The sequence below is a fragment of the Parapedomonas caeni genome (genome assembly GCF_041060555.1).
In the GTDB taxonomy this organism is placed as follows: domain Bacteria; phylum Pseudomonadota; class Alphaproteobacteria; order Sphingomonadales; family Sphingomonadaceae; genus CAUJIW01.
Genome location: NZ_JBEUDS010000030.1, coordinates 1 through 40,890, shown reverse-complemented (window position 1 = coordinate 40,890; position 40,890 = coordinate 1). Strand labels below are relative to the sequence as shown.

At 68.3% G+C, this 40,890-nt stretch carries 38 protein-coding genes, 1 tRNA gene, 2 pseudogenes and 1 CRISPR repeat array; of the genes and pseudogenes, 26 read left to right on the top strand and 15 right to left on the bottom strand.

Annotation, left to right across the window (positions count from 1 at the left end):
* Positions 1 to 128: 128 nt before the first annotated feature.
* Positions 129 to 1,193: a CRISPR direct-repeat array (repeat unit 28 nt; unit sequence GGCTCCCCCGTCCGCACGGGGATGAACC).
* A gap of 133 nt (positions 1,194 to 1,326) precedes the next feature.
* Positions 1,327 to 1,659: pseudogene (locus tag ABU113_RS15520) on the top strand (integrase core domain-containing protein); the annotation flags it as partial.
* Positions 1,660 to 2,026: 367 nt separating this feature from the next.
* Here the strand turns inward: ABU113_RS15520 and ABU113_RS15515 are convergent.
* Positions 2,027 to 4,822: a TonB-dependent receptor plug domain-containing protein gene (locus ABU113_RS15515; protein WP_454560410.1), complete on the bottom strand. Its 2,796-nt coding sequence runs from the start codon at positions 4,820 to 4,822 to the stop codon at positions 2,027 to 2,029.
* Between the two features lie 208 nt (positions 4,823 to 5,030).
* On the opposite strand from ABU113_RS15515, the gene ABU113_RS15510 reads away from it, so the two are divergent.
* The 3 genes and pseudogenes from ABU113_RS15510 to ABU113_RS15500 all read left to right on the top strand — a co-directional run.
* A complete protein-coding gene (locus ABU113_RS15510) occupies positions 5,031 to 7,019 on the top strand; it encodes an isoaspartyl peptidase/L-asparaginase (protein WP_454560409.1) in 1,989 nt (662 codons plus the stop codon).
* On the top strand, positions 7,016 to 7,465 hold the full coding sequence (locus tag ABU113_RS15505; RefSeq protein WP_454560408.1) for an Lrp/AsnC family transcriptional regulator: 450 nt from the start codon (positions 7,016 to 7,018) through the stop codon (positions 7,463 to 7,465). Before ABU113_RS15510 ends, ABU113_RS15505 begins: the two co-directional genes overlap by 4 nt.
* A 30-nt stretch (positions 7,466 to 7,495) precedes the next feature.
* Positions 7,496 to 7,603 (top strand): annotated as a pseudogene (locus ABU113_RS15500) (integrase core domain-containing protein); the annotation flags it as partial.
* 214 nt (positions 7,604 to 7,817) lie between these two features.
* On the opposite strand, the gene ABU113_RS15495 reads toward ABU113_RS15500, so the two are convergent.
* The 4 genes from ABU113_RS15495 to ABU113_RS15480 all read right to left on the bottom strand — a co-directional run bounded on the left by ABU113_RS15495 (position 7,818) and on the right by ABU113_RS15480 (position 10,300).
* Positions 7,818 to 7,893: transfer RNA gene (locus tag ABU113_RS15495), tRNA-Thr, on the bottom strand.
* Positions 7,894 to 8,035: 142 nt separating this feature from the next.
* On the bottom strand, positions 8,036 to 8,929 hold the full coding sequence (locus ABU113_RS15490) for an RNA polymerase factor sigma-32 (protein WP_454560407.1): 894 nt from the start codon (positions 8,927 to 8,929) through the stop codon (positions 8,036 to 8,038).
* Between the two features lie 308 nt (positions 8,930 to 9,237).
* A complete protein-coding gene (locus tag ABU113_RS15485) occupies positions 9,238 to 9,879 on the bottom strand; it encodes a hypothetical protein (protein WP_454560406.1) in 642 nt (213 codons plus the stop codon).
* Between the two features lie 154 nt (positions 9,880 to 10,033).
* The gene (locus tag ABU113_RS15480) at positions 10,034 to 10,300 is read right to left on the bottom strand and encodes a BolA family protein (protein WP_454560405.1); all 267 of its coding nucleotides are present in this window, start codon (positions 10,298 to 10,300) and stop codon (positions 10,034 to 10,036) included.
* Between the two features lie 72 nt (positions 10,301 to 10,372).
* Between ABU113_RS15480 and ABU113_RS15475 the strand changes: the two genes are divergently transcribed.
* The 4 genes from ABU113_RS15475 to ABU113_RS15460 are packed head-to-tail and all read left to right on the top strand — an operon-like array spanning position 10,373 to position 15,040.
* Positions 10,373 to 11,011, top strand: coding sequence for a DnaJ domain-containing protein (locus ABU113_RS15475; protein ID WP_454560404.1), 639 nt, complete (start codon positions 10,373 to 10,375; stop codon positions 11,009 to 11,011).
* A gap of 29 nt (positions 11,012 to 11,040) precedes the next feature.
* Positions 11,041 to 12,060, top strand: a complete 1,020-nt coding sequence (gene cobS / locus ABU113_RS15470) for a cobaltochelatase subunit CobS (protein WP_454560403.1) — start codon at positions 11,041 to 11,043, stop codon at positions 12,058 to 12,060.
* Between the two features lie 4 nt (positions 12,061 to 12,064).
* Entirely contained in the window at positions 12,065 to 13,939 is a 1,875-nt protein-coding gene (gene cobT, locus ABU113_RS15465) for a cobaltochelatase subunit CobT (protein ID WP_454560402.1), read from the top strand.
* A gap of 24 nt (positions 13,940 to 13,963) precedes the next feature.
* Positions 13,964 to 15,040: an esterase-like activity of phytase family protein gene (locus ABU113_RS15460; RefSeq protein ID WP_454560401.1), complete on the top strand. Its 1,077-nt coding sequence runs from the start codon at positions 13,964 to 13,966 to the stop codon at positions 15,038 to 15,040.
* Positions 15,041 to 15,500: 460 nt separating this feature from the next.
* On the opposite strand, the gene rpmB is transcribed toward ABU113_RS15460, so the two are convergent.
* Positions 15,501 to 15,797 carry a 50S ribosomal protein L28 gene (gene rpmB / locus ABU113_RS15455; RefSeq protein WP_454560400.1) on the bottom strand — a complete coding sequence of 99 codons (297 nt, stop codon included), beginning with the start codon at positions 15,795 to 15,797 and terminating at the stop codon, positions 15,501 to 15,503.
* Between the two features lie 309 nt (positions 15,798 to 16,106).
* Between rpmB and ABU113_RS15450 the strand changes: the two genes are divergently transcribed.
* The gene (locus ABU113_RS15450; RefSeq protein ID WP_454560399.1) at positions 16,107 to 16,811 is read left to right on the top strand and encodes a glutathione S-transferase family protein; all 705 of its coding nucleotides are present in this window, start codon (positions 16,107 to 16,109) and stop codon (positions 16,809 to 16,811) included.
* 34 nt (positions 16,812 to 16,845) lie between these two features.
* Here ABU113_RS15450 and meaB read toward each other — a convergent pair whose 3' ends face one another.
* The 3 genes from meaB to ABU113_RS15435 are packed head-to-tail and all read right to left on the bottom strand — an operon-like array spanning position 16,846 to position 18,987.
* Positions 16,846 to 17,871 carry a methylmalonyl Co-A mutase-associated GTPase MeaB gene (meaB, locus tag ABU113_RS15445; protein ID WP_454560398.1) on the bottom strand — a complete coding sequence of 342 codons (1,026 nt, stop codon included), beginning with the start codon at positions 17,869 to 17,871 and terminating at the stop codon, positions 16,846 to 16,848.
* A 49-nt stretch (positions 17,872 to 17,920) separates the two neighbouring features.
* On the bottom strand, positions 17,921 to 18,616 hold the full coding sequence (locus tag ABU113_RS15440; RefSeq protein WP_454560397.1) for an LrgB family protein: 696 nt from the start codon (positions 18,614 to 18,616) through the stop codon (positions 17,921 to 17,923).
* Positions 18,604 to 18,987 (bottom strand): CidA/LrgA family protein, encoded by a 384-nt coding sequence (locus tag ABU113_RS15435; RefSeq protein WP_454560396.1) that lies wholly within the window; start codon positions 18,985 to 18,987, stop codon positions 18,604 to 18,606. The genes ABU113_RS15440 and ABU113_RS15435 overlap by 13 nt, the downstream gene beginning before the upstream one ends.
* 143 nt (positions 18,988 to 19,130) lie before the next feature.
* On the opposite strand from ABU113_RS15435, the gene ABU113_RS15430 reads away from it, so the two are divergent.
* From ABU113_RS15430 to ABU113_RS15415, 4 genes are all read left to right on the top strand, one after another.
* The gene (locus ABU113_RS15430; RefSeq protein ID WP_454560395.1) at positions 19,131 to 19,415 is read left to right on the top strand and encodes a YciI family protein; all 285 of its coding nucleotides are present in this window, start codon (positions 19,131 to 19,133) and stop codon (positions 19,413 to 19,415) included.
* A 117-nt stretch (positions 19,416 to 19,532) separates the two neighbouring features.
* Positions 19,533 to 21,821, top strand: a complete 2,289-nt coding sequence (locus tag ABU113_RS15425) for a putative bifunctional diguanylate cyclase/phosphodiesterase (RefSeq protein WP_454560394.1) — start codon at positions 19,533 to 19,535, stop codon at positions 21,819 to 21,821.
* Between the two features lie 197 nt (positions 21,822 to 22,018).
* Positions 22,019 to 23,839: a translational GTPase TypA gene (typA, locus tag ABU113_RS15420; RefSeq protein WP_454560393.1), complete on the top strand. Its 1,821-nt coding sequence runs from the start codon at positions 22,019 to 22,021 to the stop codon at positions 23,837 to 23,839.
* A 42-nt stretch (positions 23,840 to 23,881) separates the two neighbouring features.
* Complete coding sequence (locus ABU113_RS15415; protein WP_454560411.1) at positions 23,882 to 24,313, top strand: nucleoside deaminase; 432 nt, start codon at positions 23,882 to 23,884, stop codon at positions 24,311 to 24,313.
* A 38-nt stretch (positions 24,314 to 24,351) separates the two neighbouring features.
* Here ABU113_RS15415 and ABU113_RS15410 read toward each other — a convergent pair whose 3' ends face one another.
* Positions 24,352 to 25,890: an acetyl-CoA hydrolase/transferase family protein gene (locus ABU113_RS15410; protein WP_454560392.1), complete on the bottom strand. Its 1,539-nt coding sequence runs from the start codon at positions 25,888 to 25,890 to the stop codon at positions 24,352 to 24,354.
* Positions 25,891 to 26,071: 181 nt separating this feature from the next.
* Between ABU113_RS15410 and ABU113_RS15405 the strand changes: the two genes are divergently transcribed.
* Together ABU113_RS15405 and dcd are read left to right on the top strand one after the other, a co-directional pair.
* Positions 26,072 to 26,566, top strand: coding sequence for a UPF0262 family protein (locus ABU113_RS15405; RefSeq protein WP_454560391.1), 495 nt, complete (start codon positions 26,072 to 26,074; stop codon positions 26,564 to 26,566).
* Between the two features lie 83 nt (positions 26,567 to 26,649).
* Positions 26,650 to 27,201: a dCTP deaminase gene (dcd, locus tag ABU113_RS15400; RefSeq protein ID WP_454560390.1), complete on the top strand. Its 552-nt coding sequence runs from the start codon at positions 26,650 to 26,652 to the stop codon at positions 27,199 to 27,201.
* Positions 27,202 to 27,213: 12 nt separating this feature from the next.
* On the opposite strand, the gene ABU113_RS15395 is transcribed toward dcd, so the two are convergent.
* Together ABU113_RS15395 and ABU113_RS15390 are read right to left on the bottom strand one after the other, a co-directional pair.
* Entirely contained in the window at positions 27,214 to 28,071 is an 858-nt protein-coding gene (locus ABU113_RS15395; protein WP_454560389.1) for an acyl-CoA thioesterase, read from the bottom strand.
* Between the two features lie 16 nt (positions 28,072 to 28,087).
* Positions 28,088 to 29,101, bottom strand: a complete 1,014-nt coding sequence (locus tag ABU113_RS15390; protein WP_454560388.1) for an NADP-dependent oxidoreductase — start codon at positions 29,099 to 29,101, stop codon at positions 28,088 to 28,090.
* A 159-nt stretch (positions 29,102 to 29,260) separates the two neighbouring features.
* Here ABU113_RS15390 and ABU113_RS15385 point away from each other — a divergent pair, with 159 nt between their 5' ends.
* The 3 genes from ABU113_RS15385 to ABU113_RS15375 are packed head-to-tail and all read left to right on the top strand — an operon-like array spanning position 29,261 to position 31,802.
* Positions 29,261 to 30,028, top strand: a complete 768-nt coding sequence (locus tag ABU113_RS15385; RefSeq protein ID WP_454560387.1) for an SDR family NAD(P)-dependent oxidoreductase — start codon at positions 29,261 to 29,263, stop codon at positions 30,026 to 30,028.
* 50 nt (positions 30,029 to 30,078) lie between these two features.
* A complete protein-coding gene (gene murA, locus ABU113_RS15380; RefSeq protein ID WP_454560386.1) occupies positions 30,079 to 31,362 on the top strand; it encodes a UDP-N-acetylglucosamine 1-carboxyvinyltransferase in 1,284 nt (427 codons plus the stop codon).
* A gap of 2 nt (positions 31,363 to 31,364) precedes the next feature.
* Positions 31,365 to 31,802: a DUF2948 family protein gene (locus tag ABU113_RS15375; RefSeq protein ID WP_454560385.1), complete on the top strand. Its 438-nt coding sequence runs from the start codon at positions 31,365 to 31,367 to the stop codon at positions 31,800 to 31,802.
* Positions 31,803 to 31,848: 46 nt separating this feature from the next.
* On the opposite strand, the gene ABU113_RS15370 is transcribed toward ABU113_RS15375, so the two are convergent.
* Together ABU113_RS15370 and ABU113_RS15365 are read right to left on the bottom strand one after the other, a co-directional pair.
* On the bottom strand, positions 31,849 to 32,415 hold the full coding sequence (locus ABU113_RS15370) for an HNH endonuclease (protein WP_454560384.1): 567 nt from the start codon (positions 32,413 to 32,415) through the stop codon (positions 31,849 to 31,851).
* Positions 32,416 to 32,611: 196 nt separating this feature from the next.
* Positions 32,612 to 32,983 (bottom strand): MliC family protein, encoded by a 372-nt coding sequence (locus ABU113_RS15365; RefSeq protein ID WP_454560383.1) that lies wholly within the window; start codon positions 32,981 to 32,983, stop codon positions 32,612 to 32,614.
* A 91-nt stretch (positions 32,984 to 33,074) separates the two neighbouring features.
* On the opposite strand from ABU113_RS15365, the gene gluQRS reads away from it, so the two are divergent.
* From gluQRS to folE, 8 genes are all read left to right on the top strand, one after another.
* On the top strand, positions 33,075 to 33,947 hold the full coding sequence (gene gluQRS, locus ABU113_RS15360) for a tRNA glutamyl-Q(34) synthetase GluQRS (protein ID WP_454560382.1): 873 nt from the start codon (positions 33,075 to 33,077) through the stop codon (positions 33,945 to 33,947).
* A gap of 105 nt (positions 33,948 to 34,052) precedes the next feature.
* A complete protein-coding gene (locus ABU113_RS15355; protein WP_454560381.1) occupies positions 34,053 to 35,414 on the top strand; it encodes a methyl-accepting chemotaxis protein in 1,362 nt (453 codons plus the stop codon).
* 146 nt (positions 35,415 to 35,560) lie between these two features.
* On the top strand, positions 35,561 to 35,992 hold the full coding sequence (locus ABU113_RS15350; RefSeq protein WP_454560380.1) for a GNAT family N-acetyltransferase: 432 nt from the start codon (positions 35,561 to 35,563) through the stop codon (positions 35,990 to 35,992).
* A gap of 77 nt (positions 35,993 to 36,069) precedes the next feature.
* Positions 36,070 to 36,270, top strand: coding sequence for an HIG1 domain-containing protein (locus ABU113_RS15345; protein WP_454560379.1), 201 nt, complete (start codon positions 36,070 to 36,072; stop codon positions 36,268 to 36,270).
* 16 nt (positions 36,271 to 36,286) lie between these two features.
* Positions 36,287 to 36,844, top strand: coding sequence for a cob(I)yrinic acid a,c-diamide adenosyltransferase (locus tag ABU113_RS15340; RefSeq protein ID WP_454560378.1), 558 nt, complete (start codon positions 36,287 to 36,289; stop codon positions 36,842 to 36,844).
* A 232-nt stretch (positions 36,845 to 37,076) separates the two neighbouring features.
* A complete protein-coding gene (locus ABU113_RS15335; protein ID WP_454560377.1) occupies positions 37,077 to 37,826 on the top strand; it encodes an electron transfer flavoprotein subunit beta/FixA family protein in 750 nt (249 codons plus the stop codon).
* Positions 37,823 to 38,755, top strand: coding sequence for an electron transfer flavoprotein subunit alpha/FixB family protein (locus ABU113_RS15330; RefSeq protein ID WP_454560376.1), 933 nt, complete (start codon positions 37,823 to 37,825; stop codon positions 38,753 to 38,755). Before ABU113_RS15335 ends, ABU113_RS15330 begins: the two co-directional genes overlap by 4 nt.
* Before the next feature lie 250 nt (positions 38,756 to 39,005).
* The gene (folE, locus tag ABU113_RS15325) at positions 39,006 to 39,635 is read left to right on the top strand and encodes a GTP cyclohydrolase I FolE (protein ID WP_454560375.1); all 630 of its coding nucleotides are present in this window, start codon (positions 39,006 to 39,008) and stop codon (positions 39,633 to 39,635) included.
* Positions 39,636 to 39,675: 40 nt separating this feature from the next.
* Here folE and ABU113_RS15320 read toward each other — a convergent pair whose 3' ends face one another.
* Positions 39,676 to 40,587 (bottom strand): patatin-like phospholipase family protein, encoded by a 912-nt coding sequence (locus tag ABU113_RS15320; protein ID WP_454560374.1) that lies wholly within the window; start codon positions 40,585 to 40,587, stop codon positions 39,676 to 39,678.
* Positions 40,588 to 40,890 lie beyond the last annotated feature (303 nt).

Sequence of the window (40,890 nt, the reverse complement as noted above, 5' to 3'; positions counted from 1 at the left end):
TGCAAACTCCACCATAACGATGAACCCGGTGGCCACCAGCGACGCCGCATTCCGGGGTGGGGCATGCCCCACCCCGGAATACACCATCGCCTACACCGGAAATTACACCACGAGCGCGGACGCTAACTGGCTCCCCCGTCCGCACGGGGATGAACCCTTGGTTCGGCACCTTGACGCTTAATCCTGAGTGGCTCCCCCGTCCGCACGGGGATGAACCCTGTCCGCTTCGAGGTATCCGTCAGGCTCCCATGGCTCCCCCGTCCGCACGGGGATGAACCCAATGAGCGAAAACGCCCTGGGCTATGCCCTCAGGCTCCCCCGTCCGCACGGGGATGAACCTTGTCCTGCTCAGCCGTCCAGGACGTGGGCTGGGGCTCCCCCGTCCGCACGGGGATGAACCCAGATTGGCGCTGGCCGCCCAGCTGGGATGCAGGGCTCCCCCGTCCGCACGGGGATGAACCTTTGTCGTTTACAGCCCGGACGCGCAATACGCCGGCTCCCCCGTCCGCACGGGGATGAACCCCCAATAAAAAAGGGGGCCACGCTGCAGCCGTGGGCTCCCCCGTCCGCACGGGGATGAACCCGCTACTCTGGACGAGGTTTCGCGGATGCAGCAGGCTCCCCCGTCCGCACGGGGATGAACCCGTCGAGAATTTCATCGGAGATCTGCTTGGCGAGGCTCCCCCGTCCGCACGGGGATGAACCCCTACTCAATGATGAGTTGGGCCAGTTCCAGAAGGCTCCCCCGTCCGCACGGGGATGAACCCTGACGAAGAGACGACGCATCCGTTCGGGCGGCGGCTCCCCCGTCCGCACGGGGATGAACCCCTATGCGAATTTCTCGGCCCAGCTGGGCGAGGGGCTCCCCCGTCCGCACGGGGATGAACCCACGCCGCCGCCCGAGCGCATCCGCCGCCTGCGGGCTCCCCCGTCCGCACGGGGATGAACCCATCCCATCAGCACGGAGCTGACAGGGCGCCCCGGCTCCCCCGTCCGCACGGGGATGAACCCATGCATCTGGCGGCGATGGCGCTCGATCGCGCGGCTCCCCCGTCCGCACGGGGATGAACCCCCCGATGGAGGCCCTGATGACCACGCCCCTGCGGCTCCCCCGTCCGCACGGGGATGAACCCAGGCGGCCGGGTGGCTGGGGGCAGCGGCAATCGGCTCCCCCGTCCGCACGGGGATGAACCCTCGGCCTACTGAGGTGGCTCCGGGCGTCTTGCATGGCGCTCGGGATTGCCCGCAAGGTGGCGTGTCGGCTATCCTGTGCTGTCGGCTGGCCAGCGCATCGAATTGAAATATCTATACTGTCCCCGGAGATTCCTGGCCTGGTGCAAGGATCAGGAGATCGAGTGGCACTACATCGCACCCGGCAAGCCGATGCAGAATGGCTACGTCGAGAGCTTCAACGGGCGGATGCGGGACGAGCTGTTGATCGAGACCCTGTTCCACGGCCTCGATCATGCCCGCGCCGCGATCCGGGAGTGGGCCGAGGACTACAATAGCTGCCGCCCGCACTCCTCGATCGGATCCAGACCCCGGCAAGCTACGCCAAAACGACTTTTGCAGTGGGGGTCAGGCATGCCTGACCCCATTGCAAACAAGGCCCCGAAAGGCGTAACCAAAACCGCCGAGGCTCTAGTCAGGGCTGGATGAAAGTTCCATGGCAGGTCAAAGGCGCCGAAAGGCATAACCAAAACCGCCGAGGCTCTAGTCAGGGCTGGATGAAAGTTCCATGGCAGGTCAGACAGTCTGGATTTCCGGGGGGCCGGGGACAGTATGCCGATTAATATTCTATCGGGGTCTTGAGAGGTCATCCTCGCCCGGCCTCAGGCGATCGGGGCGATGGTCAGTATCGCTGCGGCTCAACCGCGTTCAGGTAGCGCCCGGTGCGGCCCTGGCGGGACGGCGATGGACGATCCTGCACGATCTCCCGCTGGTCACTGTGCCCCAAACGAACAAGCGCCCCGCCGCGTGGGCGGGGCGCCGACTGTCCAGGTGCTGGCCCAAGGCCGGCAGCGGGTCAGAGCCCGCCGCCGCCGATCTTGTAGGTCAGCTGCAGGTAGATGCTGCGGCCGACGCTGTCGAACCAGCTGATGTCGTAATAGGGATAGCTGGCGTAGGTCGGGTCCTTCACCGGGTCCTTGTCGAACAGGTTGGTGACGGTGACGGACGCGCGGATATGGTCGCTCACGTCATACTGGATCGACGAATTGAACAGGTAGCTCGCCTTGATGTAGGCGTCCTCGTCATAGTTCGGCAGCTTGCCCAGGCGCTTGCCTTCCAGTGTCCACGACAGGCCGTCGAGCGACCAGGTGATGCTGCCGGTGGTCTTGTCGCGCGGGATATAATAGCCGCTGTCCGCCGCCAGCTTGTTGATGGCGGAGTCGCCCACATACTGGCGGTAGCTGTGCTTGAACACGTGGGTGTGGGCCAGCGACAGCGAGAAGTCGCCAAAGCCGGTCGGCAGCCGGCCATGGATCGCCACGTCGATGCCGCTGGTCTTTTCGTGCGCCACGTTGATCGGGTTGATCGACACCGCGTCGAGGCGACCCTCGTTCACGCCGCTGGTGAAACGCTGGACCCGGGTGATGGCGTCCTGGCAGGTCGGCGAGCTGATGTCGACCGCCGTGCCGGACTGGGTTTCGCCCAGACGGCAATCCGCCTCGTCGCGCAGCAGCTGATCGATGCTGAGATCCTGCACCTGGTTCGACAGCGAGACGTGGAAATAATCCACCGAGATGTCGAAGTGCCTGGATGGCGCCCAGACGATGCCGGCGTTGAGCGATTTGCTGGTTTCCGGCTTCAGCTGCCGATTGCCGGTGCGCTGGGCGACGATGCCTTCGTCCGAATAGCTGCAATCGCCGATGTCCTCATCCGGTTCCTCGCTGCGGCAGAGATAATAGTCCGTCGCGGACGGGTGGGTATTGCCCGGGCCGGTGAAGACATAGTGCAGGTCCGGTGCGCGGAAGCCGGTGCCGTAGGCGGCCCGCAGCAGCAGCGTCGACAGCGGCCGCAGTTCCAGGCCGGCATTGTAGGTGAACTTGCCGATGCCGTTGCCGGCGAAGCGGAAGCGGTCGTAGCGACCGGCGGCCGACACCTGCAGGAAGTCGGTGATCGGCGCGCGCAATTCGCCGCCCAGCGCCCAGTGGGTGCGCGAGCCTTTGCCGTCGCTGTCCTTGAGGCCATAATAATAGTCGGTCAGCGCCAGCGGATCGGGGTTGAGATCATAGCCCTGCTTGCCGGCCTCGACGATGGCGGCGAAGCCGACCGGGCCGGCCGGCAGCTGGAACAACTCGGTGGTGTTGATGGTGCCCGAGAAATTGCTCGTCCAGCTGCGCGGCTTGTAGACGCTGTAGACGGCGATGCTGTCATATTCGGCCTTGGTCAGCGGCTGGTACAGCCGGGCCGGGTCGGCATCGAAGATCGGGTAGCCGCTGTCCTCGTCGACGCCCTGCTGCTCGCCCAGGAACAGTTCGTTGGCGGCCGCCGCGATGATCTGCGGGAATTTCACCCGGGCCTTGTATTCGCTGTAGTTGAACGACAGCTCATAGGCCCAGCGGTCGGCGAAATCGCCCTTGATGCCGGGCGTGATGCTGAAGGTCTGCTGCCGGTTGCGGGTCATGACGGTGCCGAAGCCACCGGACTCTTCCGGCGTGAACTGGCGGTACCAGTCATCCAGCACGCCATCGTGGCTGTTGAAGAAGGTGGTATCGCTGCTGCCGGCGGCATCCTGGAACGACCAGTTGAGCACGTCCGGCATCAGCGCGACCTTGCTGATGCCGAACTGGGCATCGAGGAACAGCTCGGCGGAGTCGGAGAGCTGGTAGCCCATCGAGGCGTAGCTGTTGAAGCCCTCGCGACGGGAGATCACCGTGCCGTAGCCGATCGAGGTGTCGCTGCCGCAGAAATAACCCGGGCCATAATCCTCAAGGGCGTCGTCATAGGCGCCGTAGCGGGGGCGGGAGGCATAGTAGGTCGAGCCATCGTTGAGATGGGCCAGCGCGGCGCAGGTGGCGGCGCCGGGGTCGACGTACATGTCCTCGTCCGGGTTGTACCGCAGGAAGGTGCGCCGGGCCAGCGTTGTCGCGGTCGTGGGGTTGTCCGCCGTGCTGTCCTGGATCGAGCGGTCATAGGCCCACAGCGGCCGCTGCAGCATGTACTCGACGCCGCCGACGATGTGGAAGCGGTCGTTCGACCAGCCGCTGGTGGCGGTGATGCGGTGCGAAGCGCCGCCGCCATGCTGGGTCAGGCCGTGGCGATAGTCGAGCGTGGTGCCGTCGACCTTCTTCTTGAGTTCGAAGTTGATGACCCCCGCGATGGCGTCGGAGCCGTAGATCGCCGAGGCGCTGCCGCTGAGCACCTCGACCCGCTCGATCAGGCCGACCGGAATGTTGGAAATGTCGGTGAAATTGCTGCGGCCCTGGAAGGGCAGCGGGAAGTCGGCGATGCGCCGGCCATTGACCAGCACCAGGGTGTGATTGGGGCCAAGGCCGCGCAGGTCGACCTGCTGGGCGCCAGGCGTGAAGCTGGCGCCGCTGAACGACTGCTGGCTCTGGGTCTCGCCGCCATTCTGGGTGACGGCGCGCAGGATGTCCGGCACGCTGGCGTAGCCGCTGGCACGGATGGTGTCGGCGGAGATGATGGTGACCGGCGCCGGGCCTTCTTCCTGGACACGGGGAATGCGCGAGCCCAGCACGACGATATCGGTCGCGGCATCTGGGCTAGCGGTCGTGCCGTCCTGTGCCTGGGCGGCGGAAATCAAGGCGGACAGGCTGCAGCCGACAGCCAGCGCCACCCGCGTGGTCATACGCATCATGGAATTGCCCCTCTTCGTCTTGGTCGCGCCAAACCCTCTGGCGCGCCACCGCTGTTGCCAGCGTTAGTGTAATCTATCTGCAATGTGAACGATTGGGCAATCATATTGTTTGATATAACCAAAAATATGTATGTAAATTCCACCAGAGTGAAATCTGGCCACGGTGACGGGCCAGGATGAACGGATCAGGGTGAACGGAGCGAAACGCATGATGCGCACGGGCGGGCTGTGGAAAGTGGTGGCGGGGAGCCTGCTGGGGGCCTGGCTGGTGGTCTCCGGCCTGACGCCGGCCCAGGCGCGGTCGTACGCCCGCTATGTCGAGGGCGACCCGCAGGCGCCGACGCCCGGCCCGGTCAGTGGTGGCCTGCTGCTGCTGGGGGGCGGCGAACGCGATGCCGAGGCCATGAAGTGGTTCTTCGGCAAGGCCGGCAACGGCCATATCGTGGTGCTGCGCGCCTCCTATGCCGGCGAGGTCGGCAAGGAGTTCTATCGCAAGGTCGGCGGGGTGCGCTCCGTCGAGACTTTCGTGTTCAAGGACCGCGAGGCGGCGTTCGACTCCGCCCTGCTGGAGCGGCTGCGCCGGGCGGACGGCATCTTCATCGCCGGCGGCGACCAGTCGAACTACGTGCGTTTCTGGAAGGGAACGCCGGTGGCCGAACTGCTGGATGCGCATGTGGCGGCGGGCAAGCCGCTGGGCGGTACCAGCGCCGGTCTCGCCATGCTGGGCGAGTATGTCTACGGCGCCATGGATGGCGGCAGCCTCGCCAGCCCGGCCGCCCTGGCGGACCCCTATGGCCCGGCCAACACCATCGTCGACGACTTTCTGCATCTGGCGGCGCTGAAAGGCGTGGTGACCGACACCCATTTCAAGGAACGCGATCGCCTGGGGCGGCTGTTCGCTTTTGTCGCCAAGGCGCAGACCCTGCGCGATGCCAAGGCGCAGACCCTGCGCGATGCCAAGGCGCCGCCGCTGCTCGGCCTGGGGGTCGACGAGGACACGGCGGTCGCCGTCGAGGCGGATGGGCGGGCCCGGATCATTGCCGGCCGGCCGGGCAGTGGCGCCTGGGTGGTCCAGGGTGACGGGTTGCGCCGCCGGGATAGGGGTGGCGATATGGGCACGGCGCTGCAGGCGCCCCGGGTGGCGGTCACCGTGCTCGACGAGAAATCGGTGCTGCATCTGCCCTCGGGCACGGTCGAGGCGCCGGCGGCACGACAGACCTACATGGCGACGAACGGGCGGCTTGTCGCCGTGCCGCGCTGGTCGCTGGCCATTCATGGCGGGGCAGGCGTCATCGAACGCGCGGCGCTGAGCCCCGAGCGCGAGCAGGCCTATCGGGCCGGTCTGGACGAGGCGCTGCGGGCCGGGGGTGCCGTGCTGGAGCAGGGCGGCAAGGCGCTGGAGGCGGTCGAGGCGGCCGCGCGCGTGCTGGAGGACAATCCGCTGTTCAATGCCGGGCGTGGCGCCGTCTTCACCGCGGAAGGTCGCAACGAGCTCGATGCCGCCATCATGGACGGCGCGACGCTGAAGGCCGGCGCGGTGGCGGGTGTCACGCGCACCCGGCATCCGGTGACGCTGGCGCGCACGGTCATGGCGCAGACCCGTCATGTCATGCTGGCGGGGCCGGGGGCCGATGCCTTCTCCCGCGAGCAGGGGCTGGAGCAGGTGGATCCCGCCTGGTTCCGCACCGAGGCGCGCTGGCAGCAGTTCCAGGCCTGGAAGGCGCAATCCGCCGCCGCGGTGGACCGCACGCATCTGTTCGGCACCATCGGCGCCGTTGCCGTGGATGCCGAGGGCAACCTGGCGGCGGCCACCTCGACGGGCGGCATGACCGGCAAGAAATGGGGGCGCATCGGGGATTCGCCGATCATCGGCGCCGGCACCTACGCCTATAACGGCCGTTGCGCGGTCTCGGCGACGGGGTCGGGCGAGTATTTCATCCGCGAGAGCGCCGCGCGGCAGGTCTGCGATCGCGTCGCCTGGCGTGGCGAGACACTGGAGGCCGCCGCGAAGGCCACCATCATGGCGGTGGGCGCCATTGGCGGCGACGGCGGGTTGATCGCCATCGGCCCGGACGGTCAGGCGACTTTTGCCATCAATGACCTGGGCATGTATCGTGGCCGCATGAGCGCCGACACGCCACCGCAGACGGCGATTTTCGCCGACGAGGCTTTCGCCGGGGAGCCTGGCGCGCGATGAGCGCGCCGATCGCGGCGGGCCTCGACGAGGCGGACGAGCAACTGCTGTCGCTGCTGCGCGAGGATGCCCGCCAGCCCATCGCCCAGCTGGCCAAGGCGATGGGCATTTCCCGCGGCCAGCTCTATTCCAGGCTCTCCCGGCTGGAAGAAGCCGGCATCGTGGCCGGCTATACCGTCAGGCTCGGCCAGGCTTTCACCGAACGCCGGGTGCGGGCGCACATGATGATCAAGACGCTGCCCAAGTTCCACCGCGCCGTCGAGCAGTCGCTGGCCGACCTGTCCGGCGTGACGGCGATCTACGCCATCAGCGGCGAGTATGACATCATCGCCCTGCTGGAGGCGGAAGACAGCGGCCAGCTCAACGAACTGATCGACGACATCGGCCTGTTCGACGGCGTCGAGCGGACGACCACCTCCGTCATCCTGGCCGCCAAGCTGGAGCGCTAGGGCGGCTGAGCTGCTGTCGCCGATGGGCCACTCTGGGCCTCCACCAACGGCGTGAGGCTGGATTTCTCCCGGCCCGACAAGCCCACCGACAACGCCTACATCAAGGCGTTCAACGGGCGCTTCCGGGCGGAGTGCCTGGCGGTTTCGCTAAGCGCCATGGCTTTGTACCCCTTGCGCTGTGGTCAAACGCGAACCGCTGCGGACGCAGACGGACGCGATTTGCCGTTACGCTTTGGAATTACAGCGTTTTTTTTGGCAACCTTGGGCGCCGGTGAACAGGCGATGGTGCGGCTGAGCGGCGCGAAACCGAACCCGCGTGATGGGTTGGCGGGTGGCATCGCGCAAACAAAGATGGTGCCGGATGTCGGACTCGAACCAACGACCTACCGCTTACAAGGCGGTTGCTCTACCAACTGAGCTAATCCGGCGCGCTGGCCCCGTGTATGTCCTGCCTGCCGCCGGGAATCAACCGCTGGCGTGGCACGGGCCGCAAAACCGGCCGCGACGGGCGCCGCCCCTCGGTTCGGCACATGTCCCGCCCGCCCGGCGGCACGGTTGGCGGCTGGCGCTTCAGGCCATGGTGGCGACGAGGCCGGCGCCCACGGGATCGCCGACGCGGGCCAGCAGGGCGGAGCGCAGCTTGTTCAACGCCTGGCTTTCAATCTGGCGTACCCGTTCCTTGGAGATGCCCAGCCGCTCGCCCAGCGCCGCCAGCGTCATGGCATCCTCCTCCAGGCGACGGGCGCGGATGATGGTCAGCTCCCGTTCGTTGAGCGCCCGCAGCGCGTCCGCCAGCAGGTCGGTGCGGACGCGGGCGTCATGGGTGTCTTCCAGTGCCTCGTCCGGTCGTGGTGCGTCGCTGGCCAGAAAGTCCTGCAACTCCGAATCGCCGTCATCGCCCACCATGGCGTTGAGCGACCGGTCGGTGCCGCTGAGGCGGGCCTCCATCACCTCGACGTCCCTGACCCGCACCCCAAGGGTGTGCGCCAGCGTTTCGCGTGCCGCCAGCGTCAGCGGACTCTCGTAATCGCCGGTGATCTGTGCACGCAGCCGCCGCAGGTTGAAGAACAGGCTCTTGTGGGCGGCGGTGGTGCCGGTGCGGACGATCGACCAGTTGCGCAGCACATAATCCTGCATCGACGAGCGGATCCACCATGACGCATAGGTCGAGAACCGGATCTCGCGCTCCGGCTCGAAGCGGGCGGCGGCCTCCATCAGCCCGACCATGCCTTCCTGGATGAGATCGGCGGCGGGCAGTCCGTAACTGCGAAAGCGCGCCGACATCGCGACCACCAGCCGCAGGTACGAGCGGGTCAATTCCGCCAGCGCCGCCGAGTCCCGATCATCACGCCAGCGTCGGGCGAGCGCCAGCTCATGCTCCTTCTCCAGCATCGGCGCGGACATCGCCGCTTTGATAATATCCTTGTTTTCCAGTCTGTTGGGCCGCTGGTTGAAGTATCCCATGGACGTCTCCCGGAAGCTACCTCGCACGCTGATACGCCGCATCATAAATCAGGACTTAATCGATCCGATATTAGCGCATGGAACAGCCAGCGTCATCAGGAAGAATAGGGGGGTTGAGAAAAATCCTATGAGCTTCGGGTGAGGCAGGCGGCCCGGTGTTCCGGGGGGTTGCGCTTGTGACAACCCGGTCGGTCCGGGGCGCGACCGCCGGTAGCGCGCCGCGCGGCCATGGCGGCATGACCATGATGCCGCCGTGGGACCGCCGCCGGATCAGGTCGCCCGGTCTGGCCCTGCCGCGCCGTCAGATTTCAGGCCATCAGGCTTTTCGCCTGGTCGATCCACTTCTCGCGTGTCACTCGGCCGGGGAAATCGAGCTTGCTCTCGATGTAGCGGATATCCTCGGCCGACCAGCCGGCGATCTGGGCGTAAGTGGTGACGCCGAGGTCGTTGAGGATGGCGCCGAGCTTGGGGCCGATGCCCTTGATTGCCTGCAGGTTGTCGGGTGTGGCGGGTGCCGCCGGCGCGGCGTCCGCCACCGGGGGCATCGCCGCCGGTTGTGCGGCGGCGACCGCGGCTGCCCCGGCCACCGGCGTGTCGGCGACCGCGACTTCCGCCTCGGCGATCTCCGCCGCCGGGGTTATCTTGCGGGCGGCGGGTGTCCTGGCCGGGCGGGCGCTTTTGAGCGCCGGCAGCACGGTGGCCTCGGGGGCGGGCTCGGGCGCTTGCGCGCGGGTGGGGGTGGTCAGCGACCACCAGGCCATCGGCGCAGTCTGCCAGGCGCTGGTGCCGCGGGTGAAGAGCTGCTGGTTGCCCGTCATCCAGCGCATCGGCGCGTCCAGCATCAGGCTCGACCAGGTTTCCCAGCCGCGCCGCCACATGTCCAGCGGCAGGCTGCTCCAGATCTGGAACGGAAAGGGTTCGGTGGTCCGCTGCGGTGCTGACTCGCTCACGACATGCCCTCCTGCGTCTTCGGCCCGGTCGTCATAGCACGATTTTGCAGCGCAGCATAGATGTGCTGCATTGCGGCACGATGACGGCCGGATGCGCGCCGGCCCGCCAGGTGCAACCTGTCAGCTCAGGCCCGCCCGCTCAGGCCCCCCTCGCTCAGACTGGCGCGTTGACCGTGAGCGCCAGGGCGTGGATCGGGTTGTCCATCAGGTCGGCGAGCACGGCATGGACCATCCGCTGCCGCTCGACGCGGCTTTTACCGGCGAACGCCGCCGCCGTCAGGGCGACCGAGAAATGCGTCTCGCCGCCGGGGCGGTGGCCGGCATGACCGTGGTGCTGGGCGCTGTCGTCGCTGACGGTGAGCGTCACCGGCGCGAAGGCGTCGGTCAGGCGGCGGGTGATTTCCTCGGCGATCGGTCCCATCTATGGTGTATCCCTGTATGCCGGCGCCCGGGCAGGCCCGCGCCGGACGCGTATCGAACAGAAGGTCCAGCAGTGCCGTCCCCACGCCCCCAACGCAAGAACGAACGCTTCCATGGCCGCGTCCGCCATGCCGAACCGCGCGCCTGCGAGTGGCCGGGCTGCGAGGAGGCGGGCGAGTTCCGGGCGCCGAAGTCGGCACACCCGGAGCGGGACGGTTATCACTGGTATTGCCTCGACCATGTGCGCGCCTTCAACGCCGCCTATGACTATCACAAGCAGGCGACGCCGGAGGATCTGCGGGCCGCCACCAGCGGCCACCCGTCGTGGCAGGGCGGCTCGCGGCCGTTCGCCAGCAACGCCGAGCCTGGCCGGCGGGCGGGGCAGGGCGGCGATCGTATCGACCTTGACGACCCGATGGCGATCCTGCGTGATTACCCCGGTTTTGGCGCCCGTTTCACCGCCCGGGCCACCGGCGCCCGGGCCGGCGATGGCGCGTCGGCGCTCAGTGCGCGCGACCGGGCGGCGCTGGCGACGCTGGGGCTGGAGGCGGGTGCGACACCGGCGGACATCAAGAAGCGATACAAAACGCTGGTGCGGCGCTACCATCCGGATTCGAACGGGGGGGACCGGTCGCAAGAGCATCAGTTGCACAAGGTCATCGATGCCTATACGCAACTGGTCCGTTCCCCGGCGTTCGCGGAGCGCACTTAAGTGAAGGTTGTTGGCAAGGTTGTCGGCTCATGACTGTTGAAGCTCAAGTCTATCGTTCGCATCCGGTGGCGCTGCAGGCCCCGGACATCACCGTCGATGCCCGTCAGACCTTCGGCATCGACATCGATCTCGCCGTGCCGGCCTTCTCGGTGGCCGACGAGCATGTGCCGGACCGCGACGATTCCTACGTGTTCGACCCCGAGACGACGATGGCGATTCTCGCCGGCTTCGCCTTCAACCGCCGCGTCATGGTGCAGGGCTACCACGGCACCGGCAAGTCGACCCACATCGAGCAGGTGGCCGCCCGCCTCAACTGGCCGTGCATCCGCATCAACCTCGACAGCCACATCAGCCGCATCGATCTCGTCGGCAAGGACGCCATCGTGCTCAAGGACGGCAAGCAGATCACCGAGTTCCGCGAGGGCATCCTGCCGTGGGCGCTGCAGACGCCGACCGCGCTGGTGTTCGACGAGTACGACGCCGGCCGGCCGGACGTGATGTTCGTCATCCAGCGCGTGCTGGAGGTGGAGGGCAAGCTGACGCTGCTCGACCAGAACCGGGTCATCCGGCCGAGCCCGTGGTTCCGCCTGTTCGCCACCGCCAACACGGTGGGCCTGGGCGACACCACCGGCCTCTATCATGGCACCCAGCAGATCAACCAGGGCCAGATGGACCGCTGGAACATCGTCACCACGCTGAACTACCTGCCGGCGGAGACCGAGACCGGCATCGTGATCGCCAAGTGTCGCGGCTACGACACCGAGGCTGGCCGCAAGGCGGTGGCCAACATGGTGCGCGTCGCCGACATGACCCGCCAGGGCTTCATCGCCGGCGACATCTCCACGGTGATGAGCCCGCGCACGGTCATCACCTGGGCGCAGAACGCCGAGATCTTCAACAACATCGGCTTCGCCTTCCGCGTCTCCTTCCTCAACAAGTGCGACGAGGCGGAACGCGGCATCGTCGCTGAATATTACCAGCGCTGCTTTGGCGAGGAGCTGCCGGACTCGCTGGTCACCAAGGCGCGGCAGGCCGCCGCCCGCAAGTGAGTCTGTGAGCACGCCCGCCAACCCGCTGGAGGATTTCCGCCTCGCGCTGGCCGCGACCATGCGCGCCATGGGGCACGCGACCGATTTCGAGGTGGCCTTCACCGCCGACAAGCCGGCGCTGCTGGGCGCCCAGGCCCGGGTGCCGCAGCCGGCGCGCGCGCTGACCGACGAGCAGGCGGCGGAAGTGCGCGGCTGGTGCGACAGCTTCGCGCTGCGCCGGCGTCACCACGACGACAAGTTGCACGCCCGCGGCCAGCCGACCACGGCGCTGGCGCGCGAGGTCTATAACGCCGTCGAGCAGGCGCGCGTCGAGGCGATCGGCAGCCGCGCGATGGCCGGCGTCGCCGACAACCTGCGCCAGATGACCGAGGCGCGCTGCAAGATCGATCCGATCTCGCGGGCCCGTGCGCGCGACGAGGTGCCGCTCGCCACCGCGCTTGGCCTGCTGGTGCGCCAGCGGCTGACCGGCGAGGCGCCGCCGGCTTCGGCCGAGGCGGCGGTCGATCTGGTGCGCCAGTGGGTGGACGAGAAAGCCGGCCTGCACCTCGATCAGCTGGTCGAGCGGATCGATGACCAGCAGGCGTTCGCCCGGCTGTCGCGCTCGATCATCGCCGATCTCGGTCTCGCCGAGGACCAGGTGGAGGAGCCGGAAACCCAGGAGGACCAGCAGCAGGACGAGGCGGACCAGACCGGGGACCAGGATCAGGACGATTCCGACCAGCAGTCGTCGGCGCCGGAGTCCGGCGAGGAGCAGAGCGAGGACGAGCAGCAGCAGGCGGTCGATTCCCGGGCCGAGCAGACCTCGGAGATGGACAGCGACCAGATGTCCGATGCCGAGATGGGTGAGGACGGCGAGGAAGGGCGGACGCCCGCGCGGCCGAACACGCCGCAGTCGGAGCTGGTGCCCAACTTCGACTATGCCGCCTATACCGCCGAGTTCGACGAGGTGGTGGAGGCCGAGGCGCTGTGCGACCACGACGAGCTGACCCGGCTGCGCGCCTATCTCGACCAGCAGCTGCTGCACCTGCAAGGTGTCGTCACCAAGCTCGCCAACCGGCTGCAGCGCCGGCTGATGGCCCAGCAGAACCGCGCCTGGGACTTCGACCAGGAGGAAGGCATGCTGGACAGCGCGCGGCTGTCGCGCATCGTCGCCGACCCCTCCTACGCCGCCACCTACAAGGTGGAGCGCGATACCAACTTCCGCGACACCGTGGTGACACTGCTGATCGACAACAGCGGCTCGATGCGCGGCCGGCCGATCTCGATCGCCGCCATCTGCGCCGACATCCTGGCCCGCACGCTGGAGCGTTGCGCGGTGAAGGTCGAGATTCTCGGCTTCACCACCCGTGCCTGGAAGGGCGGTCAGGCCCGCGAGAAGTGGCTGGCCGAAGGGCGGCCGGCCAAGCCGGGCCGGCTCAACGACCTGCGCCACATCATCTACAAGACGGCGGACGCGCCGTGGCGGCGGGCACGCAAGAACCTCGGGCTGATGATGCGCGAGGGGCTGCTGAAGGAGAATATCGACGGCGAGGCGCTGCTGTGGGCGCACAACCGGCTGATCGGCCGGCCTGAGGATCGCCGCATCCTGATGGTGATCTCCGACGGCGCGCCGGTCGACGACAGCACCCTGTCGGTGAACAGCGGCAACTATCTGGAAAAGCACCTGCGCCAGGTGATCCACTGGATCGAGAACCGCTCGCCGGTGGAGCTGATCGCCATCGGCATCGGCCACGACGTCACCCGCTATTACGCCAAGGCGGTTACCATCATGGACGCCGAACAGCTGGGCGGCGCCATGACCGAGCAGCTCGCCAGCCTGTTCGAGGAACATCGCGGCGGTGCCGGCGGGCGCCGTGCCGGCGGCCGGCGCCGGGCATGACCCGGCAATGAGCATGACCCGGTAATGAGCATGGTCCGCCGCGGCGTCATTCTGCTGGCCGGACTCGGCATTGGCGTGGCGATGCTGGCCTTTGCCAGCGTGCCGCCGCCGCCGGTGGTGCCCGGCACCGAGGCCATAACCGTGATCGCACGACCTGTTCCGCTCAATAGTGCCGATCCGGCACAGGCCCGGCTGGGCGCGCTGACCTATCGGGGCGGCGTGGCGCTGGAGAGCGACTTTGCCGGCTTCGGCGGCCTGTCCGGTCTGCGCTGGCTCGCGGGCGAGGGCAGGCTGGTCGCGGTGTCCGACAAGGGTCGCTGGCTGGTGATGACGCCGGCGGAGACGCCGGACGGTCGGCTGACGGGGGTTGGCGAGGTGATCGCGGGGCCACTGCTCGACGAGATGGGGCAGCGGGTCGGCGGCGGCCTCAACGATGCTGAAGGCCTGGAGATCGTCGGCAACGCGCACGGCACGCCCGATCTGCTGGTGAGTTTCGAGCAGCAGCACCGGGTGTGGCGCTACCCCGGCGCCGGCGCCACCGACGCCGTGATGGCGCTGGTGCGGCCGGCGCGGCCGCGGGGCGATCTGCTGGCCGACTGGCCGGAGACCTTGCCCGGCAACGGCGGCATCGAGGCGATGGCAGTGGCGGCGGACGGCGGCGTTTCCATGCTGATCGCCGAGGACAGCGGCACCGGTCGCTACACCTGGCAGGGGCCGGATGGCCCGCGCGCGGTGACATTCCGTTACCGGGGCCGGCCGGATTTCAAGCCGACCGACGCGGTGTTCCTGCCCGGCAGCGATACCCGGCTGCTGCTGCTGTCGCGGCGCTATTCGCCGCTGACCGGGGTGGCGGCGGGGCTGGAGCTGGTCGATCTGGCGCCGCTGCGCGCCACCGGGGCCGGGGGGCGGAGCGACATGGCCATCAGTGGCCGCCTGCTGGCCGAACTGGCGCCGCCGGTGAGCGTCGACAACATGGAGGCCCTGGCGGTGCGTCCGGCGCCCGTCGCCGGTCAGCTTTGGCTCTATCTGCTGTCGGACGACAATTTCAGCCCGCTGCAGCGGACCCTGCTGCTCAAGTTCGCGCTGACCCTGCCACGCTGACCCGTCCCTGCCTCTGCCGCGCCGTCATGCCCGGACTTGATCCGGGCATCCACGCGTACACCGGCGGTGCCGGGGAGGGCGGGGCGCGGAAACCGGCCGGCCCTGATCGGCATATGGCCCGTGGCGCCACGCAGGGGCGTGCTGGGCGCGATTCGTGGCGGGCTGGTATCCCCCGGCAGGAGGATGGGGAAATAACGCCGTATGAGCGTTTAAAAGCGATCCTGTGCCTCGATGGTATGAGTTAGGCTAAATAACCTAGATAGTTGTGGCTAATCTGGGCGCTGTGGCCTGGACGCGCGTTCCGGCGGGCGGCAGCGGGAGAAAGCCCGCTGACGGGTCCAGCCCAGACGGCCCGGCGCCGGCAGCGCCCGTCCAGACGGCCGCCTTCCAAACGTCGACGCCCCCAAGGCGCGGGCCTTGAGGGCGACGGGAAACCGGACGGTCTCGGACGCGGGTGGCGTCAGGCAGCGGCCTGTTCGGCCAGCTTCTTGGCGACCTGGCGCTTCACGCGGCGGGCCTTCAGCGACAGCTTGTCGTCGAGGGTCTTCAGCAGCCACTTGTCGAGGCCACCGGCATGCTCCACCGAGCGGGCGCCCGCGGCGGCCACGCGGAAGGTGTGGCTCTCGCCCAGCGCATCCGACAGGAAGGTCACGTTCTGCAGGTTCGGCAGGAACCGGCGCTTGGTCTTGTTGTTGGCGTGGGACACGTTGTTGCCCACCATGGTGCCCTTGCCGGTCAGTTCGCAAACGCGCGACATGATCTTCGTCCTTCAAAGTCAATAGCCAACCACCGGGCGATACCCGGCGTCAATTCCGAGCGCGAGGCTATAGGCGAGTCGCCCCGACACGTCAACAGCCGAGCTTTGGCTCCCGTTGCGCGTGCCGGGGCGGGCGCCGGCACCCTTCACCACCTGCCGGGCATTGCCGGGTCAGGACCTTGATCGCTTCAGGTCGCGACGACCTGAAGCGATCAGGGTCCAAGGACGCAGTGTTTCGCTTTCGCGCCCTTGCCCGCGACAGCGTGGCGGTACACCTTCGCCGCCACAGGAAAACCCCGGGAGAGAGTGATGATCCGTCTATACACCGCCGGCACGCCCAACGGCCACAAGGCGTCGGTAACGCTGGAGGAGATCGGCCTGACCTACGAGGTGCATCCGGTGAACCTCAAGACCAACGAGCAGAAGGAACCGTGGTTCCTCGCCATCAACCCCAACGGCCGCATCCCGGCCATCGTCGACACCGACGAGGGCGATCTGCCGGTGTTCGAATCGGCGGCGATCATGGTTTATCTCGCCGAGAAGGCCGGCAGCCCGCTGCTGCCCACCGCCCGGGGGCCGCGCGCCCGGGTGATGTCGTGGCTGATGTTCCAGATGGGCGGCATCGGCCCGATGATGGGCCAGGCCAACGTGTTCTTCCGCTACTTCCCGGAGAAGATCCAGCCGGCCATCGACCGCTACCAGGGCGAGGTCAAGCGGCTGTTCGGCGTCCTTGACGGCCAGCTCGCCAAACAGACGTGGCTCGCCGACGACTACAGCCTGGCCGACATCGCTAACTGGTGCTGGGTGCGCACCCACAACTGGTCCGGCGTCGATATCGAGCCGTTCCCGCATCTCAGGCGCTGGCGCGATGCCATCGCCGCCCGGCCGGCCGCCGTGCGCGGCATCGCCGTGCCGGACGATCCGACCCGGCTGCTGCGCGACAAGGACCCCGAGGCCGAGCGCAAGTTCATCGAGGAAGCCCGCAAGCTGGTGGTCACCGGCAAGGACGACTGAGCGGGGCCGGGGCGCGCCACTGCCGGGCCGGGCGTCAGCCCGGCTCGAAGGCGGCGATCAGCGCCTGGGCGGCGGCGGTGGGCGGCATCCGGCCCTCGGTGACCGCCGCTTCCAGCTCGGCCAGCCGGGAAGCCACCGCCGGGTGGGCGCGGAAGCGCCGGCCCAGCTGGTCCTCGATCTCGGTCCACATCCAGGCGCGCGCCTGCGCCCGGCGCAGCCGTGCCAGTTCGCCCGAGGCCGCCAGCGTGTCGTGATGCTTGCCGATCTGCTGCCAGACGTTGTCGAGGCCGCGCCCCGACACCGAGGAGGTCAGCAGCACGTGCGGCGTCCAGCCCGGCGTCTTGGGGCGCATCAGGTGCAGGCCGGCGCGATATTCGCCCTGGGCGCGCTTGGCGGCCGGCTCAAGGTCGCCATCGGCCTTGGTCACCACCACCAGGTCCGCCAGCTCCATGATGCCGCGCTTGATGCCCTGCAGCTCGTCGCCGCCGCCCGGCGACACCAGCACCACGAACATGTCCACCATGTCGGCCACCGCGGTTTCCGACTGGCCGACACCCACCGTCTCCACCAGCACCACGTCGTAGCCGGCGGCCTCGGTCAGCAGCATCGCCTCGCGGGTGCGCCGGGCGACGCCGCCCAGCGAGCCGCCTGACGGCGAGGGGCGGATGAAGGCGCGCGGATCGGCCGACAGCTGCTCCATGCGGGTCTTGTCGCCGAGGATCGAGCCGCCGGAGCGGGTCGAGGAGGGATCGATCGCCAGCACCGCCACTTTCAGGCCGGCCTCGATGAGGAACTTGCCGAAGGCCTCGATGAAGCTCGACTTGCCGACGCCCGGCGCGCCGGACAGGCCGACGCGGATGGCCCGGCCGGTGTGCGGCAGGATGTCGGCGAGCAGCGCCTGGGCCTGCGCTTCGTGGTCTGGCCGGCTGGATTCGATCAGCGTGATCGCCTTGGCCAGCGCCCGGCGGTCGCCCGCCAGAATGGCCGGCGCCGGCGTGGTGGGCGTCGGCGTGGCGGCGGCGGGGGTGGTCGGGCGGTCGAGAGCGGATGCGTCGGTCATGCTGCTTCCTCGCCACAGGCCGGGTCGCGGGTCAAGACCCGGGCCCGCCTCATCCGGCGATCCACGGCCACAGCAGTGGCAGGATCAGGGTGGTGAACAGGCCGGCCAGCGTCAGGGCCAGGCTCGCCATGCTCAGCGACTGCGGCGCCGCCTGCGCCACATGCTGGTTGCCGACGATGTGGGCGGCCATGCCCAGCGCCAGCGCGTAGCCGTCGGGGTCGCGGTCGCGCTGGCGGCGCAGCACCAGCGGCAGCAGGGCGACGCCCACCAGCCCGGTGACGATCACCAGCCCGGCGGCGAGGTCGGCCGGTCCGCCCAGTCGCTCCATCAGGGCGATGGCGAACGGACTGGTGACCGACTTGGTTGAAAGAGCCTTGGTGGTGGCGGCGGAAAGCCCCAGCAGCCTGGCGGTGGCCACTGCCGAGACGATGCCCACCGTCGAGCCAACCACCAGCGCCGCCAGCAGGGCGGGGCCTGCGCGCACGATGGCCGCCCGCTGGCGGTAGATCGGCAGGGCGAACGCGACGGTGGCGGGCGCCAGCAGCCAGCGCAGCGGCTGGGCACTGGTCATGTAGCTTTCCACCGGCAGCCGCAGGGCAAACAGCAATGCCAGCACCAGCAGGGCGGCGATCGCCACCGGATTGGCGACCGGGTGATGGCGGGCGAGTGCCGCCAGCCGCTGCGCCAGCAGATAGGCGCCGACGGTGGCGACGATCGCCAGCACGGCCGGCATCAGCGCCGCCATGACGTCACCAGCCGGAAGGTGGCCCAGGTGGCAAGCCCGGTGGCCAGCGTGCTCACCACCAGCACGATGACGATGCGCCCGAGCTCGCTGGCCATGGCATCGGTGTGGGTGGCGAGTCCGACCGCCGCCGGGGTGATGAGAATGCCCAGCACTTTCAGCAGCCGCTCGGCGGCCTCGCCGGTCCAGGCGTGGATGCGCGGGCTGGCGGCCAGCAACGCCAGATAGGCCAGCAGGCCGAGAATGGCGCCGGGCAGGCCCAGCGGCAGGCGGTGACTGGCCCATTCGCCGGCGCCGGCCAGGCCGACCAGCAGGGCCAGCCCCAACCCGAGCTTCAGGGATCGACCCAGCTTCCAGAATGCCGGCTTCAGCATGCCTGTCTCACGGTGCGCTGCAACATGCCGACACGCCTAGTCGCCACGTGGCGAGATGGCAAGCCGCCGGCATGCCCGGTCTTGGCCTCGCCGCCCCGGCGGGCTAGGCAGGGGCGCCGTTTACCCGCACTGGAGGATCGCCGATGCCGCTGTTTGTCATTGAAGCCTGGGACAAGCCCGATTCGCTCGCCGTGCGGCTGGCCAACCGTCCGGTCCATCTCGACCGCATGAAGGCGCTGGGCGCGGCGCTGGTGATCGCCGGGCCGTATCTCGACGCCGCCGGCCAGCCCATCGGTTCGCTGATCATCGTCGACATGGAATCGCAGGCGGCGGTGGAAGCATGGGCGGCGGCCGATCCCTATGCCGAGGCCGGCCTGTTCGCCAGCGTCACGGTACGCCCGTGGCGTCAGTCGCTGCCGGAGGCCTGAGGGCGGCCATGACCGGCCGGCGCGACGGCTTCGACGGGGCGTGCGCGCGGCGGGACTAAGCGTTTTCTTAACCTTGCGATGGCACGGTGCCGTGTGAATTCGTCGCAGGGTATCCCGTTGAGTCGTCAGAAAAACCGCTCTCGCAGTACGGCGCCATCCGCTTCGGCGCGGGTCTGGCTGTTGCTGGTGCTGCCGATGGCGGGGCTGATCGGCCTGTCGTTGCTGCTGATGGCCGGCGCGGTCTACTGGATGGGGCAGCAACAGAACGCCCAGGCGCTTGATCTGGCGCGCACCCATGTTGAACGCGGCATCGCCAACGAGCGGGAGCGGGTCGTCACCGAACAGCGTGGTCTGGTCCTGTGGGACGAGGGGGTCAGCAACACCGCGATCACCTTCAACGCGGACTGGTTCGTGCCCAATGTGGCGGCCATTCTCCAGCATGAATTCAAGCATGACTGGGTGTTTCTGCTCGACGAGCGGAACCAGCCGGTCATTGCTCTCGATCATGGCACCAGGGCACGGCCCGAGGCGTTCCTGGCGCTGCATTCGCGTGTCGCCCCGCTGCTGCGGCGGCTGCGGCAGCAGCCGGTCAATCAGCCGGGGGCGGTCAGTGGCCTGCTGCTGTTCCAGGAGCAGGCCTCGATCATCGCCATCTCCAAGATGGTGCCCGACAAGGGCGGCGTCAGCGTGCCGGCGACGGGCGCCTACCTGGTTGTCAGCGTTGTCACCCTGGATGAACGGCTGCTGCGGCGGATCGCCAACGATCATCTCATCAGCAAGCTGGCATGGCACAGTGCAGCCGCGCGGGAACAGGCCGGTGACCCGGCGGCTGACGCGAAGCCGGGGGCCGAAGCCGCGCCGGCGGACGCAGAGTCGACATCGTCCGCCAGCCATGCCGCTGCCGGCACGCAGCCCACCCTGCCGGTCGTCGGACTCGGCGGCGGGATGATCGGGGCGCTGACCTGGGATCAGCCACACCCCGGCGCCGAACTGACACGGCGGCTGCTGCCGATGCTGGGGTTTGCCGGACTGGCGGTTGGTCTGCTGGCGGCGCTGGTGGTACTGGCGTTCCGTCGGTCGTCGCGGGCGCTGTCGCGCAGCCAGTCGGAGATCGACCGGCTGGTGCAGTCCGACAAGCTGACCGGTCTGCCCAACCGCGCCCACATGGCCCAGCAACTGGATCATGCGCTGGACCAGATCGTTGCCGGGCGTGGTGCCGCCGGGGTGCTGCTGCTCGACATCGACGGCTTCCGCGACATCAACGCCAAGCTCGGCCATGCCGGCGCCGATCAGCTGCTGATCGCCTTTGCCAGCCAGCTCAAGGCGCTGGCGCGTCCGGAGGATGTCGTCGCGCGGCTCGAAGGCGATTCCTTTGTCATCATCCAGACATCGGCGGTGCAGCCGGCCGGCGCCGAGGCACTGGCGCGACGCCTGATGCAGATTGGCGACCAGCCGTTTGGCGACGGTGGCGCCGACATCCGGGTCAGGTTGTCGGTCGGCATCTCGGTGGCGCCGGTTGATGGCCTCAACCGTGACGAACTGCTGGGTCGGGCGGAACTGGCCTTGCAGCAGGCGCGTGCCGAGGGTGGCAACTGCTACCGCTTCTACCAGCCGGGACTGGATGCCAATGTACGCTTGCGCCGCGACCTCGGCGAGGCGCTGCGCGCCGCCATCGGTACCGACGAGATCGAGCTGGCCTTCCAGCCGATGTTCGAGGGCGCGCGAGTGATCGGCGCCGAGGCGCTGGTGCGCTGGAACCATCCCACCCGCGGCCTGATTCCGCCGCCGCAGTTCGTGCCGATCGCCGAGGATCTCGGCCTCGTCCGTCAGCTCACCGAGCAGATTCTCAACCTCGCCTGCAAGACCGCCAGGACCTGGCCCGAGCTGTTTGTGTCGGTCAACCTGTCGCCCGAGCACTTTCGCGACCCCAAGCTCGAACGCATGGTGTGGCGGGCGCTGGAGACCAGCGGCCTGCCGGCCAAATGTCTGGAACTGGAAGTCACCGAGACGGTGCTGCTGCGGGCGACGGATGCCACCATGGCGACGCTCAAGGCGCTGCGACGGCTGGGTGTACGCATTTCACTCGACGATTTCGGTACCGGCTATTCCAGCCTGAGCTATCTCAACCGCTTCAAGTTCGACAAATTGAAGATCGGCCGGGTGTTTGTCATGGACCTGGAGACCAACCCGCTGTCGCGGGCGCTGATCCGGTCCATCGTCGGGCTGGCCAAGTCACTGAAGATGGCAGTAATCGCCGAGGGCGTCGAGACACGCGAGCAGCTCGTCATCCTGCGTGCCGAGGGTGTCCCGGCCTTCCAGGGTTTCCTGTTCTGCAAGCCGCTCACCGCCGACCAGTTCAAGGTGCTGATCGACCAGGACAAGCTGCCGGACCGACTGTCGGCGTGAGCGCGGTGATGCCGCCGCGGGTTGACGCGCACCCGTGGCAGGCCCCGACGCCGTCGCGCAATCTCCTTGCTGCGGTGCGGTAGAATCGTGTATAGGCGCCGCCAAAGGTCTGGCGGGGTGCGCGAGTTGCGCCCCGGTCAGGCCATATTTTTTGCCCAGCCGCCGGTTGTTTTCCGGGGCCAGCACCGAGAGAACCCATGTCGTTGCGCAATGTCGCCATCATCGCCCACGTCGACCACGGCAAGACCACCCTGGTCGACCAGCTGTTCCGCCAGTCCGGCACCTTCCGCGAAAACCAGCGCATCGAAGAGCGCGCGATGGACCGCAACGACCTGGAAAAGGAACGCGGCATCACCATTCTCGCCAAGTGCACCAGCGTCGAGTGGAACGGCACCCGCATCAACATCGTCGACACCCCCGGCCACGCCGACTTCGGCGGCGAGGTCGAGCGCATCCTGTCGATGGTCGACGGCGTCATCCTGCTGGTCGATGCCTCCGAAGGCCCGATGCCGCAGACCAAGTTCGTCACCGGCAAGGCGCTGGCGCTGGGCCTGAAGCCGATCGTCGTCGTCAACAAGATCGACCGCCCGGACGGCCGCCCCGACGAGGTGCTGAACGAGGTGTTCGACCTGTTCGTGGCGCTGGAGGCCAATGACGAGCAGCTCGATTTCCCGGTGCTCTACGGTTCGGGCCGTGGCGGCTATGTCGGCGACACCGCCGATGTCCGCTCGGGTGACCTGTCGCCGCTGTTCGACCTCATCGTCCGTCACGTCTCGACCCCCAATGTCGGTTCCACCGACGCGCCGTTCGCCATGCTGGCCTCGTTGCTCGACCGCGAGCCGTTTCTGGGCCGTGTGCTGACCGGCCGCGTCCAGCAGGGCCGCCTCAAGGTCAACGACCCGATCAAGGTCATCGACATCGACGGCAAGGTGATCGAGCAGGCGCGGGCCTCCAAACTGCTGACCTATCGTGGCCTGGAGCGCGTGCCGGTCGAGGAAGTGAAGGCGGGCGACATCATCGCCATCGCCGGCCTGACCACCGGCACCGTCGGCCAGACCATCGGCAATCTCGAACTCGACAAGGCGGTGCCGGCCCAGCCGATCGACCCGCCGACGCTGGCCATGACCTTCGCCGTCAACGACAGTCCGCTGGCCGGCCGCGACGGCGACAAGGTGACCAGCCGCATGATCCGCGACCGGCTGATGCGCGAGGCGGAAGGCAACGTCGCCATCCGCATCACCGAATCGCACGACAAGGACGCCTTCGAGGTCGCCGGCCGTGGTGAATTGCAGCTCGGTGTGCTGATCGAGACCATGCGCCGCGAAGGCTTCGAGCTGTCGATCAGCCGGCCGCGCGTGCTGTTCATGACCGACGAGAACGGCAACCGGACCGAGCCGTTCGAGACCGTGCAGGTGGACGTCGACGAGGAGTTCGCCGGTGTCGTCGTCGAGAAGATGGGCCTGCGCAAGGCCGAGATGACCGACATGCGGCCGTCCGGCGGCGGCAAGACCCGCGTCACCTTCCGGGCGCCGTCGCGCGGCCTGATCGGCTACCACGGCGAGTTCCTCTCCGACACCCGCGGCACCGGCATCATGAACCGGCTGTTCGACAGCTACGGTCCCTACAAGGGTCCGATCGGCGGCCGCCTGACCGGCGTGATGATCTCCAACGGCGCCGGCCAGGCCGTCGCCTACGCGCTGGCGGCGCTGGAGGAGCGTGGCCCGATCATGATCGAGCCGGGCGACGATGTGTACGAGGGCATGATCATCGGCGAGAACGCCAAGGAGCAGGACCTCGACGTCAATCCGCTCAAGGCCAAGCAGCTCACCAACTTCCGCGCCTCGGGCAAGGATGACAACATTCGCCTGACGCCGCCCAAGAAGCTGACGCTGGAGCAGGCGATCGCCTACATCGGCGACGACGAGCTGGTGGAAGTGACGCCCAAGAACATCCGCCTGCGCAAGCGCCACCTCGATCCGCACGAGCGCAAGCGCGCCAGCCGCGCCGCCGAGGCTTGAGCGACGCGCGCCGTCTTCTAGACTGGGCGCATGACAGGCTTCATGGACATGGCGCTGGGCGAGGCGCAGGCGGCGGCGGCGCGCGGCGAGGTGCCGGTAGGCGCGGTCATCGTCGACGCCGGCGGCCGGGTGCTGGCGCGGGCCGGCAACCGCACCCGTGAACTCGCCGACCCCACGGCGCACGCCGAGATGCTGGCGATCCGCGCCGCCTGTGCCGCCCTGGGCGACGAGCGGCTGACCGGCTGTGATCTCTATGTGACGCTGGAGCCTTGCCCGATGTGCGCTGGCGCCATTTCCTTCGCCCGCCTGCGCCGGCTGTATTTCGGCGCCGCCGACCCCAAGGGCGGCGGTGTCGAGCACGGGGCGCGGGTGTTCAGCCAGCCGACCTGCCATCACCGGCCCGACGTTTATGGCGGCATCGGCGAGACCGCCGCCGCCGCGCTGCTGCGCGCCTTCTTCAGCGATCGCCGCTAGATCGCGATCGCCTCAGGCGTCGGACCCCAAATGACGCCTCAGGCGTCGGGCTTCATGCTGCCGTGGCGGGCGAGCGCGGTGTGCCACGACAGCGCCGCCTCCAGCACATGGGGCGTGTGGCCGCCCCGGGCGCAGGCGCGGGCGAAATAGTCCGCCAGCCGGTCGCGGTAGAGCGGGTGGACGCAGTTGTCGATGATCAGCCGGGCCCGCTCGCGCGGGGCAAGACCCCGCAGGTCGGCCAGCCCCTGCTCGGTGACCACGATGTCGACATCGTGCTCGCAGTGGTCGACGTGGCTGACCATCGGCACCACGCTGGAAATGGCGCCCTCCCTGGCGATCGACTTGGTGACGAACACCGACAGATAGGCGTTGCGGGCAAAGTCCCCCGAGCCGCCGATGCCGTTCATCATCATGGTGCCGCCGACATGGGTCGAGTTGATGTTGCCGTAGAGATCGAACTCCAGCGCCGTGTTGATGCAGATGAGCCCCAGCCGGCGGATGATCTCCGGGTGGTTGCTGATCTCCTGCGGCCGCAGCACCAGGCGGGACTTGTACTGCTCGATGCGCTCGATCACCTCGGCGTAACGGGCCGCCGACAGGGTGATGGACGAGCCGGAGGCAAACACCATCTTGCCGGCGTCGATGAGGTCGAAGGTACTGTCCTGCAACACCTCCGAATACATGGTCAGCTGCTCGAACGGCGAGTCGATTAGTCCGTGCAGCACCGCGTTGGCGATGGTGCCGATGCCGGCCTGCAACGGCTGCAAGGCATTGCCCAGCCGGCCGCGCGCCACCTCGTGGCCGAGGAACTCCACCAGATGACCGGCGATGGCGCGGGTATCGGCATCGGGGGCGGCGATGTTGGCGGCACTGTCCAGTTTGCGGGTGATGACCACGGCGGCGATCTTGGCCGGATCGATGGGGATGGCGGTGGCGCCGATGCGGTCATCGACATGGACCAGCGGGATCGGCTGGCGGGTCGGCCGGCGGCTGGGAATGTAGATGTCGTGCAGCCCCTCCAGCGCCAGCGGCTGCGACAGGTTGATCTCGACGATCACCTTGTCGGCGAGGATGGCGAAGCTCGCCGAGTTGCCGACCGAGGTGGTCGGCACGATGCCGCCGTCCTCGGTGATCGCCACCGCCTCGATCACCGCCACGTCCACCGGCCCCAGCTGGCCGGTGCGCAGCATCTCCACCGTCTCCGACAGATGCTGGTCGACGAACATCACCGAGCCATCATTGATCGCCCGGCGCAGCGCCGGGTCCGACTGGAAGGGGATGCGCCGGGCCAGCACGCCGGCCTCCACCAGCGTCTTGTCGAGATCATTGCCCAGCGAGGCGCCGGTGATGAGGGTGATCTTCAGCGGCTCGGCACGCGCCCGCGCCGCCAGCGCCAGCGGCACCGCCTTGGCCTCCCCGGCGCGGGTAAAGCCGCTCATGCCGACGGTCATGCCATCGCGGATGTGGCCGGCGGCCACCTCCGGGCTGGCGATCCGGGCGCGCGTCGGCGCATGACGGATGCGGGCGGCCAGTTCCGCCTCCGACAGGGCGATTCCCGGCATCTGGATTTCGGACATGGCGCTCCCCAAAGCACACGGCAGACATGATCGCGCCCGATTTACTGCGCGGGCCGCGAGCGCGACATGCGGCTTTTGTATAATCGCAAACGATTTGTGAAACGAACCAATTGGCGTGTCGCGGCGCGATCCGGGCGCACAAACGCCATGCGTCCGCCGCATTTTCTGCTAATGAGACATCATGAGCCGGATGCCATCGACCCAGCGGATCGTCAGCGTCGACCTCGACGAGCGCACCATCCTGTGGCGCAACGCCGATGTCGAGCAGGAACGGCGCGTGGCGATCTTCGACCTGCTGGAGGGCAATCATTTCGCCCCGCGCACCGCGTATCCCGGCGGCTATGCCGGCCCCTACAAGCTGGTGATGCGGGTGGAGGACGGCCGGCTGGCGCTCGACATCGCCACCGAGCACGGCGAGCCGCTGGAGACGGTGGTGGTGCCGATGAGCCCGTTTCGCCGCATCATCCGCGAATATTTCGCCATCTGCGACAGCTACTACCAGGCGATCCGCAACGCCTCGCCGAGCCAGATCGAGGCCATCGACATGGGCCGGCGCGGCATCCACAACGACGCCGCCGAGATGCTGCAGGAACGCATGGCCGACAAGATCGAGGTGGACTTCGACACCGCGCGCCGGCTGTTCACCCTCATCTGCGTGCTGCATATCCGGGGGTAGGGCGCCGCCACAGCCCCCGAGTTGTCGGCGCGGCATCGACAGGCTAGAGGCAGCAGGACAAACACCTCAAAGACAGGCAGGACATGGCCGTACTTTCCGACAAGGCAATCCGCAAGCTGGCGCTGGAACAGGGCATGATCGAGCCGTTCATCGACGGCCAGAAGCGCGAGGGCATCTCCTACGGCCTGTCGTCCTACGGCTACGACGCCCGGGTGGCCGACGAGTTCAAGATCTTCACCAACGTCGACAACGCGGTGGTCGACCCCAAGGACTTCTCGCCGGCCTCGTTCGTCGACCGCCAGCAGGCGGTGTGTATCATCCCGCCCAACTCGTTCGTGCTCGCCCGCACCGTCGAGTATTTCCGCATTCCCCGCGATGTGCTGGTGATCTGTCTCGGCAAGTCGACCTATGCCCGCTGCGGCATCATCGTCAACGTGACGCCGCTGGAGCCGGGCTGGGAGGGTCATGTGACGCTGGAGTTCTCCAACACCACGCCACTGCCGGCCAAGGTCTACGCCAACGAGGGCGCCTGCCAGTTCCTGTTCCTGCAAGGTAACGAGCCCTGCGAGGTCAGCTATGCCGACCGCGCCGGCAAGTATCAGGGCCAGCGCGGCGTCACCCTGCCGCGACTCTAGGCTGCGCCGCCCTCAGGCGGTCTCGGCCGAGCGGTACCAGGCCAGCTGCTCGGTGGTGGCGATCAGCGTGCCGTCGCGGCTCCACAGCGTCGCCTGATGGTCGAAGAAGCCCTGATGCGCCCGCCGGCCGGTGGCGCTGAGCAGCAGCCAGTCGCCAGCGACGGCGTGAATTTCCTCCGGCGTCGCGTGGAAATAGGCGTTCAGCGTCACCGTGGCGATGGGCGACGGCGTCTGCTGGTGGAAGAACACCCGCGGCAGCACGGTGTCGCAGATCGACAGCAGCAGCGGATGGTCGAGCGGCCGCGCCTCGACATCGCGCACCCAGGTCAGGGAACGGGTGTCGCCGGTGCCCTTGAACGGCCGGCCGGCCGCCCAGCGGATGTCGTAGCGTTCGAACCAGGGGAAGCCGGAGCCGCCGCGCACCGGCGCCAGCTCTTCCGGCAGACGACAGGACGGCCGCTCGCCCTGGGTGAAGCCCGCCGTCTCCCGCCGCTCGGCCATGGTGACGAGAATCTGGCCGCACACCTGCTCGCCGGCCCCCTCGCCACCGCCCTCGGCAGCACCCTGGCACAGCTCGGCGGCCCAGAAGTCCGTCGACCGGTTGCGCCGCACCAGGCGGGTGCGGATGCGAAACGGGCCGTCGGCGATGGCGCCGCAGAAGCTCACCGTCGCCGAGATTGGCGCGCCGCGCGCCCGCGGGTCGTTCAGCACCGCTTTGAGCAGCAGTGCCGCCGACCAGCCGCCATAGGGGCCGAGCATGTTCCAGTAGCTTTTGTCGGTATGGCCGACCCAGCCGTCCGCCCCGTCGGGGGTCAGCGCCGTCGCCCGGTCGAAGGCGCCCACGCCGGCGCCTGCGTTCCTGTCGCTCATGCCTGGTGCTCCCGGTTCAGTCGGCCAGCCTGACCAGCATCTTGCCGGTATTGCCGCCGGAGAACAGCTTGAGGAAGGCCGCCACCGCGTTATCGATGCCGTGTTCGACCGTCTGCTCCCACCTGATGCGGCCCTCGGCCACCCACTGGCCGGCCTCGGCGAGGAACTGCGGCTGCAGATCGGCGAACTGTGTGACGATGAACCCCTGGATCTTCAGGCTCTTGCCGACGATCTGCATGAGGTTGCGCGGCCCCGGCGGGGCCTCGGCCGCGTTGTACTCGGCGATCATGCCGCACTCGACGAAGCGGGCGAACGGCCGGGCGCACTCGATGGCGACCTCGAAATGCTCGCCGCCGACATTGTCGAAATAGACGTCGATACCCTTGGGCGCCGCCGCCTTCACCGCCGCCAGCAGGCTGGGCGCTGTCTTGTAGTTGATGGCATGGTCAACACCCACCGAGCGCAGCCAGTCGCACTTGGCGTCGGAGCCGGCCGAGGCAACCACCGTGCAGCCCTTGATCTTGGCGATCTGGCAGACCATCGAGCCCACCGCGCCGGCGGCGCCGGAGACGAACACCGTATCGCCGGGCTTGGGGTCGCCGATCTTGAGCAGGCCGGCATAGGCGGTCAGCCCCGGCATGCCGAGCGCGCCGAGGAACGCCTCCTCCGGCACGCCGGGCAGGCGCGGCAGCTTCTGGAAGGCCGAGGCCGGACCCTGCGACCACTCCCGCCAGCCCAGCAGGGACAGCACCAGGTCGCCCACCGCCAGCGACGGATCGGCCGACGCCACCACCTCGCCGACGGCGCCGCCCAGCATCACCTCGTCCAGCGCGAACGGCGGCACGTAGCTCGGCCGGTCGTACATGCGGCCGCGCATATAGGGGTCGACCGACATCCAGTGATTGCGCACCAGCACCTCGCCGGCGGCGGGCGGTCCCAGCGTCACGGTCTGGATGGCGAAATCGGCCGGCTGCGGCAGGCCGACCGGGCGGCGTTTGAGATGCACTTCGCGCGATTGAACAGCAGTCATGGCAAAACTCCCCGGGATACGGAACAGATAGGGCGGACGCGGCCACAGAGAAGATTGAGCGCGCCTCAGGAGCCCGATACAAGGAGTCCGGCCCGTCAAAGTCAATGGGCAACGCCAACGGGGTAGCCACAGCAGGTAACCACTAGGGGAGAAGGCGCCATGAGCCTGTTCGATCTCACCGGCCGGGTGGCCGTCATCACCGGGTCCTCGCGCGGCATCGGCCGGGCCATCGCCGAGCGCATGGCCGAACAGGGCGCCCGCGTCGTCATCTCCTCGCGCAAGGCCGGCCCGTGCGAGGAGGTCGCCGAGGCGATCAACGCCGGCCATGGCGAGGCCCGCGCCATCGCCATTCCCGCCAACATCTCCGCCAAGGAAGACCTGCAGCGGCTGGTGGACGAGACCCTGGCCGCCTTCGGCCGCATCGACATCCTGGTCTGCAACGCCGCCACCAACCCCTACTATGGCCCGATGGGCGGCATCGAGGACGACCAGTTCCGCAAGATTCTGGAAAACAACGTCATCGCCAACCACTGGCTGATCCAGATGGCAGCACCCCAGATGATCGAACGGCGCGACGGCGCCATCATCATCGTCTCGTCCATCGGCGGCCTGAAGGGATCGTCGATCATCGGCGCCTACAATGTCTCCAAGGCCGCCGACTTCCAGCTCGCCCGCAACCTCGCGGTGGAGTTCGGCCGGCACAATATCCGCGTCAACTGCATCGCGCCGGGCCTCATCCAGACCGATTTCGCCCGCGCGCTGTGGGAGAACCCGGACACACTGAAGCACATCACCGCCACCACCCCGCTCCAGCGCATCGGCCAGCCGGACGAAATCGCCGGCGCGGCGGTGTTCCTGGCGTCGGCGGCCGGCACCTATGTCACCGGCCAGGCGATCGTCGTCGACGGCGGCACCACCATTGCCTGAGGGGGTGCGCGGCGCTTGTGGCGAACGGTGCGCCGCGATAAGAGCGGGTCATGGACAAGATCATCATTCGCGGCGGCAAGCCGCTCGCCGGTCGCCTGCCCATCTCGGGCGCCAAGAACGCCGCCCTGACGCTGATGCCGGCGGCGATTCTCACCGAGGAGCCGCTGACGCTGCGCAACCTGCCGCGGCTGGCCGACATCGACACCTTCAGCCACCTGCTGAACCAGCACGGCGTGTCGCTGACGCTGGAGGGCAGCCGGCCGGAGGAGTTCGGCCGGGTGATGACGCTGAAGGCCGGGCGGATCACCTCGACGGTCGCCCCCTATGACATCGTGCGCAAGATGCGCGCCTCGGTGCTGGTGCTGGGGCCGCTGCTGGCCCGCTGCGGCGAGGCGACGGTCAGCCTGCCCGGCGGCTGCGCCATCGGCACCCGGCCGATCGACCTGCACCTGAAAGGCCTGGAGCATCTGGGCGCCCGCATCGAGCTGACCGAAGGCTACGTCAAGGCGGCGGCGCCGGACGGGCTGAAGGGCGCCGTGGTGCGCTTTCCGTTCGTCTCGGTGGGCGCCACGGAAAACCTGCTGATGGCCGCGACGCTGGCGCACGGCGAGACGGTGCTGGAGAACGCCGCCCGCGAGCCGGAAATCGTCGACCTCGCGCTGTGTCTGCAGGCGATGGGCGCCGACATCGAGGGCATCGGCACCGAACGGCTGATCATCCAGGGCAAGACGCGGTTGCACGGCGCCACCTACGCGGTGATGCCGGACCGCATCGAGGCCGGTTCCTACGCCTGTGCTGCCGCCATCACCGGCGGCGAGCTGGAGCTGGTGGGCGCCCGCGTCGACACGCTGGGCTCGGTCATCGAGGCGTTCGACGAGGCCGGCGTCGCCATCACCACCACCCGCGACGGCATGAAGGTCGCCCGCAAGGGCGGCTCTCTCAAGGGCATCTCGGTCACCACCGCGCCCTATCCCGGTTTCCCCACCGACATGCAGGCCCAGTTCATGGCCATGCTGACGCTGGCCGACGGCGCCAGCGTGCTCACCGAGACCATTTTCGAGAACCGCTACATGCACGTGCCGGAACTGGCGCGCATGGGCGCCGATATCCAGGTGCGCGGTCGCTCGGCCTTCGTGCGCGGCGTCGAATATCTTACCGGCGCGCCGGTGATGGCGACCGACCTGCGCGCCTCGATGAGCCTGGTGATCGCTGGCCTTGCCGCCCGTGGCGAGACCACGGTCAGCCGCATCTACCACCTCGATCGCGGCTACGAACGGCTGGAGGAGAAGCTCCAGGCGGTCGGCGCCGACATCGAACGCGCGGGCGGCGAATAACCATGGCGCCGGCGCTGCGACTGCTGGCCCAGTCCGTCGACGACGTGGCGGTGATCTCGGCGCTGGTGCAGGACGCGGCGGTACTGCCCGCCGAGGTCGCCTTCGACCCGCGCGCCCGCCGGCTGGTGCTGCTGATGAACCGCTACCGCTGGGAGGAAAAGCGCCCGGCGCCGACGCGGGTGCGGGCGGCGCTGCGCATCGAGGGCGTGCTGAAGGCGCAGCGGCGCGACTGGCCGGCCGAGGCGGCGGCGACCGCCGCCATCCCGCATGTGCTCGACCTGCTGGCGGTGACGGTTGAACCGGGCGCGGACGAGGCGGCGGCACTGGCGCTGACCTTCGCCGGCGGCCCGGCGATCCGGCTGGAGGTCGAATGCCTCGACCTGGTGCTGGAAGACCTCACCGACCCGTGGATCGCCCGCGTCACCCCGGCCCACGACTGAGCACGCGGCGCCGGCGGGCGGTGCGATGGCGTCGCCAGATGAAGGCTCAGGCTTCCAGTTCGGTATCCCAGTAGAGGTAGTCGCGCCAGGTCTCGTGCAGGAAGTGGGGCGGGAAGGCGCGCCCCTGTTCCTGCAACTCGAAGGTTGTCGGCTGGTGCGGCTGCTGGCGCAGCTTCATGTGCGCCTCCAGCGGGGTGCGGCCACCCTTGCGCAGGTTGCACGGCGCGCAGGCCGTGGTGACATTCTCCCACGTGGTGCGGCCGCCCTGGGCGCGCGGCACCACATGGTCGAAGGTGAGGTCGTCGCGGGCGCCACAGTAGGAGCAGCTGAAACGGTCGCGCAGGAACAGGTTGAAGCGGGTGAAGGCAGGGTAGCGCGCCGGCTTGATGTACTGCTTCAGCCGGATCACCGACGGCAGCTTCATGGCGAAGCTGGGGGAATGAATCTCGCGCTCATATTCGGCGACGATGTTCACCCGGTCGAGAAATACCGCCTTGATGGTGGTCTGCCAATCCCACAGGCTGAGCGGGTAATAGGACAGCGGCGTGCAGTCGGCGTTGAGGACCAGCGCCGGGCACTGTTCCAGCCTGGGCAGGACATTGGGATGATACATGCCGCGTTCGCCTCCGCTTCTGGGCAGCGACCGCAAGGATGGCACGGACTTGTCGCACTCAAGCCGGCCAGCGACGGCCGCTCGACTCGAAACTCACTACGCCTGCAACTACTACACTTCGTGTGTCGTCCTCATGACACCACGGCATCTCGTGGGCCGTCAAGGGTCAACACGGTCCCGGCATCGCCGGGCGGCATCAGTAGGGGGGCGGCTCGGCCCGGCAGGCCAGCGGCGCCGCCCGGCCGACGGTCCAGGTCGCCTCCTGGCCCTTGCCGCGCAGTTCATGGCGTGGCGTTGCGTACCAGAAGCCCGAGGCGGCGCGCTGCTGCGGCAGCGTCAGCCGGGTGCCGTCCGGCAACGTCACCTCGGCGTGTTCGTCCTTGAAGGCGACGACGAGGCGCAGGGCGCTCTGCGCGTCCGCGCCACCATCGGGACCGCAGACGAAGGTCACCGGCGGAATGAACGGGTGGGCCGTCGCCGTCGCCGTCGGCGTCGCGTCCGGTTCGCAGGCGGTGAGCAGGGCGGTCGCCAGCATCAGGGCAATCGGAATAGTCCGGTGTGCAGCCATGCGTCCCTCCTGACGCGGCAGGTTGGCCGCGCGGCGTGCATCTTATACCATGCAATCCATGCCGCCCACCCCACCGCCCGTCCTGCCCCCGGTGTCCACGCATCGTCCGGTCGTCACCCGGTTCGCGCCGTCGCCCACCGGCTGGCTGCACAAGGGCCATGCCTGGTCGGCCTGGCTTAACGCCACCTATGCCGCCAGCCGCGGCGGCCGCTTCCTGCTGCGCATCGAGGACATCGACCCCACCCGTCGCAAGCCCGAGCATGTGGCGGGCATTGTCGAGGATCTGGCCTGGCTCGGTCTGCGCTGGGAGACGCCGGTGCGCCGTCAAGGCGAGCATATGGACGACTACGCCCGGGCGCTCGACCGGCTGCGCACGGACGGCCTGCTTTATCCCTGCTTCTGCACCCGCGCCGAGATCGCCGCCGAGATCGCCCGTGCCGGCGCCGCACCGCACGGGCCGGAGGGCCCGCTCTACCCCGGCACCTGCCGGCGTCTCGACGCGGCCGAACGGCAGGCGCGCGTCGAGGCCGGCCAGCCCTTCGCCTGGCGGCTCGATGTGGCGGCGGCGGTTGCCCGTACCGGGGAACTCCACTGGCACGACGCGCGCGCCGGCAACATTCGCGCCGATCCGGCGGCCCTGGGCGATGTGGTACTGGCACGCAAGGAGACACCGGCGAGCTACCATCTGTGCGTGACGGTCGATGACGCGCTGCAAGGCGTCACCGACGTCATCCGGGGCGAGGATCTGTTCCACGCCACCCACATCCACCGCCTGCTGCAGGCGGTGCTGGGGCTGCCGACGCCGGCCTACCATCATCACGGGATGCTCACCGATGCCGGCGGCCAGCGCCTGGCGAAGCGCCATGGTGCCGAAGCACTGCGCGAGCTGCGCGCGCGTGGCGTGACGCCGGCCGAGGTGATCGCGGGCTTCGATACGGCGACTATGCATCCGACAATTGATTAATATTTGGTTAAATCATCCTATACGGACGGATAAAATTAACGGTTTATTGAGCCGTTGCCGCTAGGCCGATCTGCGTAACTTCGCAGGGGTTAGGGGATTTTTTCAATGAGCCAGATGATCATGCCGCTGGTGCGGCAGAAGATGCCAACATTCGGTCTGACCGAGGATGATGTCACTGTTCTGAGCGGTTTTCGCGATTACTTCGCCCGTATCCTGCCACCGGTGCTCGACCGACTGCACGGGGAGCTGGGGGGCTGGACCGAACTGGCGGCCCTGAAGCACCCGCAGGTGCATGCCGTGCGCCTGGCACACTGGACCCGTACCGCGACCGGTGACTGGGGCGACGGCTTTGTCGAATCAGCCCAGCGGCTGGGGCAGACCTTTTATGCCGAGGGCATTCCGGGCTATGCGGTCGCCGTCTGTCATTACACGGTGTCGCGTGCCTTGATGGAGATGCTGCGGGCGGATGTGGCGGCATCGTCGCCGCTGCTGCCCCCGATGGTCCTGTCGGCCGACGGGCCGGCACTGCTTGAGCGTCTCACCCGTGTCGCCGAGGGCGCGGCGTGGTTCGATCTGGAGCTGCTGCTGGAGACCTATGCCGAGGCGGAGCGCGCCGCCCGGAAGGCGACGCTCGACGAGGTGGCCAACCGCTTCGAGGCGGAGATCAAGGGTGTCGTCGATGGCGTCGCCGCCGCCGCCCAGCAGCTCGCCACCATGTCGGACGTGATGTCAGCCACTGCCGGGCGCACCAACGACCTGTCGGAAACGGTGGCGGAGGCCGCCGAGGAAGCCACCGGCAATGTGTCGCTGGTCGCCGCCGCGACCGAGGAAATGGGCATGTCGATCCGCGAGATCGGCAGCCAGGTCGGCAACACCGTGGGTCTGGTCAGTGACGCCGTGACCAAGGCCGAGGACACCAACGCCCAGGTCGGTCTGCTGTCGAAGGACGCCGAGGGCATCGGTGCCGTGGTGGACCTGATCTCCAAGATCGCCGCCCAGACCAACCTGCTGGCGCTCAACGCGACCATCGAGGCGGCACGCGCCGGCGAGGCCGGGCGTGGCTTCGCTGTCGTTGCCTCGGAAGTGAAGAACCTCGCCAAGCAGACCGCCCAGGCGACGGGCGAGATCGCCGCCCAGGTCAAATCGATCCAGGACCGTACCGGCGACACCGTGTCCCTGATCACGGGCATCCGCGACGCGGTGCGCACCATCAATGACGTCAGCCTTGCCATCAACGCCGCCGTCGAGCAGCAGGCATCCGCCGTCAGCGAGATCGCCAGCAACACCGCGCACGCCGCCACCGGCACTGAACATGTCACCCGTAATATCGTCGAGGTGAAGGTCGCCGCCGAGGAAACCGGCACCGCCGCGCGTCAGGTGGCGCAGGCCTCGGGCGATCTGGGTCGCCAGGCGGAAAGCCTGCATCAGGCGGTGGGGCGGTTTATCGCCGACATCCGCGCCGCCTGATCGTCTTGTCCCTGAAGACCTTGTGACCACCACCTGGCGGGCGGCGCGGCAAGCGCCGCCCGTTTTGTTGCCGGCCTCGGGTGGCGCCGGCTTGACGCCGATGGGGTTCAGCGGAAGGAGAGAGACGCATCGCAAGGACAACCACCATGACCATCTCCCAGACCGACACCGCCGCCACCGTCGTCTACGCCCTGGAGCCTGATCTCGCCGCGGCGGACTTCCGCGACATCCTGGTGCGCTCGACGCTGGCGGAACGCCGGCCGGTCGATGACCTCGACCGGCTGGCCACCATGGTGGCCCGGGCCGACATCATCGTCACCGCGCGCGCCGCGGGCCGGCTGGTCGGCGTGTCGCGCGCCATCACCGACTACGCCTTCTGCTGCTATCTGTCCGATCTGGCGGTGGACGTCGCCTGCCAGCGCCAGGGCATTGGCCGGCGGCTGATCGAGGAGACCCGGGTGGCCGCTGGTCCGCGGGCCAAGCTCTATCTCTCGGCGGCGCCGGCGGCGCGGGACTATTACCCGCGCATCGGCATGGACCACGAGCCGGACTGCTGGTCGTTTCCACGCCGGATGTAACCGCTGTCCCCCCGGGGGGAGCGATCGCGACGCCTTGGCCCTTTCCCCCGGCCGGCTTTCGCACTACATCGGGGGGCATGAACACGTTCATGATCGGCATCATCATTCTGGGCGCGCTGGCGACGGTCGGCGCGCTCGGGCGCGGGCTCTACCTGCTGGCCTCCGGCAAGGACGTGAGCGGCCGCAAGCAGAACCAGATGATGTGGTACCGCATCCTGTTCCAGGGGCTGACCATCCTCGCGGCCGTCGTCCTGCTGCTGCTCGCCGGCCGCGGCTGAGGGAACGCACCGGGTCATGGTCAAGCTCAACCGTATCTACACGCGCGGCGGCGACAAGGGCGAAACCAGCCTGGTCGATGGTTCGCGGCTGCCCAAGCATGCGCTGCGCATCGCCGCTTACGGCACCGTGGACGAGGCGAGTTCGGTGATCGGCATCGCCCGGCTGCACACCGTCGGCGAGGCGGATGCCATGCTGGCGCGTATCCAGAACGACCTGTTCGATCTTGGGGCCGATCTGGCGACTCCCGGCACCGCGCTTGAGGGCGCGCTGCGCGTCCTGCCGGCGCAGGTCGAGCGGCTGGAGCGCGAGATCGACGTCATGAACGCCGAACTGGCACCGCTTGATTCCTTTATCCTGCCCGGCGGCTCGCCGGCCTCGGCGCACCTGCACCTCGCTCGTACCGTGGTGCGCCGGGCCGAGCGGCTGGCCACCGAGACCGCCGCCCAGGATCCAATCAATCCGGTGGTGGTGCACTATCTCAACCGCCTGTCAGATCACCTGTTCGTGATGGCGCGGTACCTTAATGACAAGGGGCGGGCGGACGTGCTGTGGGTGCCGGGCGCCAATCGCTGATGCCCGTTCAGTGTGATATTTGCCCGTCCGGGCCGTCGTCGGTTGCGACGGGTCGGCTTGTTCAACGCGATCAACGACGCACCGCGGGGGTGCTGCGACAAAGCTGCACAATTTAACAAGTCGATTGTGAGGTCGACGGCGTTGACTCGGGCGCGCGAGTTGACGCAAACGTCAACCGCGCATTGGGAGGGTCTCAAGTCCTCTCCCTCCGATCCGAGAGAGGAGCGAAGGCATGAAAGTACTGGTGCCCGTCAAGCGGGTGGTTGATTACAACGTGAAGGTCCGGGTGAAATCGGACCAGACCGGCGTTGAGCTTGCCAACGTCAAGATGAGCATGAATCCGTTCGACGAAATCGCCGTCGAGGAAGCTATCCGCCTGAAGGAGAAAGGCGTGGCGACCGAGATCGTGGTGGTATCGATCGGCGTGCAGCAGTCCACCGAGACGCTGCGCACCGCGCTCGCCATGGGCGCCGATCGCGGCATCCTGGTCAAGACCGACGAGGTCGTCGAGCCGCTGGCGGTGGCGAAGATCCTCGCCAAGGTCGCCGCCGAGGAACAGCCGGGCCTGGTCATTCTCGGCAAGCAGGCGATCGACGACGATTCCAACCAGACCGGCCAGATGCTGGCCGCGCTGACCGGCTGGGCCCAGGGCACCTTCGCCTCCAAGGTCGAGGTGGCCGGTGACGTCGCCAACGTCACCCGCGAGGTCGACGGCGGTCTGGAGACGCTGGCGCTGAAGCTGCCGGCGGTGGTGACCACCGACCTGCGCCTCAACGAGCCGCGCTATGCCTCGCTGCCGAACATCATGAAGGCCAAGTCGAAGCCGATCGCCGAGAAGAGCCCGGCGGACTACGGCGTCGACGTGACGCCGCGCCTCAAGACCCTGAAGGTGTCCGAGCCGCCGAAGCGGCAGGCCGGCATCAAGGTCAAGACCGTCGAGGAACTGGTGGCTAAACTCAAGGAAGTGGGAGCAATCGCATGAGCGTGCTGGTTCTCGCCGATCATGACAACGCGTCGCTGAAGGACGCGACCCTCGCCGTGGTGACGGCGGCCGGCAAGCTGGGCGGCGACGTCCACGTGCTGGTGGCCGGTGCCGGCTGCCAGGCCGCTGCCGAGGCCGCCGCCAAGGTGGCCGGCGTCGCCAAGGTGCTGGTGGCCGATGACGCCGCCTATGCCAACGGCCTGGCGGAAAACCTGGCCCCGCTGGTGGCGCAGCTCGCCGCCGGCTACGACGCCGTGCTCGCGGCCGCCTCGACCGGCGGCAAGAACGTGCTGCCGCGCGTTGCGGCCCTGCTCGACGTCGCCCAGGTGTCGGACATCACCGCCGTGGTGTCGCCCGATACCTTCGAGCGGCCGATCTATGGCGGTCAGGCGTTCGCCACCGTCCAGTCGACCGACGCCAGGAAGGTCATCACCGTGCGCACCACCGCTTTCCCGAAGGCGGAAGCGGCCGGTGGCTCGGCGGCGGTCGAGGCCGTGTCGGGCCCGGCGGCCACGGGTGTCGCCACCTTCGTCGGCTCGGAGATCTCCAAGTCCGACCGTCCGGAACTGACCTCGGCCAAGATCATCGTCTCCGGTGGCCGGGCGCTGGCCTCGGCGGAGAACTTCAAGACCGTGATCGAGCCGCTGGCGGACAAGCTGGGCGCCGCCGTGGGCGCCAGCCGCGCCGCGGTGGACGCCGGCTACATGCCCAACGACTATCAGGTCGGCCAGACCGGCAAGATCGTGGCGCCGGAGCTGTACATCGCGTGCGGCATCTCGGGCGCGATCCAGCACCTCGCCGGCATGAAGGACTCCAAGGTCATCGTCGCCATCAACAAGGACGAGGAAGCGCCGATCTTCCAGGTCGCCGACTTCGGGCTGGTCGCCGACCTGTTCCAGGCGGTGCCGGAGTTCACCGCGAAGCTCTGACACGCTGACCGCGTGCCAGGCATTGAACGGCCGGGGCGGCGACGCTCCGGCCGTTTGTCGTCGGCCGGGACGCCGGCTGGATCGCGATGGGCGGCGCGATATGCCGGATCGTGCGCATTCAGGCTGGTCAGGGCTTGGGCGAGCGACGATAAGGCCTATGTTAGTGGAGTAACTGACTCCGAATTGACAGCGCCCCGGGCGCCGGTCGGGCCCGGCCCGATCAGGACGCAGGGCCGGAAAGGGTGAAGGCATGAGCGTGCACGGCTGCGGTGGCGACGATGATCTGGACGAGGGCGGGCCCGGTCACGAGCTGGCGCCGATTCCCCTGCCACGCGTCGAGGATGCCGTGCGCGAGATGATCCGCTGGGCGGGCGACGATCCGGAGCGCGAGGGACTGCGCGACACGCCGGGCCGGGTGGCGCGGGCGTTTCGCGAATACTTCCGGGGCTACGCCGAGGATCCCGGCGCGCATCTGGCGCGTACTTTCGAGGAAGTGGGCGGCTACGACGAGATCGTGCTGCTCAAGGACATCCCCTTCCAGTCCCACTGCGAGCACCATATGGCGCCGATCATCGGCAAGGCGCACATCGCCTATCTGCCGCGCCACCGGGTGGTCGGCATCTCCAAGCTGGCCCGGGTGCTGCATGGCTATGCCCGCCGTCTGCAGGTGCAGGAGCGACTGACGGCCGAAGTGGCCGAGTGCATCAACACACACCTGCAGCCATTGGGCGTGGCGGTGGTGATCGAGGCGACCCATGCCTGCATGACCGCGCGCGGGGTCCACACGCCGGGCGTGGTGATGACCACCAGCCGCATGATGGGCGTGTTCCGCGACGACGAGAAATCGCGCAAGGAAATCCTGTCGCTGATGGGCTTCTGAGCCCCGTCTCGCTGTCGGGCGTCCGAGCTCCGTCGGCGCGTCAGGCCGGGTGTTCCTCAAGCCCGCCCGCCAGCAGGGTGAGCGCGGCCTCGATTCGCGGCGCGGCCGCCCGCAGGGCGGCGTCGCCCAGCGCGATCAACTCCTCGGCGCGCTGGAAGTCCATCAGGCCGACATGCTGGCAGGCCACGCTCACCTGCACGTCGGGCGGGTCACCGGCCAGCCTGGCCCGGTTCAGCCGGTGCTGCATGATGTGAAAGGCGGTGGCGATGCTGCCGAACAGGTTGGGCTGTCCGTGGCGTCCGGCCCGCCCCCAGTGGCCCGGCAGCAGCTCGCCGGACAGCGAGATGGCGACCACGAGATCGGCGCCAAGGGCGCGCGCCAGCGTCACCGGCACCGGGTTGACGATGGCGCCATCGGCCAGCGGCCGGCCTTCGATCTCCACCGGCGCGAACAAGCCGGGAATCGCGAACGAGGCCCGCACGGCTTCCGCCATATCGCCGTGGCGCAACCAGACTTCCTGACCGCTGCCGAGATCGGCCGCCACCACGCCGAACGGCACCGGCAGATCCTCGATACGGTGACTGCCGAGCTGCTGGTGCATCAGGCGGCCGAACTGGGTGGACGAGAACAGCCCGTCGAGCGCGCGCAGCCGCATATGGCGCCAGAAGGTCAGGGCCTTCAGCGACCGGCTCCACGCCTCCAGGGCATCAAGCCGGTCGCAGGCGAACGCCGCGCCGGCGACCGCGCCGATCGAGGTGCCGGCGACGATGTCGGGCGCCAGGCCGAGGTCGGCCATGGCCTTGAGCACCCCGATATGCGCCCAGCCCCGCGCCATGCCGCCACCGAGCGCGACCCCGATGCGCGGCCGGCGGGGCAGACCGTGGGCGCGCCGGCCTCGGGCCCTGGTGCCCTGGGGTTTGGAATTCTGGGTTTTTGATCGCCGTATCCACATGAGTCGTGAGCATAGGCCGGCAAGGGGGCGTCGTCACCAGGGCGCGCTGCTGCCTGCGGGCCTGCCTGCTTGGCGAGAACGCGCGCCAAAGTAGTCGCCCGGCGCCGCGCGTTCCGGCGGCGTGCATCCAATAGATTGATATTGTTGGTGTAATTTCGATATCCACAGAAAAGCAATTTTTCTTTCAAGATTTGTTTTGACAGTTTGGTTTGGGGTTGGGTATATCGCCGCCTGTCGCTGACGCCGAGGGTGACTTCGGCGGGGAGGCGACTTCGCTCTTTCTCATTGTAGGTTTTTGAAGGG

Excerpts from the sequence above, each read along its gene's own strand:
- ABU113_RS15515 (WP_454560410.1), bottom strand. The coding sequence starts at position 4,822 with ATGATGCGTATGACCACGCGGGTGGCGCTGGCTGTCGGCTGCAGCCTG.
- ABU113_RS15510 (WP_454560409.1), top strand. The coding sequence starts at position 5,031 with ATGATGCGCACGGGCGGGCTGTGGAAAGTGGTGGCGGGGAGCCTGCTG.
- ABU113_RS15505 (WP_454560408.1), top strand. The coding sequence starts at position 7,016 with ATGAGCGCGCCGATCGCGGCGGGCCTCGACGAGGCGGACGAGCAACTG.
- ABU113_RS15490 (WP_454560407.1), bottom strand. The coding sequence starts at position 8,929 with ATGGGATACTTCAACCAGCGGCCCAACAGACTGGAAAACAAGGATATT.
- ABU113_RS15480 (WP_454560405.1), bottom strand. The coding sequence starts at position 10,300 with ATGGGACCGATCGCCGAGGAAATCACCCGCCGCCTGACCGACGCCTTC.
- cobS (WP_454560403.1), top strand. The coding sequence starts at position 11,041 with ATGACTGTTGAAGCTCAAGTCTATCGTTCGCATCCGGTGGCGCTGCAG.
- ABU113_RS15460 (WP_454560401.1), top strand. The coding sequence starts at position 13,964 with ATGAGCATGGTCCGCCGCGGCGTCATTCTGCTGGCCGGACTCGGCATT.
- rpmB (WP_454560400.1), bottom strand. The coding sequence starts at position 15,797 with ATGTCGCGCGTTTGCGAACTGACCGGCAAGGGCACCATGGTGGGCAAC.
- ABU113_RS15450 (WP_454560399.1), top strand. The coding sequence starts at position 16,107 with ATGATCCGTCTATACACCGCCGGCACGCCCAACGGCCACAAGGCGTCG.
- meaB (WP_454560398.1), bottom strand. The coding sequence starts at position 17,871 with ATGACCGACGCATCCGCTCTCGACCGCCCGACCACCCCCGCCGCCGCC.
- ABU113_RS15440 (WP_454560397.1), bottom strand. The coding sequence starts at position 18,616 with ATGGCGGCGCTGATGCCGGCCGTGCTGGCGATCGTCGCCACCGTCGGC.
- ABU113_RS15435 (WP_454560396.1), bottom strand. The coding sequence starts at position 18,987 with ATGCTGAAGCCGGCATTCTGGAAGCTGGGTCGATCCCTGAAGCTCGGG.
- ABU113_RS15430 (WP_454560395.1), top strand. The coding sequence starts at position 19,131 with ATGCCGCTGTTTGTCATTGAAGCCTGGGACAAGCCCGATTCGCTCGCC.
- typA (WP_454560393.1), top strand. The coding sequence starts at position 22,019 with ATGTCGTTGCGCAATGTCGCCATCATCGCCCACGTCGACCACGGCAAG.
- ABU113_RS15415 (WP_454560411.1), top strand. The coding sequence starts at position 23,882 with ATGGACATGGCGCTGGGCGAGGCGCAGGCGGCGGCGGCGCGCGGCGAG.
- ABU113_RS15410 (WP_454560392.1), bottom strand. The coding sequence starts at position 25,890 with ATGTCCGAAATCCAGATGCCGGGAATCGCCCTGTCGGAGGCGGAACTG.
- ABU113_RS15405 (WP_454560391.1), top strand. The coding sequence starts at position 26,072 with ATGAGCCGGATGCCATCGACCCAGCGGATCGTCAGCGTCGACCTCGAC.
- dcd (WP_454560390.1), top strand. The coding sequence starts at position 26,650 with ATGGCCGTACTTTCCGACAAGGCAATCCGCAAGCTGGCGCTGGAACAG.
- ABU113_RS15395 (WP_454560389.1), bottom strand. The coding sequence starts at position 28,071 with ATGAGCGACAGGAACGCAGGCGCCGGCGTGGGCGCCTTCGACCGGGCG.
- ABU113_RS15390 (WP_454560388.1), bottom strand. The coding sequence starts at position 29,101 with ATGACTGCTGTTCAATCGCGCGAAGTGCATCTCAAACGCCGCCCGGTC.
- ABU113_RS15385 (WP_454560387.1), top strand. The coding sequence starts at position 29,261 with ATGAGCCTGTTCGATCTCACCGGCCGGGTGGCCGTCATCACCGGGTCC.
- murA (WP_454560386.1), top strand. The coding sequence starts at position 30,079 with ATGGACAAGATCATCATTCGCGGCGGCAAGCCGCTCGCCGGTCGCCTG.
- ABU113_RS15375 (WP_454560385.1), top strand. The coding sequence starts at position 31,365 with ATGGCGCCGGCGCTGCGACTGCTGGCCCAGTCCGTCGACGACGTGGCG.
- ABU113_RS15370 (WP_454560384.1), bottom strand. The coding sequence starts at position 32,415 with ATGTATCATCCCAATGTCCTGCCCAGGCTGGAACAGTGCCCGGCGCTG.
- ABU113_RS15365 (WP_454560383.1), bottom strand. The coding sequence starts at position 32,983 with ATGGCTGCACACCGGACTATTCCGATTGCCCTGATGCTGGCGACCGCC.
- ABU113_RS15355 (WP_454560381.1), top strand. The coding sequence starts at position 34,053 with ATGAGCCAGATGATCATGCCGCTGGTGCGGCAGAAGATGCCAACATTC.
- ABU113_RS15350 (WP_454560380.1), top strand. The coding sequence starts at position 35,561 with ATGACCATCTCCCAGACCGACACCGCCGCCACCGTCGTCTACGCCCTG.
- ABU113_RS15345 (WP_454560379.1), top strand. The coding sequence starts at position 36,070 with ATGAACACGTTCATGATCGGCATCATCATTCTGGGCGCGCTGGCGACG.
- ABU113_RS15340 (WP_454560378.1), top strand. The coding sequence starts at position 36,287 with ATGGTCAAGCTCAACCGTATCTACACGCGCGGCGGCGACAAGGGCGAA.
- ABU113_RS15335 (WP_454560377.1), top strand. The coding sequence starts at position 37,077 with ATGAAAGTACTGGTGCCCGTCAAGCGGGTGGTTGATTACAACGTGAAG.
- ABU113_RS15330 (WP_454560376.1), top strand. The coding sequence starts at position 37,823 with ATGAGCGTGCTGGTTCTCGCCGATCATGACAACGCGTCGCTGAAGGAC.
- folE (WP_454560375.1), top strand. The coding sequence starts at position 39,006 with ATGAGCGTGCACGGCTGCGGTGGCGACGATGATCTGGACGAGGGCGGG.
- ABU113_RS15320 (WP_454560374.1), bottom strand. The coding sequence starts at position 40,587 with ATGTGGATACGGCGATCAAAAACCCAGAATTCCAAACCCCAGGGCACC.